52 protein-coding genes (2 of these 52 cut by a window edge) are annotated in these 55,850 nt (G+C 69.0%); 16 read left to right on the forward strand and 36 right to left on the reverse strand.

All coding sequences use genetic code 11. The features are described 5' to 3' along the window. The 8 genes from RAMLITH_RS15355 to RAMLITH_RS15390 form a co-directional block, all read right to left on the reverse strand. Positions 1-1,118, reverse strand: the start of a protein-coding gene (locus RAMLITH_RS15355) for an OmcA/MtrC family decaheme c-type cytochrome (protein ID WP_168108308.1). Its footprint begins 1,486 nt before the window's first position; the window shows 1,118 of its 2,604 coding nt (coding positions 1-1,118); the start codon lies at positions 1,116-1,118; the stop codon falls past the left edge of the window. A 323-nt stretch (positions 1,119-1,441) separates the two neighbouring features. Beyond that, positions 1,442-4,063, reverse strand: coding sequence for an OmcA/MtrC family decaheme c-type cytochrome (locus RAMLITH_RS15360; RefSeq protein ID WP_168108309.1), 2,622 nt, complete (start codon positions 4,061-4,063; stop codon positions 1,442-1,444). Positions 4,064-4,488: 425 nt separating this feature from the next. Continuing rightward, positions 4,489-4,737 carry a hypothetical protein gene (locus RAMLITH_RS15365; protein ID WP_168108310.1) on the reverse strand — a complete coding sequence of 83 codons (249 nt, stop codon included), beginning with the start codon at positions 4,735-4,737 and terminating at the stop codon, positions 4,489-4,491. A gap of 36 nt (positions 4,738-4,773) precedes the next feature. Beyond that, positions 4,774-5,370 (reverse strand): NapC/NirT family cytochrome c, encoded by a 597-nt coding sequence (locus tag RAMLITH_RS15370; protein WP_168108311.1) that lies wholly within the window; start codon positions 5,368-5,370, stop codon positions 4,774-4,776. A gap of 33 nt (positions 5,371-5,403) precedes the next feature. After that, a complete protein-coding gene (locus RAMLITH_RS15375; protein WP_168108312.1) occupies positions 5,404-6,027 on the reverse strand; it encodes a NapC/NirT family cytochrome c in 624 nt (207 codons plus the stop codon). 169 nt (positions 6,028-6,196) lie between these two features. After that, positions 6,197-6,526 (reverse strand): c-type cytochrome, encoded by a 330-nt coding sequence (locus RAMLITH_RS15380; protein WP_168108313.1) that lies wholly within the window; start codon positions 6,524-6,526, stop codon positions 6,197-6,199. 153 nt (positions 6,527-6,679) lie between these two features. Continuing rightward, positions 6,680-8,716: a cytochrome C gene (locus RAMLITH_RS15385; RefSeq protein ID WP_168108314.1), complete on the reverse strand. Its 2,037-nt coding sequence runs from the start codon at positions 8,714-8,716 to the stop codon at positions 6,680-6,682. A 136-nt stretch (positions 8,717-8,852) separates the two neighbouring features. Next, entirely contained in the window at positions 8,853-9,500 is a 648-nt protein-coding gene (locus RAMLITH_RS15390) for a response regulator (protein ID WP_168108315.1), read from the reverse strand. A gap of 386 nt (positions 9,501-9,886) precedes the next feature. Between RAMLITH_RS15390 and ccmA the strand changes: the two genes are divergently transcribed. From ccmA to ccmI, 9 genes are read left to right on the forward strand one after another with little or no spacing between them, the layout of a single operon-like run. Then, complete coding sequence (gene ccmA / locus RAMLITH_RS15395; RefSeq protein WP_168108316.1) at positions 9,887-10,492, forward strand: cytochrome c biogenesis heme-transporting ATPase CcmA; 606 nt, start codon at positions 9,887-9,889, stop codon at positions 10,490-10,492. Beyond that, positions 10,489-11,154, forward strand: a complete 666-nt coding sequence (gene ccmB, locus RAMLITH_RS15400) for a heme exporter protein CcmB (RefSeq protein ID WP_168108317.1) — start codon at positions 10,489-10,491, stop codon at positions 11,152-11,154. Before ccmA ends, ccmB begins: the two co-directional genes overlap by 4 nt. Continuing rightward, complete coding sequence (gene ccmC, locus RAMLITH_RS15405) at positions 11,151-11,933, forward strand: heme ABC transporter permease CcmC (protein WP_168108318.1); 783 nt, start codon at positions 11,151-11,153, stop codon at positions 11,931-11,933. Before ccmB ends, ccmC begins: the two co-directional genes overlap by 4 nt. After that, a complete protein-coding gene (ccmD, locus tag RAMLITH_RS15410) occupies positions 11,930-12,121 on the forward strand; it encodes a heme exporter protein CcmD (protein WP_168108319.1) in 192 nt (63 codons plus the stop codon). Before ccmC ends, ccmD begins: the two co-directional genes overlap by 4 nt. Then, positions 12,118-12,570, forward strand: coding sequence for a cytochrome c maturation protein CcmE (gene ccmE / locus RAMLITH_RS15415; RefSeq protein ID WP_168108320.1), 453 nt, complete (start codon positions 12,118-12,120; stop codon positions 12,568-12,570). Before ccmD ends, ccmE begins: the two co-directional genes overlap by 4 nt. After that, complete coding sequence (locus RAMLITH_RS15420) at positions 12,567-14,519, forward strand: heme lyase CcmF/NrfE family subunit (RefSeq protein WP_168108321.1); 1,953 nt, start codon at positions 12,567-12,569, stop codon at positions 14,517-14,519. The genes ccmE and RAMLITH_RS15420 overlap by 4 nt, the downstream gene beginning before the upstream one ends. Further along, the gene (locus RAMLITH_RS15425) at positions 14,516-15,046 is read left to right on the forward strand and encodes a DsbE family thiol:disulfide interchange protein (RefSeq protein ID WP_168108322.1); all 531 of its coding nucleotides are present in this window, start codon (positions 14,516-14,518) and stop codon (positions 15,044-15,046) included. The genes RAMLITH_RS15420 and RAMLITH_RS15425 overlap by 4 nt, the downstream gene beginning before the upstream one ends. Continuing rightward, the gene (locus RAMLITH_RS15430; protein ID WP_168108323.1) at positions 15,043-15,507 is read left to right on the forward strand and encodes a cytochrome c-type biogenesis protein; all 465 of its coding nucleotides are present in this window, start codon (positions 15,043-15,045) and stop codon (positions 15,505-15,507) included. The genes RAMLITH_RS15425 and RAMLITH_RS15430 overlap by 4 nt, the downstream gene beginning before the upstream one ends. Further along, positions 15,504-16,718: a c-type cytochrome biogenesis protein CcmI gene (ccmI, locus tag RAMLITH_RS15435; protein ID WP_168108324.1), complete on the forward strand. Its 1,215-nt coding sequence runs from the start codon at positions 15,504-15,506 to the stop codon at positions 16,716-16,718. Before RAMLITH_RS15430 ends, ccmI begins: the two co-directional genes overlap by 4 nt. Before the next feature lie 66 nt (positions 16,719-16,784). On the opposite strand, the gene RAMLITH_RS15440 is transcribed toward ccmI, so the two are convergent. The 17 genes from RAMLITH_RS15440 to apbC form a co-directional block, all read right to left on the reverse strand. Beyond that, complete coding sequence (locus RAMLITH_RS15440; RefSeq protein ID WP_168108325.1) at positions 16,785-17,591, reverse strand: TlpA disulfide reductase family protein; 807 nt, start codon at positions 17,589-17,591, stop codon at positions 16,785-16,787. A gap of 63 nt (positions 17,592-17,654) precedes the next feature. Next, positions 17,655-18,053 (reverse strand): group II truncated hemoglobin, encoded by a 399-nt coding sequence (locus tag RAMLITH_RS15445; RefSeq protein WP_420376914.1) that lies wholly within the window; start codon positions 18,051-18,053, stop codon positions 17,655-17,657. An 83-nt stretch (positions 18,054-18,136) separates the two neighbouring features. Then, positions 18,137-20,653 (reverse strand): ABC transporter permease, encoded by a 2,517-nt coding sequence (locus tag RAMLITH_RS15450; RefSeq protein WP_168108326.1) that lies wholly within the window; start codon positions 20,651-20,653, stop codon positions 18,137-18,139. Further along, positions 20,653-21,522: a formate dehydrogenase accessory sulfurtransferase FdhD gene (locus RAMLITH_RS15455; protein WP_168108327.1), complete on the reverse strand. Its 870-nt coding sequence runs from the start codon at positions 21,520-21,522 to the stop codon at positions 20,653-20,655. Before RAMLITH_RS15455 ends, RAMLITH_RS15450 begins: the two co-directional genes overlap by 1 nt. 120 nt (positions 21,523-21,642) lie before the next feature. Further along, complete coding sequence (locus RAMLITH_RS15460) at positions 21,643-22,143, reverse strand: hypothetical protein (protein WP_168108328.1); 501 nt, start codon at positions 22,141-22,143, stop codon at positions 21,643-21,645. Positions 22,144-22,163: 20 nt separating this feature from the next. After that, positions 22,164-23,363, reverse strand: a complete 1,200-nt coding sequence (locus RAMLITH_RS15465; protein WP_168108329.1) for a formate dehydrogenase subunit gamma — start codon at positions 23,361-23,363, stop codon at positions 22,164-22,166. 11 nt (positions 23,364-23,374) lie between these two features. Next, a complete protein-coding gene (locus RAMLITH_RS15470; protein WP_168108330.1) occupies positions 23,375-23,608 on the reverse strand; it encodes a hypothetical protein in 234 nt (77 codons plus the stop codon). Beyond that, positions 23,605-24,222 carry a formate dehydrogenase FDH3 subunit beta gene (gene fdh3B / locus RAMLITH_RS15475; protein WP_168108331.1) on the reverse strand — a complete coding sequence of 206 codons (618 nt, stop codon included), beginning with the start codon at positions 24,220-24,222 and terminating at the stop codon, positions 23,605-23,607. The genes RAMLITH_RS15470 and fdh3B overlap by 4 nt, the downstream gene beginning before the upstream one ends. Before the next feature lie 45 nt (positions 24,223-24,267). Beyond that, the gene (locus RAMLITH_RS15480; protein WP_168108332.1) at positions 24,268-27,240 is read right to left on the reverse strand and encodes a formate dehydrogenase subunit alpha; all 2,973 of its coding nucleotides are present in this window, start codon (positions 27,238-27,240) and stop codon (positions 24,268-24,270) included. Between the two features lie 85 nt (positions 27,241-27,325). Then, complete coding sequence (locus tag RAMLITH_RS15485; protein WP_168108333.1) at positions 27,326-27,532, reverse strand: formate dehydrogenase; 207 nt, start codon at positions 27,530-27,532, stop codon at positions 27,326-27,328. Positions 27,533-27,677: 145 nt separating this feature from the next. Continuing rightward, positions 27,678-28,292, reverse strand: coding sequence for a TorD/DmsD family molecular chaperone (locus RAMLITH_RS15490; protein WP_168108334.1), 615 nt, complete (start codon positions 28,290-28,292; stop codon positions 27,678-27,680). Positions 28,293-28,483: 191 nt separating this feature from the next. Beyond that, positions 28,484-30,538: a 4Fe-4S binding protein gene (locus RAMLITH_RS15495; RefSeq protein WP_168108335.1), complete on the reverse strand. Its 2,055-nt coding sequence runs from the start codon at positions 30,536-30,538 to the stop codon at positions 28,484-28,486. Beyond that, positions 30,498-31,151 (reverse strand): DUF3306 domain-containing protein, encoded by a 654-nt coding sequence (locus RAMLITH_RS15500; protein ID WP_168108336.1) that lies wholly within the window; start codon positions 31,149-31,151, stop codon positions 30,498-30,500. Before RAMLITH_RS15500 ends, RAMLITH_RS15495 begins: the two co-directional genes overlap by 41 nt. After that, a complete protein-coding gene (locus RAMLITH_RS15505) occupies positions 31,144-31,689 on the reverse strand; it encodes a DUF3305 domain-containing protein (RefSeq protein WP_181017788.1) in 546 nt (181 codons plus the stop codon). The genes RAMLITH_RS15500 and RAMLITH_RS15505 overlap by 8 nt, the downstream gene beginning before the upstream one ends. A 103-nt stretch (positions 31,690-31,792) precedes the next feature. Further along, on the reverse strand, positions 31,793-34,690 hold the full coding sequence (fdhF, locus tag RAMLITH_RS15510) for a formate dehydrogenase subunit alpha (protein ID WP_168108338.1): 2,898 nt from the start codon (positions 34,688-34,690) through the stop codon (positions 31,793-31,795). Then, positions 34,680-36,410, reverse strand: a complete 1,731-nt coding sequence (locus RAMLITH_RS15515) for an NADH-ubiquinone oxidoreductase-F iron-sulfur binding region domain-containing protein (RefSeq protein ID WP_168108339.1) — start codon at positions 36,408-36,410, stop codon at positions 34,680-34,682. The genes fdhF and RAMLITH_RS15515 overlap by 11 nt, the downstream gene beginning before the upstream one ends. Before the next feature lie 141 nt (positions 36,411-36,551). Next, the gene (apbC, locus tag RAMLITH_RS15520; protein WP_168108340.1) at positions 36,552-37,646 is read right to left on the reverse strand and encodes an iron-sulfur cluster carrier protein ApbC; all 1,095 of its coding nucleotides are present in this window, start codon (positions 37,644-37,646) and stop codon (positions 36,552-36,554) included. 140 nt (positions 37,647-37,786) lie between these two features. Between apbC and metG the strand changes: the two genes are divergently transcribed. Then, on the forward strand, positions 37,787-39,883 hold the full coding sequence (gene metG, locus RAMLITH_RS15525; RefSeq protein ID WP_168108341.1) for a methionine--tRNA ligase: 2,097 nt from the start codon (positions 37,787-37,789) through the stop codon (positions 39,881-39,883). Between the two features lie 48 nt (positions 39,884-39,931). Continuing rightward, positions 39,932-40,156, forward strand: a complete 225-nt coding sequence (locus RAMLITH_RS15530) for a hypothetical protein (protein WP_168108342.1) — start codon at positions 39,932-39,934, stop codon at positions 40,154-40,156. A 2-nt stretch (positions 40,157-40,158) separates the two neighbouring features. Here the strand turns inward: RAMLITH_RS15530 and RAMLITH_RS15535 are convergent, their stop codons facing one another. The 7 genes from RAMLITH_RS15535 to bamE all read right to left on the reverse strand — a co-directional run bounded on the left by RAMLITH_RS15535 (position 40,159) and on the right by bamE (position 48,039). After that, on the reverse strand, positions 40,159-40,671 hold the full coding sequence (locus tag RAMLITH_RS15535; RefSeq protein WP_168108343.1) for an NADH-quinone oxidoreductase subunit B family protein: 513 nt from the start codon (positions 40,669-40,671) through the stop codon (positions 40,159-40,161). A gap of 2 nt (positions 40,672-40,673) precedes the next feature. Further along, a complete protein-coding gene (locus tag RAMLITH_RS15540) occupies positions 40,674-42,215 on the reverse strand; it encodes a hydrogenase large subunit (protein ID WP_168108344.1) in 1,542 nt (513 codons plus the stop codon). A 4-nt stretch (positions 42,216-42,219) separates the two neighbouring features. Then, the gene (locus RAMLITH_RS15545) at positions 42,220-43,680 is read right to left on the reverse strand and encodes a hydrogenase 4 subunit F (RefSeq protein ID WP_168108345.1); all 1,461 of its coding nucleotides are present in this window, start codon (positions 43,678-43,680) and stop codon (positions 42,220-42,222) included. A gap of 4 nt (positions 43,681-43,684) precedes the next feature. Next, a complete protein-coding gene (locus RAMLITH_RS15550; protein WP_168108346.1) occupies positions 43,685-44,344 on the reverse strand; it encodes a formate hydrogenlyase in 660 nt (219 codons plus the stop codon). Beyond that, positions 44,341-45,300 carry a respiratory chain complex I subunit 1 family protein gene (locus RAMLITH_RS15555; RefSeq protein ID WP_168108347.1) on the reverse strand — a complete coding sequence of 320 codons (960 nt, stop codon included), beginning with the start codon at positions 45,298-45,300 and terminating at the stop codon, positions 44,341-44,343. Before RAMLITH_RS15555 ends, RAMLITH_RS15550 begins: the two co-directional genes overlap by 4 nt. 19 nt (positions 45,301-45,319) lie before the next feature. Further along, complete coding sequence (gene hyfB / locus RAMLITH_RS15560) at positions 45,320-47,353, reverse strand: hydrogenase 4 subunit B (RefSeq protein ID WP_168108348.1); 2,034 nt, start codon at positions 47,351-47,353, stop codon at positions 45,320-45,322. A gap of 194 nt (positions 47,354-47,547) precedes the next feature. Further along, entirely contained in the window at positions 47,548-48,039 is a 492-nt protein-coding gene (gene bamE / locus RAMLITH_RS15565; RefSeq protein ID WP_168108349.1) for an outer membrane protein assembly factor BamE domain-containing protein, read from the reverse strand. Positions 48,040-48,083: 44 nt separating this feature from the next. Here bamE and RAMLITH_RS15570 point away from each other — a divergent pair, with 44 nt between their 5' ends. The 3 genes from RAMLITH_RS15570 (at position 48,084) to nadB (ending at position 50,817) form a co-directional block, all read left to right on the forward strand. Next, the gene (locus RAMLITH_RS15570; protein ID WP_168108350.1) at positions 48,084-48,308 is read left to right on the forward strand and encodes a DUF3460 family protein; all 225 of its coding nucleotides are present in this window, start codon (positions 48,084-48,086) and stop codon (positions 48,306-48,308) included. After that, positions 48,305-49,159, forward strand: a complete 855-nt coding sequence (locus RAMLITH_RS15575; protein ID WP_168108351.1) for a segregation and condensation protein A — start codon at positions 48,305-48,307, stop codon at positions 49,157-49,159. The genes RAMLITH_RS15570 and RAMLITH_RS15575 overlap by 4 nt, the downstream gene beginning before the upstream one ends. Before the next feature lie 68 nt (positions 49,160-49,227). Then, positions 49,228-50,817: an L-aspartate oxidase gene (gene nadB, locus RAMLITH_RS15580; protein ID WP_168108449.1), complete on the forward strand. Its 1,590-nt coding sequence runs from the start codon at positions 49,228-49,230 to the stop codon at positions 50,815-50,817. Here nadB and RAMLITH_RS15585 read toward each other — a convergent pair. From RAMLITH_RS15585 to nadC, 3 genes are read right to left on the reverse strand one after another with little or no spacing between them, the layout of a single operon-like run. Then, positions 50,786-52,831, reverse strand: coding sequence for an acyltransferase family protein (locus RAMLITH_RS15585; RefSeq protein WP_168108352.1), 2,046 nt, complete (start codon positions 52,829-52,831; stop codon positions 50,786-50,788). The genes nadB and RAMLITH_RS15585 overlap by 32 nt on opposite strands. 52 nt (positions 52,832-52,883) lie before the next feature. Further along, entirely contained in the window at positions 52,884-54,002 is a 1,119-nt protein-coding gene (nadA, locus tag RAMLITH_RS15590; protein ID WP_168108353.1) for a quinolinate synthase NadA, read from the reverse strand. Continuing rightward, positions 54,002-54,865 carry a carboxylating nicotinate-nucleotide diphosphorylase gene (gene nadC / locus RAMLITH_RS15595; protein WP_168108354.1) on the reverse strand — a complete coding sequence of 288 codons (864 nt, stop codon included), beginning with the start codon at positions 54,863-54,865 and terminating at the stop codon, positions 54,002-54,004. Before nadC ends, nadA begins: the two co-directional genes overlap by 1 nt. A 148-nt stretch (positions 54,866-55,013) precedes the next feature. Here nadC and RAMLITH_RS15600 point away from each other — a divergent pair, with 148 nt between their 5' ends. Next, a complete protein-coding gene (locus RAMLITH_RS15600; protein WP_168108355.1) occupies positions 55,014-55,385 on the forward strand; it encodes a copper-binding protein in 372 nt (123 codons plus the stop codon). A 50-nt stretch (positions 55,386-55,435) separates the two neighbouring features. Continuing rightward, the gene (locus tag RAMLITH_RS15605) at positions 55,436-55,765 is read left to right on the forward strand and encodes a thioredoxin family protein (protein ID WP_168108356.1); all 330 of its coding nucleotides are present in this window, start codon (positions 55,436-55,438) and stop codon (positions 55,763-55,765) included. Here RAMLITH_RS15605 and RAMLITH_RS15610 read toward each other — a convergent pair. Beyond that, positions 55,762-55,850, reverse strand: the end of a protein-coding gene (locus tag RAMLITH_RS15610; RefSeq protein ID WP_168108357.1) for a sigma-54-dependent transcriptional regulator. It continues 1,339 nt past the right edge of the window; 89 of the gene's 1,428 nt are visible here — the last part of the coding sequence; its start codon lies beyond the right edge, outside the window; it ends in the stop codon at positions 55,762-55,764. The two genes, RAMLITH_RS15605 and RAMLITH_RS15610, sit on opposite strands and share 4 nt — an antisense overlap.

Genomic DNA, 55,850 nt, shown 5'->3' on the forward strand with positions numbered 1-55,850 from the left:
GAACCCGGATTGGCGGCATGGCAGGTCAGGCAGGCGTCGCGGCTGACGCGGGTCTTCCAGTTGTCGCCCTGCGGCGTCTTCGGGTTGGCGCCGGTGTGGCACGCGGTGCAGTTGCGCAGGTCCTGCGGGAAGCCGACCTCGGAGTAGTCGTGCATGCCGTTGCCGTAGCCCCAGATCACGTAGCGCTCCCCGCCGCGGCCGGCCTCGAGCTCGCGCTCGAGCAGGCGTCCGGCGTGGATCTTGTGCACCATGGTGGACAGCGTCAGCACGTTGCCGCTGTTGGCGTCGGTCGTGCCCGGGTTGTGGCACAGCACGCAGTACTGGACATCGACGCGCCCGCCGCCATGGATGGCGAGACGTTCGTGACAGCCGTTGCACTGCGTGACGTCGGCCATGACGCGTGTCTGCGACGGGTCGGTCACCGGGACGGAATTGCCGGCGGCATCGAACTTGAAGTCGTAATACGGATTGACCCGCACCACTTCGCCCGCCGCGTTCGTGTACGACAGCTGCAGGGCGATCCTGTGGGTGCGGTCAGGCTCGAACGCGACGCCGCTGGTCTGCGCCGGGTTCCTGATGTCGGTGCGGAACGTGTATGTGTAGTAGCCGTCAGGATTCAGCACGAGCTGCTGCGCCGCCAGGGCGGGATCGGTCTGCTTGCTGTCGGTCGTCGCCTGGCGCGCGCTCGCGAGCACCGGGCGCCCGTTCGGACCTACCGTGGCGGTGGCGTTCTCCGTGCGATAGATGTAATTGACCCACTGGTCAGGGTTGCCGCTGGTACCTGGAACCAGCTTGGCGATCGCGACGCTGATGTCGGCGAGCTTCAGACCAGTGACTGCGCGCGCATTCGAAAAAACCGCGAAATTCACCTTGGGTGCGCCGCTCGCGACGCTGACCGCCGGCACGCCCGCCTGCTGCACGACGGCGAAGGATGCGGATGAGTTGGTCGCGGTGTCGTTGGCCGCCGAGGCCGCCGCGCTGGCGATCGCCTGGCTGACCGCCGACCCGCTGGGCGGGGTGGGGCTCACTGGCGTGTCGCCGCCGCCTCCTCCGCCGCCGCACCCCGCGATAGCAAGCGCGAACATCAGCGCTGCACTCCAGTGAACCCACTTCTTCATCTTTTGCTCCTGGATCGGACGGACCGATCAAATCGGGGCCGCAGCTGCCGGCCCCACACTTCTCCGGGATGGACCCGTCAAGGGATTCTCCGGGAGCGGACCGCGATGCGAAATCGGAAGGCGCTCAAGATTGTCCTAGGAATAATCTGATCCGTGTAGCTGCGATGGCGGATGCGTAGCGCGCCGCCAACATTCCGGGATGCGCCGGTTTCCGGATCGGACCGACCAAGCCTTCGAAAAGCACGAAGCCGCCCCAGGCGGCTCCGTGCCAAAAGGAAACCGGCCCGCGGGCCGGCTCCTCTCATGTCACCCGCGGAGCGGGATCACTTGTACGCATGCGCCTTGTCGACACCAAGTGCGGTACCCGGTGCGTGGCAGCCTTCGCAGGCTTCGAACACCTTGCCGCCGTACAACAGGTCGTTCTGCGTGAAGTTGCCGAACGCGCCGCCGCCGATGTTCTTGACGTGCGTCTGCACCGACTTCGCATCGTGGCAGGTCGTGCAGGTGGCCACCTTCGGCGAGAGCACCATCCAGTCGAGCATGTTGGTCTTGCCGGTCGGCTTGAACACGACGGTGCCGAGCACGCTCTTGTCCTGCTTCCAGGAGTCGTTCACGTGGCAGTTCGAGCAGGACTTGAGGGCGCCCGGATAGGCGACTTCGGCCGTGAAGTTCAGCGTCTCGCCAGGGTACTGGTCGGCGCAGGTTGCCACGCCGATGCTCGGGGCACCGGCCGTCTTGCTCGTGCCGTCCTTGTTGTATTCACCGCCGAGTTTCATGCAGTGCGTGAACGGATAGTTGCGCTTGGCGACGTAGTGGATGCCGTGGACGAAGCGCTTGGCCTGGTAGGACTCGTGCAGGAACGACGAGGTCGCCGCGTTCGGGATGGACGTCAGGCTGTCTCCGACCACGGGCGCCGTCGAGCCGTCCGCCATCAGCGTGTAGCTGCCCGCCTGGTTGGCGTTGTGGCAGATCGCGCAGCCGTCGGCGTTGTTGCGCACGCCCTTGTGGAAGCCGACCGTCTGCGAGGACATCGGCACGCCGAGGAACGCGTGGCAGTTGTTGCAGCTGTCGTTGCTGACGATCGCGCGGCGCGGCGTCGAGGAGTTGGCGCCGGTGGCGATGTTGACGTCCTTGATCGCGTTCTTCACCGGCACATAGGCCAGGTCGGAGTTCTGCGTCGGCGGCACGGCACCGATCGGATTGCGGGTGACCGCATCCAGGCGGCGTTCGGCGACCGAGCCGATGATCATCACGCGGGCGTTGCCCTTCGAGCCGGCCGGGATCGTCACGTCGGCCGTGTAGCGACCCGTCGCGTCCGCCACGCCGCGGTACGCAGCGTAGCTGGCCGAGGCGGTCACGTCGTCCAGCGTCACGCCGGCCAGGGTTTCCGTGGCGACGTAGACCGTGAACGTGCCGAACTTGTCCTGCGGCTTGCCGGGCACCGCCGGCGGGAACACCGCGTCCCAACGGTAGTTGGTGTTGCAACCGACGATGGAGGTGCCGGCGGAGTCCGTCGTGGCGGCGCCGGAGCAGCCTTCGCGCAGGTCGTAGGCCGCGCCTGTCTTCGGATTGACGATGGCGTACTTCACCGACAGCAGGCCCGTCGCGGTGGCCGTGGCCGCTTTCTTCAGCGACACGCTCTCGATCTTCGCTTCGTAGTTCGCCGTGTTGGCCAGTTCCTGGACCCAGTGCACCTTGTCGGCGCTCAGCGGGCTGGAGGGACCGTGGCACGAGGCGCAGGTGGAGTTGCCGATGGCCGCGGCCGAGGCGCCCAGCTTGAGCGTCGTCACGTGGGTGGCGTAGAAGCCGCTGGTCGTGCCGGTCTGGTGGCAGCTCAGGCAGGCTTCCTTGCTCGGGACGCTCTTCCAGTTGTCGCCCTGCGGCGTCTTCGGGTTGGCTCCGTCATGGCAGGCCACGCAGTTGCGGATCGGCTGCGGGAAGCCCACCTCGCTGTAGTCGTGCTTGCTGTTGGAGTTGCCCCAGATGGTGTAGTTCTCGCCTTGCTCGTGCAGCAGCCGGCCGGCGTGGATCTTGTGCACCATCGTCGACAGCGTCAGCACGTTGCCGCTGTTGGCGTCGGTCGTGCCGGTGTTGTGGCACATCACGCAGTACTGCGTGTCGACGCGGCCGCCGCCGTGCAGCGCCAGCTTGTCGTGGCAGTTGTTGCAGGTGGCGATGTCGACCATCTTGCGCGCGGTGGAGGCAACCGACTTGCCATCGGCGCCGACCGTGAAGTCGAAGTACGGATTCACGCGCACCAGCTCGCCGGCCGCGTTCTTGTACGACAGCTGGATCGCGACGCGGTGCGTGCGATTGGGCTCGAACGCCACCCCGTTGGTGGAGTACTTGGTCGTGCCCGAAGTGGCCGTCCAGGCCGGATCCTTGAGGTCCGTGCGGAAGGTGTAGGTGTAGTAGCCGTCCGGGTTGTAGACCAGCTGCCCGGCGGCCAGGGTCGCGTCGGACTGCTTCGGATCGGTGGTGGCCTGCAGCGCCTGCGGCAGCACCGCGGCGCCGTTCGGGCCCACGGTAGCCGTGGCCACCTCGGTGCGATAGACGTAGCTCACCCACTTGTCGGGGTCGCCGTTGCTGCCGGGCACCAGTTTCGCGATCGCGAAGCTGACGCTGCCCAGCGCCACGCTCGACACCGGCTTGCCGTCGGAGAAGACGGCAAAGTTCACCTTCGCCGGGCTGGCGATGGTGAACGCCGGAACGCCGTTCTGCTGCAGCACGGCGAACGACGCGGTCGAATTGACCGACGTGTCGTTGGACGCCTGCGCACCGGCCGTCGCCAGCGCCTGAGCCACCGACGCCGCCGGCGGTGGCGGCGTGCCGCCATCGGGCGGTGGAGTGACGACGTCACCGCCGCCCCCGCCGCCGCACCCGCTCAACGCGAGGACCAGCGCGGCGAACGCCGCCGCGCTGCTGCGAACAAGAAATTTTTTCATACCTGACTCCATGGAAACACGACAAGCCTCTGACCGAACCCGCTGTCCCGCGCCGCCAGTTGCTGGCGCGCCGCGGTCAATCCGAATCGAGTTCACTCCATCTCTTCGCGCTGTTCCGACCCACTGCGGGTCATGATCCGAGCTGTGCAACGATTCTCCCGAAGGGGGTCCGGCGCCGATATCGGAACCGCTTCAAAATTCACCTAGGAATCGTCTGAGGAGGGAACCTTGGCGCGATCGCTACGCTCGAAGGGCGTTCGCTGCCAGTGAGTCGTGGTCCGCTGCAGGCATGGACAGCCTGGCCGCCCTGAGGGGCCAGGCGAGTCAGGGCAACGGCCGAGCGAGGCGCGACGCGAAAAAACCACTACCCGAGCGAAGCCGTCGGCCAATGGCCAGGAACGGCGGCGAACGGACGGCGGCCGCCGCTACGGGCGCAGCAGCGGCGTGATCAGCCCGCCGATCACGGTGGAGGCGGTGTAGAGCACCACGACGGCCGGCACGGCCGCCACCGCGGCCTTGATCATGAACCAGAACATGGTGCTGAACTTCATGTTGAGGTCCGCGACGTAGACGGGCAACGTGCGGACGGCGTCGGGCGACACGGCGCCGCACCGCGGGCAACTCGCGGCGGTGTCGCTGATGCTGGCCTTGCATTCGGGGCATTCGATGAGCACGGGAATTCCTTTCGAGGATCGGGGGATCGCGCCGTCCTAGTGACGCGCGGGCTCCTTCGCGAACATCTCCTGCGGGCCGGGACCCTCAGGCTCCTTGTGCGACATCGCGAAGTGGCATTCGATGCAGGTCAACCCGTCGAGTCGCCCCTTTTCGTGGCGCTTCAGCGCCTTCTCGCTCTGCCTGTCGGGATCCATCTTGGCCGTGGTGTGGCAGTGGCGGCACTCCCTGGAGTCGTTCTCCTTCATGTATACCCACACGCGCCGGGCCAGCTCGAAACGCTTGGCCTCGAACTTCTCGGGCGTGTCGATCGACCCGGTAAAGTGGCCCCAGTAGTCGGCCCACAGGCCCAGCTTCGCCAGGTAGTTGGGCACGTACGCGTGCGGCACGTGGCAGTCGTTGCACGTGGCCCGCACGCCGCTGCGGTTGACGTCGTGCACCGCGCCCTTGTGCTCCTTCTGCAACTGCTTCATCTCGTGGCACGAATCGGCACAGAACGCCTCCGAGTTCGCGTACACCATGAACGAGCCGACCGACGCGAACGCCACGGCGCCAAGCGCGAGGCCGGCGACCAGCACCAGCAGGCTGCCGGGGCCGGCGCCCCAGGACCGGAACTTGCGATAAAGCTTGAGCATCTCGGCTTCTCCTCGTGTTCGTGTGGCAGGCGCCTACAGGATCGCGCTGCGCGGGATCAGGCTGCGGTCGACCTCGAGCTCCTGCGGGCCGGGACCGCCCTCGGGCACCTTGTGCGTGATGCCGAAGTGGCAGTCGACGCAGGTGAGCTTCTCCCGCTTGGCCTTCGCGTGCCTGGCCACGGCCTGGGGCGACTGGCGGTCCGGGTCCATGTTCGCGGGGTTGTGGCAGTGGCGGCACTCGCGCGAGTCGTTGCCCTTCATGTAGGTCCAGACGCGCTGCGCCATCTTCGGCCGCTGGGCATCGAACTTTTCCTTGGTATCCACCGCCTTGGTCACGTGGTGGCTCCAGAGGTCGTTCAGCGCGCCCATCTTCGCGATGTAGAGGGGGATCGGCGAGTGCGGGACGTGGCAGTCGACGCAGGTCGCGCGCACGCCCGTGCGGTTGCGGTCGTGCGACGACCCCATGTACTCCAGGTTGGAGTTGTTGGCCATCTCGTGGCAGCTGGTCGCGCAGAACGGCTCCGTGCTGGTGTAGACCATGGTCGTGCCGAACACGCTGAGGCCGGCCACCCCGAGGAAGAATCCGGCCACCAGGACCATGAAGGCCCGCTTTCCGGCGGCCCATCTGGCCAGCCTTGCAAGTGCTCTCGGGGGCATGTTCGCTCCTTCGCTTCCGGGAGCGCGGGCTTCGGCGCGCGGGCATGCGCCCGCGGCGGGCGCCGGCGCTCGTGACTCTGGGCCGTGTGACGGCGCACGGCGCCGCCATGCAGCGGCGCCCGCGCGCGGGTCACGGGGCTACGGGCTTACGAGGCGCAGGGAACGGCCGCTACAGCGACAGGATCCACTGCACCACGTTCTTGATCTCGGCAGCATCCTTGGTCTTGAGCGCGCGGTGCTCTTCCTTCTTGCCGTCGATCTCGACCATGGGACTGGTGGTGAGGTGCTTGGTGAGCTTGTCCTCGGCGTCGGCCTTGCCCTTGTACTTCTTGGCCGTTTCCTTGAACGGAGGCCCGTCCTTCTTCTTGTCGACCGCGTGGCACTTGAAGCAGTCGCTCTTCTTCAGCACGGCCTGGGCGCTGTCGGCGTCGGGCGCGGCCTGGGCGGCCAGGGCAGTCATCAGCCCGCAGCCGATGGCCAGGGTGGTCAGCAACTTCATACAGCGTCTCCTTTGAAAAAATTCAAACACCTCGTTGCGTTGCCACCGCCCCGAAACCGCTGTGCCGGCACCTGCGCACGGGGCGCGGGTGCCGGCAGCGGCAGGGCGGATCCTGCTTGGACCGTGACTGTTCTTGTTAACGACCGTCCGCGATCAACCTCCGAAGAAGAATCCGATGCCCACCAGCGTCAGCAGGGTCAGGCCGATGGCGATCAGCGTGAAGCCAAGGAGCTTCGACAGCCTCAGCCTCGTGGGCGACGGCGCGTCGACCAGGTGGCGTTCCAGCTCGCCGCTGGCGACCAGGCGCTGGTACTCCAGGGCGTGTTCCTTCTTGAACTCCTCGAGCGGCACGCTGCCCGTGAACATCACCACGTCGACCGGGAACTTGTCGGGGCGGAAGTGGTTGTTGAAGAAGTGCACCGTGAAGAGGAACACCACCGCCAGGAACGCCTCCTCGCCGTGGAAGATCGACGCCACGTTGAAGATCCAGCCGGGCAGGAAGCTGCCGAAGAAGCTGGGCAGCCACATCACCAGGCCGCTGACGCCGATGATCGTCACCCCCCAGAAGGGCGCCCAGTAGTCGAACTTCTCCCAGTACGTCCAGCGGTCGAAGGTCGGGCGCGGGCCCTTGCCGAAGAACCACCGGAACATGCCGATGATGTCCTCCAGGTCCTTCAGGTTCGGCACCATGGAGTTGGGGCCGAAGATCTCGAAGGTCTTCCACTGGCGCCCGATGCGGAACAGCATGTAGAACAGGTGCCAGAAGAAGATGCCGGCGAAGATCACGGCCGCGGTGCGATGGATCACGCCGGTGACCTGCGGGCCGCCGAAGAACTTCATGATCGCGGGCGCCCATGGCACGTCGGGATAGAACAGCGGCATGCCGGTCAGGGTCAGCACCATCAGGCTCAGCGCGAACAGCAGGTGGGCGACGCGCCAGGTGGCGGTGAAGCGCTGGTACTGCTTGCCGTGCAGCTGCGCCGGCACCTCGTCGATGCGAACGTGCTGGTGGCCGCCGCCGCGGGCCTTGCGTTCCTTCCATTCCCGGTAGAACCACAGGATCGTGTGCAGCCAGAAGAACCCGAAGGTGCCGATCAGTAGGCCGCTCATGAGCTGCCACGCGGCCCACACCTGCGGATAGCGGTTGAAGTCGCCCGCGTCCGCGTGCGGCTGGAAGCTCGCGAAGCCCTTCGAAACGTCGGGCAGGCCCTTCTTCGGGTTGTGGCAGGAGCGGCAGGTCTCCAGCCGGTTGTCCGGATGCGCCTTCGATTCCGGGTTGTCGACGCGGACGATGTCGTGGCTGCCGTGGCAGTCGAAGCACTTGGCGGTGTAGGCGTAGCCGAGCGTGCTGACCTTGCCGTGGAACGTGTCCTTGTAGGTCTCGAACTGCTTGGTGTGGCACTCGCCGCACTGCGCCGTCACCGTGAGCTTGAAGGGGTCGCTGGAGGTGCCGGCCACCGCATGCGCCGTGTGGCAGTCCGAGCAGACGGCCGCATCGGCCAGCATCTTCTTGGCGTTCTCCTGTCCATGGACCGACTGCTGGTAGGTCTCCAGCTGGTCGGTGTGGCAGGTGCCGCAGTTGGCCGAGATGCCCAGGCGGAACTGCGTGTACTCGGGCGTGTTCTTCGCCGGGACGTTGAAGCTGTGCGTGTCGTGGCAGTTGGAGCACGAGGCGTTCGGCTTCGTCTTGTCGTCCGCGTTCGGGCGCGCGTGGAACGACTTGCGGTAGGCCTCGATGTTCCTGGCGACCACGCCCAGGCGCGGCCGCTCCTCGGTCCGGCCGCGCTTGACGGTCTGGTCCCAGAGATCCTGGTGGCACGACGCGCAGTCGACTTTCGCGAGGGGCTGGGCCGGGTCACGCGCGTGGACATTGCCCTTCTCGGCGTTGTCCTTGATGTCCGTGTGGCAGGCGACGCACTCCATCCGCGCGTGCACGCCGGCCTGGAACTTCTGCGGGTCGACGACGTGCAGCGCCCGCGGCTTGCCCGCGGGCGTCGGAACCTCCAGCTTGCCCTTCTTGCCGTCGTGGCAGGTCAGGCAGGTTGCGTTGTCGAGCTTCGCCTCAACCGCTGGCGCCGGGGACTGGGCAGCGGCTGGCGCCGCCAGTCCGCCCAGTCCGAGGCAGGCGAAGACCAGACCCGCGGAGACCGCGGCCCGGCGCAGGCGTGCAAAGTGGCCCTCGTGATGCATTGTTGGTTTTCCTGACTGCAAAAAAAGGCGCCGGGCACAAGGCGGCCCCGCACCGTTCCAAGAATCCCGACACCGCCTGCCCCTGGTCCGTGGCCGGACCAGGTTCCCTGGCATGAACGGTGCGGGACGCCATGAGCTACTCGCGGACAGTGTCGAGCAGCTTGTGCTCGATAGCGTAACGCACGAGTTCGACCTGACCGCCGAGGGTCATCTTGTCGAGGATGTGCGACTTGTGCGTACTGACCGTCTTGATGCTGAGCGACAGTTCGTCGGCGATGTCGGTCAGCGTGGCACCGCTGACGATGCGGCTGAAGATGCCGTACTCGCGGTCGGTGAGCCGGTCGTGGGGCAGCATGGCCCCGTCCTGCACCGGATGGCTCGCCAGCAGCTCGGTCACCCGCTGGCTGACGAACATGCGGCCGCCGGCCACGCGCCGCAGCGCCGAGAGCACCGTCTCGGGATCGGCGCGCAGCGAGAGATAGCCGGAGGCGCCGGCGCGGATCGCCCGCACCGCGTACAGCTCCTCGCGCTGCGGGCTGAACACCAGCACGGGCAGGCGGGGGCGCTCGGCCTTGATCATCTTGATCAGTTCGAGGCCGCTGCGGCCGGGCATGCACAGATCCAGCATGACCAGTCCCCACTCGCGCTGCCGGATCATCGCCAGCGTCGCATGGCCGTCGGCGGCCTCGCCGGACACCGCGATGTCGGGCGCGCCGGCCACGAGGAACTTCAAGCCGAAACGCACGACCGGATGTTCGTTGGCTATCAGTACCTCGATCGTCACTTGCCCTCCAAGGCCCTTACCACAATGTTCGTCACCGAGCCGCCGCGCGGGCCAGTCTCAGGGTGGTTGATAGTGTCTTGGCAGGGTGGCGGGGCACCGTTGATCTACGTCAACGGCAACGCGACAGTGCGACCGGGCGGGGGCCGGCGTGCTCTGGGATAATGCGCTGCCCCTGGCTGACGGGGGCGCCATGGTCCCTCGCGCCGACAGACGGGCCCATGAGGCGGGCCGGCACCAGAACAACAGCGCGCGTCCATGAGGGCCACCGTGCATTGCCTTGTGCACCGTGGCCTCCCGCGGCGATCCCGATGCGGTTGACATTCCTCAACGGGGTCGCGTCCGTCCTGTTGGAAACCACTGTTTGCCTCCCGACAATCGATCCGTCAATGTTGAGCGCCCACCAACTCACCTGTGTCCGCGGTGAACGCACCTTGTTCACCGGGCTCGATCTCGCCGTCGGAGCGGGCGAGTGGCTGCACGTGCGTGGCGGCAACGGCTGCGGCAAGACCAGCCTGCTGCGGCTGCTGGCCGGCCTCGCCAGCCCCGCGGCCGGTGAAATCCGGTGGTGCGAGCAGCCGGTCCGCGAGGACCTGCAGGCCTACCACCAGGCCATGCTGTTCCTCGGCCACCAGGGTGCGGTCAAGGAGGAACTGACGGCGCTGGAGAACCTGCAGCTCGCCGCGGAACTCGACGGCGCGACGCTGGACGACGACGAAGCCATCGCCGCGCTGCACCGGTTCGGCCTGAAGGGGCGCGAGCACCTGCCGGTGCGGTTCCTGTCGGCCGGCCAGAAGCGGCGGGTGCTGCTCGCCCGGCTGGTGACCCGCAAGGCGAAGCTCTGGATCCTGGATGAACCGTTCACGGCGCTCGACACGCGGGCCGTGGACATGCTCGGCGGGCTCGTCGGCGAGCACCTCGCCGCGGGCGGCATGGCGGTGGTCACCAGCCACCAGGCCATTCCGCTGGGCAACGGGAAGGCGATCGAGCTGTGAAGGCGATCCTGGCCGTCGTCCGGCGCGACCTGCTGCTCGCCATGCGCCGCAAGACCGAGGTGCTGACGGCGCTCTTCTTCTTCGTCATCGTCACCAGCCTGTTTCCGCTGGGGATCGGGCCCGAGACCGCGCTGCTGCGCAAGATCGCGCCCGGCGTCCTGTGGGTGGGCGCCCTGCTGGCCACGATGCTGGGGCTGCAGCGCATGTTCGCGGCCGACCATGCCGACGGGACGCTGGAGCAGATGGTGCTCTCGCCCAGTCCGCTGGGGCTGCTGGTGAGCGGAAAGAACATCGCCCACTGGCTGGTCTCGGGGCTGCCGCTCGTCGTGCTGGCGCCGATCCTGGGTATCCAGTTCGACCTCACTGCAGGGGAACTAGGAGTACTTATGTTGAGTCTGCTCCTCGGGACCCCGGTGCTGTCGCTGGTGGGCTCGATCGGCGCGGCGCTGACGCTGGGGGTGCGCGGCGGCGGCGTGCTGCTGAGCCTGCTGGTCCTGCCCCTGTACGTGCCGGCGCTGATCTTCGGCGCCGGGGCGGTGCAGGCCTACAACTCCGGGCTGGGCGCCGCGGGCCATCTTTCGCTGCTGGCCGCGCTGCTCGTGATGGCCCTGTTTTTCGCGCCGTGGGCGACCACGGCGGCTTTGAGGATCGCATTGGAATGAGCCAGAGTGTCGTCACTGATCGCATCGAGCCGAACCGGGGCGTGATCCACTGGTTCAGGTTCGCGAGCCCCTACAGCTTCTACCCCATGGCCGCGCGGCTCGAGCCCTGGTTCTGGATACTCGCCATCGCCTTCGGCATCGCCGGGCTGTGGGTAGGCTTCTTCGTCGCGCCCACCGACGCCCAGCAGGGCGAGGGTTACCGGATCATCTTCGTGCACGTCCCGGCTTCCTGGCTGTCGATGTTCATCTACCTGGTCATGGCCGGCTGGGCCGCCGTCGGGCTGGCGCTGAACACGCGGCTGGCCGGGATGTGGGCCCAGGCGCTGGCGCCCACGGGTGCGCTGATGGCCTTCCTGTCGCTGTGGACCGGCGCCTTCTGGGGCAAGCCGATGTGGGGCACGTGGTGGGTGTGGGACGCGCGGCTGACCTCCGAGCTGATCCTGTTCTTCCTGTACCTGGGCTTCATCGCCCTGCAGGCCGCGATCGACGACCCGCGCCGCGCCGACAAGGCCGGCGCCATCATCGCGCTGGTGGGCGCCATCAACGTGCCGATCATCTATTTCTCGGTGAAGTGGTGGAACACGCTGCACCAGGGTTCCTCGGTCTCCATGACCAAGGCCCCGTCCATGGCCATGACCATGTTCACGGGGATGATCCTGATGGCGCTGTGCTTCTGGATGTACTCGATCGCCGTCGCGCTGCGGCGCGTGCGGGCCATCATCCTGGAGCGCGAGGCGCACACCGACTGGGTGCAGCAGTTGCCGGAGGTGAAGGCATGATCTGGAGTTCGGCATCGGAGTTCTTCGCCATGGGCGGCTACGGACTCTACGTGTGGGGCAGCTTCGGCATGTGCGCCGTCGCGATGGCCCTGGAGCCGGTGCTGGTGGCGCGGCGGGAGAAGAGCATCGTGCAAAGCCTGCGCCGCCGCGCGCAGGCCAACAAGTTCGACAAGGAAGATCATCAATGAAGGCGTGGAAACGACGTGGCGCCATCGTCGTCGGTGGCGTGGCGGTGGTCAGCATCGCGGCGGCCCTGGTGCTCAACGCGCTGAACAGCAACATCGCGCTGTACGTGACTCCCAGCGAGGTCGCCGCGGGCAAGGCGCCGAAGGACTCGGCGTTCCGCATCGGCGGCATGGTCAAGGAAGGGTCGGTCCGCCGTGACAACCTGACGGTGCATTTCGTCGTGACCGACACCGCCAAGGAAGTGCCCGTCGCCTACACCGGTATCCTCCCCGACCTCTTCAAGGAGGGCAAAGGCGCGGTGGTGCAGGGCCGATTCCAGGGCGGCCAGTTCGCCGCGACCGAGGTGCTGGCCAAGCACGACGAGAACTACATGCCGCCGGCGGCGCAGCACGCCGTCGACCAGGCCCAGCGGGCGCAGAACGCCCAACCGGTGCAAGGGGCGGCCAAGTGATCCCAGAGCTCGGGCATTTCGCCCTCATCCTGTCCCTGTGCGTGGCCATCGTGCTGGGCACCTTGCCGCTGGTCGGCGCCCACCGCGGACGGCGCGAATGGCTCGTCCTCGCGCGCCCGGCGGCGCAGGCGATGTTCCTGCTGATCGCCGCCGCCATGGCGGCGCTGACCTGGAGCTTCTACGTCAACGACTTCTCGGTGGCGTATGTGGCCGGGCATTCCAACTCGCTGCTGCCCACGCCGTACCGGATCGCCGCGGTGTGGGGCGGGCACGAGGGCTCGCTGCTGCTGTGGGTCTTCATGCTGGCCGGCTGGACCGTCGCCGTGGCGCAGCGCTCGCGCACGCTCGACGAAGCGATGGTGGCGCGGGTGCTTGGGGTGCTGGGACTGGTCACCACCGGGCTGCTGCTGTTCGTCCTGCTGACGTCCAACCCGTTCGACCGGCTGATCCCCGCCGCTCAGGAGGGCCGTGACCTCAACCCGCTGCTGCAGGACCCGGGCCTGATCTTCCATCCACCGCTGCTCTACATGGGCTACGTCGGCTTCTCGGTGGCTTTCGCCTTTGCCATCGCCGCCCTGCTCTCCGGCCGGCTCGACGCCGCCTGGGCGCGCTGGTCGCGGCCGTGGACGACCACCGCCTGGCTGTTCCTGACCCTGGGCATCGCGCTGGGTTCCTGGTGGGCCTATTACGAACTGGGCTGGGGCGGCTGGTGGTTCTGGGACCCGGTGGAGAACGCTTCCTTCATGCCGTGGCTGATCGGCACGGCGCTGTTGCACTCGCTGGCCGTGACCGAAAAGCGCGGGAGTTTCCGCAACTGGACCGTCCTGCTGGCGATCGGCGCGTTCTCGCTCTCGCTGCTCGGCACGTTCCTGGTGCGTTCCGGCGTGCTGACCTCCGTCCATGCGTTCGCGACCGATCCCAAGCGCGGCATCTTCATCCTCGCGCTGCTGGTGATCGTGATCGGCGCCTCGCTGACGCTGTTCGCCTGGCGCGCGCCGAAGGTCGGCCTGGGCGGCGCGTTCGGCCTGTTCTCGCGCGAGTCGCTGCTGCTGGTGGGCAACGTGCTGCTGGTGGTGGCCGCCGGCTCGGTGCTGCTGGGCACGCTGTACCCGTTGCTGGTGGACGCACTGGGCCTTGGCAAGATTTCGGTCGGCCCGCCCTACTTCAACGCCGTGTTCGTGCCGGTGATGGCGCCGGTGCTGCTGCTGATGGCCGCGGTGCCGCTGGCGCGCTGGAAGAACGCCGAGTTCCGCGAGATGGCCGGCAAGCTGTGGGGGCCGGCCGCGTTCGGCGTCGCCTGCGGCGTGGTCGTCCCGCTGCTGCTGGGCGGCTGGACCGTCCTCACCGGCGTCGGCATGTTGCTGGCCGGCTGGATCGGCGCCTCCACCTTCATGCAGGTCGCCAAGCGCCTGAAATCCGGAATGCCGCCGGCGTCCTTCTGGGGCATGCACCTGGGGCACCTGGGCGTTGCCGTGTTCGTGGTCGGCGTCACCCTCGTCGGCGGCTACCAGGAAGAAAAGGACGTGCGCATGGAGCCGGGCGACGTCGCCACGGTCGGCGGCCACGAATTCAAGTTCATGGGCGTGCGCGACGTGCAGGGCCCCAATTACCGCGCTGCGCGCGGCGAGTTCCAGGTGAGCAGGAACGGCAAGCCGCTGCGCGCGCTGTTCCCCGAGAAGCGCAATTACGCGTCGTCCGGCATGCCGATGACCGAGGCGGCGATCGACCCCGGCGTCACCCGCGACGTCTACGTCTCGCTCGGCGAGCCGCTGGAGGGCAAGGCCTGGGCGGTGCGCGTGTACTACAAGCCGTTCGTCAACTGGATCTGGGGCGGCTGCCTGCTGATGGCGCTGGGCGGCCTGATGGCCGTGATGGACCGGCGCTACCGGCTGAAGGTGAAATCGGCGGCGGCGGCGGCCGACGCCAACCTGCGCGGGGCGGCGGCATGAAGGCGCGCTTCCTGATTCCGCTGGCGCTGTTCGTGGTGCTGGTCGGCTTCCTGGCCGTGGGCCTGCAGCGCGACCCGCGCGAGATTCCGTCGCCGTTGATCGAGAAGCCGGCCCCGGCGTTCAACGTGCAGCAGCTGGTGCTGGCGGACAAGAACTTCTCGCCGGCCGACATGAAGGGCAAGGTCTGGATGCTCAACGTCTGGGCCTCGTGGTGCGTGGCCTGCAAGGTGGAGCATCCGGTGCTGATGGACCTGAAGCGGCGCGACATCGTGCCGGTGATCGGGCTGGACTACAAGGACAAGCGCCCCGACGCGCTGAAGTTCCTGGCGCAGAACGGCGATCCGTACGACTTCTCGGCCATGGACGTCGACGGCCGGGTCGGCATCGACTGGGGCGTCTACGGCGTGCCGGAAACCTTCGTCATCGACCAGAACGGGATCATCCGCTACAAGCACATCGGCCCCGTGACGGCGGAAGCGCTGGACAAGACGATCCTGCCGATCATCGAGAAACTCAAGAGCCAATGAAACGCCTGTTGACACTGTTGCTGCTGGCGCTCGCGTTCGCGGGCGCCGGGGCCAAGGAAGCCGCGCCGCTGGCCGAGGATCCCGTGGTCGAAGCGCGCCTGCTGGCCATCTCCGAGGAGATGCGCTGCCTGGTCTGCCAGAACGAGTCGCTGGCCGGCTCGCGCGCGGAACTGGCGATGGACCTGCGCCGCGAACTGCGCACGCTGATCAAGCAGGGCAAGACGGACGCGGAGATCCGCGAATTCATGGTGAGCCGCTACGGCGACTTCGTGCTGTACCGCCCGCGCATCAGCCCCATGACGTACCTGCTGTGGGGCGGGCCGTTCCTGTTCATGGTGGTGGCCGTGGTGGTGCTGCTGGTCTACCTGCGGCGGCGCAACCGCGCTGTGGCGGGCGAGGTGCAACTGAGCCAGGAAGACGAGCGTCGCGCGGAGGCGCTGCTCAAGGGAGAACCGAAATGACCGCATTCATCGCGGCCGCCGCGGCCGCGGTCGCCATCGTGCTGGTGCTGCTGATGCGGCCCTACTTCGGCCGGCTCGCGCCGGGCCAGAGCTCGCGCGCCCAGCTCAACGCCGCCATCTACCGCGAGCAGTTCGCGAAGCTGGAGCAGGACCTGGGCGAAGGCACGTTGAGCCAGGCCGACTACGCGCAGGCGAAGGCCGAACTGCAGCGGCGCGTGCTGGAAGACACCGACGTGGCGGACCAGCAGTCCACCGTCGTCGGCGCGCCGCGCAAGACGATGATCGGCCTGGCGCTGGCCGTGCCGATCGTCGCCGGCGCGCTCTATCTGCAGATCGGCACGCCGGCGGCGATGGATCCGCTGGCCACGCAGGCGGCCGGCGCCGGTCATGGCCAGATCACCAGTCCGGAGCAGCTCGAGCAGATGGTGGCGGCCCTGGCCCAGAAGATGGAGCAGGAGCCCGGCAACAGCAAGGGCTGGGCCATGCTGGCGCGCTCGTACAAGGCGATCGGCCGCCCGGCCGACGCGCAGAAGGCCTTCGAGCGGGCTGGCTCCTTCATCGACGACGATCCCGAGATGCTCGCCAGTTACGCCGACGTGGTGGCGAGCAACGCGGGCACGCTGGCCGGCAAGCCGACCGAACTCATCGACAAGGCATTGCGGGTCGACCCCAACCATCCGATGTCGCTGTGGCTCAAGGGCACGGCGGACTTCGAGCAGAAGAAGTACCCGCAGGCCATCGCCACCTGGGAGCGGCTGGTGGCGATGCTGCAGCCTGGCTCGGACGACGCGCGCATGCTCGAAGGCGCGATCAACGATGCGCGTTCGAAGGCCGGCTTGCCGGCCGGCGCGGTGGCCGCGGCCCCCACCGGCGTCAACATCAAAGGCACAGTGGAACTCGATCCGGCGCTCAAGGCGAAAGCTTCGCCCGACGACGTCGTGATGGTGATCGCCCGCCGTCCGGGCACGCGGATGCCGCTGGCGGTGCTGCGCAAGCGCGCCGCCGAACTGCCGCTGCAGTTCACGCTGGACGACTCGCTGTCGATGGATCCCAGTTCGCGGCTGTCGTCGGTGCGTGAGATCGAAGTGGAGGCACGCATCTCCAGGACGGGGCTGGCCAAGCAGGAGCCGGGCGACCTGCTCTCGCAAGCCCAGACCGTGAAGCTCGGCGCCGACGGGGTGGCCCTGCGGGTCGCCAAGGTGGTGCAGTAGACGCGAAGAGCGCGGGACGGAAACCGCTGGAGCCGGGCCCGTGGACCCGGCTTTTTCTTTGAGCGGTCAGCGCAGGCCGCGCAGCCGCTCCTGCAGCGTGGCGGCCGAGAGTTCGCCGACGCGGGTGGCGACCAGCGTCCCGCCGGCGTCGAAGAACAAGGTGGTCGGCAGGCCAGGCGCGGCGAACTTTGCGGGGACCTGCCCGGACTGGTCCAGCAGCACATTGCGCAGCGGCAACTGACGCGACTGCAACCAGGCGTGGACCCGGTCGCGCGGCTCGCGCACGTTGACGAAGACGAAATGCACCCCCGGATGGGCGGCCTGCGCCTGCTGCAGCACCGGCATCTCTCGCACGCACGGCGGGCACCACGTGGCCCAGAGATTCACCACGACCGGCTTGCCGGCGAACGACGACAGGTTCACCGGCTCGCCCTTCAGCGAGACCAGGGCGAGCGCCGGCAGCTTCTGCCGGTCGCCCGCGGCGATCGAGAAGGCAAGCGCGCCCAGTCCCCACACGATGGCGCCCGCCGCCAGCCCGGACCAGAGCGCGTCGCGGACGTGGGGACGGCGCCATTGCCGCACCAGCGCGAACAGCGCCGTGGCCGCGGCGCCCGCGACCGGCGACCAGCCGCCGTCCCGGATGTCCAGGACCGCCAGCGGTGACGCGAAATACTGTTCCCGGAACTGCCAGACGTAGGCGAGGCGCGCCGCCACGAAGCCGGCAGCCATGCTCTGCCACAGCAGGCCTTCCACTTCGGCGGCCGCCTCCCTGCCGATGCGCCAGCCGACGGCCAGCGCCGCCGCCATGGCGGCGAGCACCAGCAGCACGCCGTAGGGGATGGCCAGGGGCCCGAGTTGGAATGCGCCGCTCATATATCACTCACATTTTATATATGGATGGAGTGAAGCGGGCCGGCCTTCGGCCGCACGGCGGATTCAGCCCGGCGTGTTGCGCATCCAGTCGGCTGTCTGGAAGAACGCGGCGTTCAGGCGCTGGCGCAGCCCCTGCCCGACGCCGACGTCGGCCATCGCCTGGTCCATGCAGGCGAGCCATTCGTCGCGCTCCCGGGTGCCGATCGCGAACGGCATGTGCCGCATGCGCAGGCGCGGATGACCGAAGCGCTCCACGTAGTGCTGCGGACCGCCGAGCCAGCCACAGAGGAACCAGAAGAGGTTCTGGCGCGCCCGCGCCAGTTCGGTGCCATGGGTGGCGCGCACCGCCGCGTAGCCCGGCTCGAGCTCCATCAGGTCGTAGAAGCGCTCGACCAGCGCCCTCACCTGCTCCTCCCCGCCGATCGCCTCGTACGGCGTGCGGGTCTCCTGCTGCATCGTCATCGGCGCTGATTGTCACGATCTCCGCGCAGCCTTGCTCGCCCCGGAGTATTCCGGTGCGGGCACCGGCACACGGCCATGCCCGCCTACTGCGGTGCCCGCCGCAGCGTTTCGACCACGGGCCGGTTCAGCACCTCGCGCAGGCCCCACCACCCGGCGGCCAGCGCCAGCACGGCGCCAGCCAGGGCGCCGATCACGGCCACCCACGGCGAAGCCGTCCAGTCGAAGCCGAACGCATACCGTGCGAGGCCCCAACCCACGGCGCTCGCCACGAGGCTGGCGAGCAAGCCGGCCAGCAGGCCGACCCCGATCAGCTCCGCCCGCTGCACCTGCCGCAGCAGCGCGCTGCCGGCGCCGACGGCGCGCATGATGGCGAACTCGCGCGCCCGCTCCTCGCGCGTGGCCGTGACGGCCGCGAACAGCACCACGACGCCCGCCGCCAGCGTGAACCCGAACAGGAACTCCACGGCCCGGATCACCTTGTCCAGCACGCCCTGCACCTGGTTGATGGTGCTGGTCATGTCCACGTTGGTGATGTTCGGGAAGGCGCGCACCAGCTGGTTGTCGAAGCCCTGGCGCTCGGGCGCGCGGAACGCTCCCATGTAGGTGACCGGCACCTCGGGCATCTCGCCGACCGGATACATCACGAAGAAGTTGGCGCGCATCGAGCCCCAGTCCACCTTGCGCAGCGAGGTGATCCTCGAGTCCAGCTGCATGCCGCCGATGTCGAAGCGCAAGGTATCCCCGAGCTTGAGCCCCAGGGTCTTGGCGATGCCTTCCTCGACGCTGACCGCGCCCCGCTCCTCGGGCCGCCACTGGCCGGCGACCACTTCGTTGTGCGGCGGCGGTGCGGCGCTATGCGACAGATTGAATTCGCGGTCCACCAGGCGCTGCGCGCGGTTCTCCACGTAGTCGTCCGGCGAAACGGGACGCCCGTTCACGGCCACGAGGCGCCCGCGGATCATCGGATACCAGTCGAACTGACGCACGCCGGCCTCGCGCAGCGTGCGCTGGAAGGCATCGCTCTGTTCCGGCATCACGTTGATGACGAAGCGGTTCGGTGCGTCGGGCGGCGTCGCCTTCTGCCAGCTCGCGATCAGGTCCGTGCGCAGCAGCACCAGCAGCACCAGCGCCAGCAGGCCCACCGCCAGCGCGCTCACCTGCACCACCGCGTAGGCGGGGCGGGCGGAGATCTGGCGCACGGCCAGCACCAGCCAGCGCGGCGCGGTGTTCTCGTTCACGACCCGCCGCAGCACCTTCACCGCCACCCAGCTCAGGCCGGCAAACACGACGACGGCGGCGCCGAATCCGCCGACCGCGATCGCACCCAGCCAGAGGTCGCTACTCGCCGCCAGCAGCAGGGCCGCGAAGCCGGCGATGCCCACGCCCAGCACGGCGGCCGACGCCGGCTTGAGGTTGCCGACGTCGCGCCGGATGACGCGCAGCGGCGGCACCTGCGCGAGCTGCAGCACGGGCGGCAGGCCGAAGGCAAACAGCAGCGTGAGGCCCATGCCGAGACCGAAGCCGACCGGCCACCAGCCGGCCGCCGGCAAGGCGGTCTCCACCAGGCCCGCCAGCAGCAGCACGAAGACGAAGTGCACGCCGTAGCCGATCGCCACGCCCACCAGGCTGCCGACGATGCCGACGAGAGCGAATTCGAAGGTGTAGGCGAACGCGATGGTGCGCTGGCTCTGGCCGAGCACCCGGAGCATGGCGCAATCGTCGAGATGGGCGGCGGCAAAGCCGCGGGCTGCCAGCGCGACGGCCACGGCGCTCAGCAGCGCGGCCAGCAACGCGACGAGATTCAGGAATTTCTCGGCGCGCTCGAGCGTCTGCTTCATCTCCGGCCGGCCGCCCTCGAGCGACTCGACGCGCACGCCGCGCACCGTCGGACTCTTTACCTCCTCGGCGGCCCACGCGACGAAGCGTGCCACCTGGGCGTCGCTGCCGGCGACGGCGAACCGCCAGGACACGCGGCTGGCCGGCTGGACGAGGTTGCTGGCCGGCAGGTCCGCCTCGTTGATCATCACCCGCGGCGCGAAATTCACGAACCCGGTGCCGCGATCGGGCTCCAGCACGATCACGCGGGCGATGCGCAGGCGGATGTCGCCGAGCAGCAGCGGGTCGCCGGTCTTCAGGCCCAGCAATTCGAGCAGCGAGCGATCGACCCAGGCCTCGCCCGGCGCCGGAACGTCGCGGGTGCTGCTTGCCTTCGCCTCCGGTGCCGGGGCGGTCTGCAGGTTGCCGCGCAAGGGATAGCCCGCCGGCACCGCCTTCAGCGCCACCAGTTTGCTGGCGCCGCCCTGGGCGTCGGGCGCGCGCGCCATCGTCGGGAAGTTGAGGGTCGAGATGCCGGCCAGCCCCAGCGACCTCGCCTTGTCCACGAAGGCGGGCGGCGTCGGGTTGTCGCTGGCGACCACTGCATCGCCGCCGAGCAGTTGCCGGGCGTCGCGCGCCAGGCCGCCCTTGAGCCGGTCGGCGAAGAAGCCGACGGCGGTGAGCGCCGCGACGGCCAGCACGACGGCGACCAGCAGCAGGCGCAGTTCGCCGGCGCGCAGGTCGCGCCACAGCGTGCGCCAGCCGAGCCCCCAGGCCGACGTCATCACGCGACGGCGCGCAGCGGCGCGGGCCCGGCCAGTTCCGGCTGCAGCACCAGCCGCTGCGCGGCCGTGTAGCACAGGAAATGCTTGTTGGTCGCACGCCCGATCGCGCACAGGCCCAGGCGCTCCGCGATCTCGTGCCCCATCTGCGTGATGCCGCTGCGGGAGATGACGATCGGCACGCCCATCTGGGCCGACTTGATCACCATCTCGCTCGTGAGGCGCCCGGTCGTGTAGAACACGAAGGATGCCGGGTCGGCGCCGGCCAGCGGGCTGGCCGGGTCGTGCTGCTGCAGCCACAGCCAGCCCGCGATGGTGTCGATCGCGTTGTGGCGGCCCACGTCCTCGACGAACAGCAGCATCTGCTCGCCGCGGAACAACGCGCAGCCGTGCACGGAGCCGGCCGACTTGTACGTGCTTTCCTGCAGCCGGATCGCATTGACGATGCCGTAGAGCTGGGCCTGCGTCATGGCGGCCTCGGGCAGCGCGATCGATTCGATTTCGTCCATGAGGCCACCGAACACGCTGCCCTGCCCGCAGCCGGTGGTCACGACGCGGCGGGCGGTGCGCTCCTTGAGCCTGGCGATGCCGGCCCGCGTCTTCACGGCGGCCGCGCCCACGTCCCAGTCGACCGTGACCGAGCGGATGTCGGCCAGCGCGGGCACGAAGCGCTGGTTGCGCAGGTAGCCGAGCACCAGCCATTCCGGGTGCGCGCCGAGCGTCATCAGGGTCACCAGTTCGCGCTTGTCGACGTACAGCGTCAGCGGGCGCTCGGCCGGAATCGGGATGCGGGCGCGCTCGCCGCGCTCGTTCACCGTCTCGATCTCACGCGTCAGCGGCGCACGGGCAGAGGTGAGTTCAGGCAGGGCCATCGGTGCAGGCAAGGTGGGGGTCGGGCGCGGGCGCTCTTGGACAAACGGAACGCCCAAGGCTACAGCAAAAGGGCCGGCGCTGCCCCGCCCGGCCCCCGAAGGATCACGCCCCGGCGGTGTTCAGGGCTTCTTCTGCGGCGCCGTGGGCGCCGGCATCTGCCCCGAGTGCGGCTTCACGCTGGGCGGCGAGGCCGCGGTCCCGCTGGGCGAATGGGCACCCGCCGTCTCCAGCGGCTTTTGCTCCGGCGGGTTGTACGCGAACGGCCCCGGGTCCTGGCACGGCGGCGGCGGAGTGGCCGCAACCGGGGTCCCCGCGGCGCTGGCACCCGCGGCCGGTGCCGCTGCGCCGCTGGCGCCCGCCTGCGGCGCCGCGGGGGCCGCGACCGGCATGGCCGTGCCCGCCGGCGCCGGCTTCGCCTGCTTCCCGGCGTTGGCCTTGTAGAGCGCCGCGACCCGGTCCTGCGACTTGCACAGCAGGAAACCGTCGACCTTCGCCTGCCATGCGGCCTTGGCGGCCGTTTCGGCGGCCTTGGCCTTGGTGGCGTCGTCGGGCGGCGGCAGCTTGGCGGCCACGACGCCGCAGGCGATGGCCAGGGTCACCGGAAGCAGAACTCGTTTCATCGCTGTGTCTCCCGCCCGCTTCACGCCGGGCGAACGTTCTTGATGTCTTCGGGTGCACCGCCGGCGGGGCGGCTGCGCTGCGCGGGCACGCGCCCGGCCTGGATGTCTTCGTACCAGTACGCGTGATGCTCGCGCGCCCATTCGTCGCCCACATAGCCGTTGCGCATCGCGCGGTAGGCGCCGCGCACGCCGACGGTTCCCAGGTAGATGTGCAGCGCCAGCACGGACATCATCAGGACGGCCGCGATCGAATGCACCATGTGGGTCACCTGCATGGTCTGGCGGTCGTAGACAACGCCGGGAATCAGGTGGTCCATGACCAGGCCGGAGCCCACCGCGATGATGCCGAACAGGAACGTGCCGAGCCAGAAGACCACCTTCTCGCCGGCATTGAACCGGTGCGACGGCAGTTCCTGGCCGTTCTTGCTCAACGTCCCGCCCATCTTCAGCAGCCATTTCAGGTCGCCGCGCTGGGGCAGGTTGTCGCGCACGAAGGCGACGATGATGATCACCAGCGAGACGGCGAATACCGGCCCGGCGAAGTTGTGCAGGTTCTTCAGCAGGTACGTCAGCCAGCCGTACAAGGTCAGCCCGAGCACCGGCAGCATGAAGAATTTCCCGAAGGCCATGACCAGGCCGGAAACGGCCAGGATCACGAACGCGATCGCGTTGGCCCAGTGCGCCGAACGCTCGAAGGCGGTGAACCGCTCGATGCGCGCGCCGCCGGCCTCGGTGTCGCTGTGCCCGATGGGCCCGCGCGCGAGGAACAGCAGCGCCAGCGCGCCCAGGACGATGAGGAACAGCGCGCCGCCGTAGGGAATGATCCAGTTGTTGCGGACCTGCCGCCAGGCTTCGCCGGCCGTGGTCAGGCGCGACCCTGGATACTGCACCGGCCCCTGGATCAGGACGCCGGCCTCCGGCGCCTGCGACCTGGGCAGGCTGGAGTAGCCCTCGATGCCGCCGGCGACGCCGCGCCACATCGGCGCGTTGTTGCCCGGCTGGACGCGGTTGCGTTGGGCGTTGTTCTGCTTCATGTAGTCCGGGTCGGAGCTGGCGTCGGGCTTGACCTCGGGCTTCACGTCGAAGATGTTCTGGCCCTGGATGCCGCCCTGGGACGGCACGCCGGCGCCCGCCGGCGCCGGGTCGTCGGGCGCCTTGGTCTGCGCCACGGCCGCGAGGCTGAGCGCCAGCAGGGATCCCAGCAGCAGTGATCGCAACATGGCGGCCTTCCTCACCTGACCTTGGTGTATTCGTTCTGCCCGTTCACCGTGCGGGTTTTCAGCTGCTGCTCCCAGCTCGCCTTCTCGCCCTGCTTCCAGCCGGCAGCCGCGAACGGATAGCCGGTACCCTGGAACGCGGCGCTATCGACCTTCACGCCGCTTTCGAGCGTCTGCGGCTTTTCCGTGCAGCCGGCCAGCGCGGCCAGCCCGGCCGCCAGGAAGATGATGGTGATGCGCGGTTTCATGACTTGCCTCCCGGCGGCTGGCCCGCCTGCTTGGAACCGTAGGCCGTGCCCCAGCCCCAGGCTTCGGCACCCTTGCCACGCGTGATCACCCGGTTGCGGAAGATGTCCGCCACGACGTCGCCGTCGCCGCCGAGCAGCGCCTTGGTCGAGCACATCTCGGCGCACGCCGGCAGCTTGCCTTCGGCCAGGCGGTTGCGCCCGTACTTCTCGAACTCCGCCTGCGAGCCGTTGGCCTCGGGCCCGCCGGCGCAGAACGTGCACTTGTCCATCTTGCCGCGCACGCCGAACGTGCCCGACGCCGGGAACTGCGGTGCGCCGAACGGACAGGCATAGCTGCAGTAGCCGCAGCCGATGCACACGTCCTTGTCGTGCAGCACCACGCCTTCGTCGGTGCGGTAGAAGCAGTTCACCGGGCACACGGCCATGCACGGCGCGTCCGAGCAGTGCATGCACGCCACCGAGATCGACCGCTCGCCCGGGACGCCGTCGTTGAGCGTGACGACGCGGCGGCGGTTGACGCCCCACGGCACCTCGTGCTCGTTCTTGCAGGCGGTCACGCAGCTGTTGCATTCGATGCAGCGCTCGGAATCGCAGACAAATTTCATTCGTGCCATGTCAAGCCTCCCGATTCAGCTGTTGCGCTGTCTGTCCTGCCGTGCTCATGCCGTGACCTTCTCGACGTTGCAGATCGTCGTCTTGGTTTCCTGCATCATGGTGACGCTGTCATAGCCGTAGGTCGTCGCGGTGTTCACGGCCTCGCCGCGCACCACCGGCGCGGCCCCGCTCGGGTAGTACGGCAGCATGTCGGTGCCCTGCCAGCGCCCGGCGAAGTGGAACGGCATCCAGCACGTGTCCGGCCCGACGCGCTCGGTCACCAGCGCCTGCACGTTCAGCCGCGCGCCCGTCGGCGTCATCAGCCAGACGCGGTCGCCGTTGCGGATGCCGCGTTCGGCGGCCGCCTTCGGGTTGATCTCCACGAAGGCTTCCTGCTGCAGTTCGGCGAGCCACGGATTCGAGCGCGTCTCGTCGCCGCCGCCTTCGTATTCGGTCAGCCGGCCCGAGCTCAGGATCAGCGGGAACTTCTCGTGCACCTTGTCCGTGAGGTTCTTCTGCTGCAGCGTCTTGTACAGCGTCGGCAGCCGCCAGAACGCCTTCTTGTCGTCGTGCGTGGGGTACTTGGCGACCAGGTCCGGGCGCGTGCTGTAGATCGGCTCGCGGTGCTGCGGCACGCCGTCGGGGAAGTTCCAGACCACGGCGCGGGCCTTCGCGTTGCCGAAGACGTGGCACCCGTGGTTCTTCATGGCCACGCGGATGATGCCGCCCGACGAATCGGTCTTCCAGTTCTTGCCTTCGGCCGCGGCCTTCTCCGCGTCGGTGAGCTCGTCCCACCAGCCCAGCTTCTTGAGCAGCACATGGTCGAATTCGGGATAGCCGGTCTGGATGTCGGCCCCCAGCGACGCGGAGCCGTCCTCCGCCAGCAGGTTCTTGCCGTTGCGCTCCACGCCGAAGTTGGCGCGGAAGTTCCCGCCGCCGTCCATCACGTGCTTGCTGGTGTCGTACAGGTTCGGCGAGCCGGGATGCTTGAGCTCCGGCGTGCCGAAGCACGGCCAGGGCAGCCCGAAATAGTCGCCGGTCAGGTCGTAGCCGGTCTGCGCGTCCTTGACGTTGCCCTTGGCCTTGAGCGTCTTCACGTCGAACGCACCCATGTTGCGCATGTGAGCCTTCAGCCGCTCGGGGCTCTGCCCGGTGTAGCCGATGGTCCACACGCTGCGGTTCACCTCGCGCAGGATCTCCTCGGGCATGGGCTCGTCCATGCCCTTGACCTTCTGCATCTTGAAGTTCTTCGACAGTTCCTTGCCGAAGCCCAGCTTCTCCGCCAGCTGGTGCATGATCATCTGGTCGCTGCGGCTCTCCCACAGCGGCTCGATCACCTTCTCGCGCCACTGGATCGACCGGTTCGACGCCGTAACCGACCCACTGGTCTCGAACTGCGTCGCGGCCGGCAGCAGGTAGACGGCGCGGTTGGGGTTCAGGTCCTCCGGCTTGCCCGGCATCGCCGCCATCGCCGCCGTGGCGGACGGGTACGGGTCGATCACGACCAGCAGGTCCAGCTTGTCCATCGCCCGCTTCATCTCCAGCCCGCGCGACTGCGAGTTCGGCGCATGGCCCCAGTAGACGACGGCGCGCAGGTTCGGGTCCTGGTCGATCAGCTCGTTCTTCTCCAGCACCCCGTCGATCCAGCGCGAGACCGTGATCCCCGGCTTGCTCATCATCGCCGGGCTCGCGAAGCGGCCCTTGATCCAGTCGTAGTCGACGCCCCACACCTTGGCGAAGTGACGCCACGAACCCTCGGGGATGCCGTAGTAGCCGGGCAGCGAATCCGGATTGGGGCCGATGTCGGTAGCGCCCTGCACGTTGTCGTGGCCGCGGAAGATGTTGGCGCCGCCGCCCGACACGCCGACGTTGCCCAGCGCCAGCTGCAGGATGCACGACGCGCGCACCATGGCGTTCCCGATGGAATGCTGCGTCTGCCCCATGCACCACACGATGGTGGACGGCCGGTTCTTGGCCATCATCTCGGCGGCCTTGTAGATCTGCTCCTCGGGCACGCCGGAAGCCTCGAACACCTTGTCCGGCGTCCACTTCGCCATGACGTCGGCCTTCACCTCGTCCATGCCGTAGACGCGGTCGTTGATGTACTTCTTGTCTTCCCAGCCGTTCTTGAAGATGTGATACAGGATGCCGAACAGCACCGGGATGTCGGTGCCGGAGCGGAAGCGGATGTAGTGGTCCGCCTTGGCGGCCGTGCGCGTGAAGCGCGGGTCGCACACGATCATCTTGGTGCCCCGCTCCTTGGCGTGCAGCATGTGCAGCATGGAGACCGGGTGCGCCTCGGCGGCGTTCGAGCCGATGTACAACGCGCACTTGCTGTTCTGCATGTCGTTGTACGAGTTGGTCATGGCGCCGTAGCCCCAGGTGTTCGCCACGCCGGCCACCGTCGTCGAGTGGCAGATGCGCGCCTGGTGGTCGCAGTTGTTGCTGCCCCACAGGCTGACGAACTTGCGCATCAGGTACGACTGCTCGTTGCTGTGCTTCGACGAGCCGATCCAGTAGACCGAATCCGGGCCGCTCGCCTTGCGCAGCTCGAGCATCTTGGCGGCGATCTCGTCGTAGGCCTGGTCCCAGCTGATGCGCTGGTACTTGCCGTTCACCAGCTTCATCGGATAGCGCAGGCGGAACTCGCCGTGGCCATGCTCGCGGATCGCGGCGCCCTTGGCGCAATGCGCGCCGAGGTTCAGCGGCGAGTCGAACACCGGCTCCTGCCGCACCCAGACGCCGTTTTCCACCACGGCGTCGATCGCGCAGCCCACCGAGCAGTGGGTGCACACGGTACGCTTGACCTCGATCTTGCCCTGGCCGATGGCGGGCGCGCGGCCTTCGACGGCCTGCGCCTTCTTCACCAGCGCGAGCGACGAGGCGGCGATGCCGACCCCCACGCCCAGGCCCGACCGGCGCAGAAAGCCGCGCCGGTCCATCGTGGGCAGCGCCTGCGACAGGCCGCGCTGGAGGCTGTGGACGAACGGGGACCGGCCCGCCGCGTTGATCGAACCGTTCTTCTTGGTCAGCAACATGATGACGACTCCTGCCCGGGCGCGTCGCAGCGAGCGCCGGAACGATGTGAAGCGTGGAAACGCATGGACTGCCCGCGGGCGGGAGTCAGACGAGCGTGGACTGGTAGTAGCGCTTGACGTGATCGGTCACGTGGTAGCCGCCGCCGCGCGCCGGCGGCTCCTTGGCCTGCGGCGCAGGCTCGGCCTGGGGGGTGATGCCCGGAAGCAGGGTCGCCGCGGCGGCGACCGCACCGGCGGTGCCGGCTCCGGCGAACAAGGTCCTGCGTGACACGAGGCTCTTCGGCTGCTTCATCGTCTGTCTCCCTGTCTTCGTGGCGCATTCCGGATGCGCGGCTGGAATGTAATCCGCGCACCTGTTCAGTGCAATGATGGAAACCCCGCAGACAGCTTTGTGCAAGGTTCGCCGCCTTCTGCAGTGTGCCGCGCCTTGGAAAACCCTATTCCAGCATGTCGAACGCCTGCGCCTCGACGCTGGCGAACGCGCGGGCAAACCCCGCGAGCGCGCGATAGAAATTCGCTTTCGGATGAGCTTCGATCGCGTCGCACAGTTCGTTCACCCACGGCTGCAGGTGGGCGGCGAAGAACTCGCGCTGGCGCGTGAGATTGCTGACGGCGACGTCATCGCCGGCGATGAGGTAGCGCATCACCTCGCACAGGTAGGCAATGTGGTCTTCGGTCTCCGGCATCGCCTCGTCGCGCCCGAGGCCCAGCGCGGCCAGGTCCGAGCGCAGCCGCGCGAGCGACTTGTCGTTGAGGAAGCCGCTGAGGTAGTGCGAAGCGAACAGGTAGACCTCGGGCTTGCCGACCCCGCCGAACAAGGCAGCGTATTCCCCAGCCACGGCCTCGGGCGCGGTCTCGCGCGCGGTGCCGACGACCTGCCGCCACGGTTCCTCCAGGAAGCCGCCGGCGACCGGCGCCTCGGTGACCGCGACCCGCAGCGCATCGAGCAGTTCGGCCGGCGGCGGAGCATAGAACAGCTGGGCCAGCAGGCCGTAGACCTCGGCGCGGGCGGTTTCCTCGTCGAGGGCGGAGGAGACGGGAATGGATTTCATTGATGTGTTGGGGTCAGAGCCCGATTTCGTTCACCACTTTCACGCTTCGGAGCCATCTTCGTCCTGAATCGGGATCTGACCCCAAGGTCTCACGAGGTGTCGGGGTCAGAGCCCGATTTCGTACATCGTTGTTTCGCTCCGGAGGCATCGAGGTCCTGAATCGGGATCCGACCCCAAGGTATTCATCTAGGTTAGAGATCCGTGATCTTCACTTCGTCGGTCGCGGAGTAGATGTCGATCACCCGGCAGTCGCCGCACATCTTGAGCCGCTCGGCGGCGGCCCCCTGGAACATGGGATGGCCGCCCAGGCGCGCCAGCATCGCCTCGATCGCCTTAAGCGTGCCGAAGGGCTTGCCGCAGCGCACGCAGGCGTAGGGCTGCGCTTCGTTGAGCACGCGGGCCTCGCGCCGCTCGCGCGCCAGCAGCAGCCGCGGCTCGAGCGTGATCGCCTGCTCCGGGCAGGTCCGGGCGCACAGGCCGCACTGGACGCAGTTCTTCTCGATGAAGCGCAATTGCGGGAGCGCCGCGTTGTCCTGCACCGCGCTGGCCGGACAGGCACTGACGCAGCTGAGGCACAAGGTGCAGCGGTCTTTGTTCACCTGCACGCTGCCGAAGGGCGAGCCACGCGCCGGCATGGGCACCACCGCCGGCCGCAGCGGCGCGTATTCCACCAGATGGTCGAGCGCGAGTTCCAGCGTCGCGCGCTTCTCCGGCGCGAGCGAAAACTGCGCCGGCCGCTCCGGCGCCGCGGGACGCTGCCGTACCAGCAGCTGCAGTTCCTGGTCGAGGTCGCCGAGCGTGCGGGCCTGCAGCAGCGTGAAATGGCGGCCGTCGTAGCCCAGGCCGCCGAGCACCGCCTCGGCAACGTCCATCTGTTCGCGCAGCGCGTCCAGGTACTGCGGCGCCTCCTCGCCAGTCGTCAGCACGGCGACCTGCGATGCACCCATCGCCACGGCGCTCAGCCACACATCGACGCCGAGGCTCGCGGTATGCCACACCGACATCGGGATCACGTTGGCCGGAATGCCTTGCGCGACGCCGAGCTGGGCGGCCCGGCCGACCTCTTCGACCAACGCCTGGCCACCTTCCTGGCTGTGCAACAACAGCACCGGGGCCTTGCCGCCCGCCTGCAGGTACGTGGACAGCAGCGTGCGGATCTTCAGACCTTGCGCGGCAGCCGTGGGATAGGCGTAGCTGATGGCGCCGGTGGGGCACACCGTGGTGCAGGCGCCGCAGCCCACGCAGAGGTTGGCGTTGACCTTGACCTGCTGGCGCGACGCGTCGCTCGTGATCGCCTCCGCGGAGCAGACCTCGATGCAGGCATTGCAGCCCACCTTCTCGTTGCGGCTGTGCGCGCACAGCTTCTGCTTGTAGGCGAAGAATTTCGGCTTCTCGAATTCGCCGACCAGCTCGCGCAGCTTGAGCACCGTCGGCAGCGCCGCCGCGGCCCAGTTCGCGGCAGGCACGTGGTAATAGCCTTGCGGCCGTGCGTGCTGGAGGAACGCCGGGGCCGGACGCAAGTCCAGCACGAGGTCGAAGCGCTCGGTGAGCGCCTGCGCCTCGCGCCCGAAGTCGATGGCGCCCGCCACCGTGCACGCCTTCACGCACTGGCGGTGGCCGGTGCACAGCGCCGCGTTGATCTGGTAGTCCAGGCCGATCGCGCTCTCGGGGCAGGCGACGACGCACGCGTTGCAGCGCGTGCACAGGTCCAGGTCGATCGGGTTGCCGGCCGTCCATTGCAGCTCGAACGCGCCGAGCCAGCCGCGCAATGCATCGATGCGCCCGCCCAGCACAGGGTAGCGCCGCTCCTGCGCGCCGGCGCCGCCTTGCGTGAAGATGGTCACGTCGAGGACGTCGGCAACGAGCGCGGCTGCGCGCTCGGCATCCTCCATCGCTCCGATCACCAGCAGGCGGCCCGCGCTTCGGTAGGTCACCGTTGGCACCGGATCCGGGTCCGGCAGGTGCGCCGCGGCCAGCAACGCCGCGATCTTGGGCATCGCCTTGCCCGCATCCCGGCTCCAGCCGCCGGTCTCGCGGATGTTGACGAACCGCACGGGGGCGACGGCGCCCTCGGTGCGCTCGCCGATCTCGGCGAACAGGCGCTTCTCCTGGGTGCACGCCACGACCACCTCGCCGCCACCCTGGATCACCTTCTGGAAGGCGCCGGCTTCGCGGCGGCACAGGCTGGAGTGGAGGGTCAGATCCTCACGCAGCGCCTTGCCCAGGGCCCCCGGCTGCAGGGGCATCGTCTTGTTGCAATCGCAGATCAGGGTCGGCATCGTTGGGCGGCGCGGCAGCGGCATCGGAAACGGTGGTGGACTGTGCCACGCTTCGGGCAGCGTGGTTATCCGCAACATCCCTCGGCTGGCCCGGCTGCGCGCCGGCTTCCGGCGGTCCGGGCGGCTCGTCGAACAGGCGCAGGAAGGAGGCGCTGGCGAGCTGGCGCAACATGCTGTCGGGCATCGGATCGGGCCGGGAATAGTCGTCGATGTAGACGTCCATGCCGTCCATGACGTTGTAGCGCGGATCCGCGAACAGCTTCTTCATGGCGGCGTTCTTGACGTCGGCGGCGACGTCGCGGGTCGCGAAGCGGCTGAAATCGGACTCTGCGGTGAGGGCCTGCACGTCATCCATCGTCGGCGGCGGCGGTTCGTCGGCTGCCGGCACCGGCACTTCCGCAGCCGGCGCCGGGGGCTGCGCCACGACGGCGGCGGGCGCGGGATCCGCGGCCGCGGCCGGCAGCGCGGACACAACGGGCGCTCGCGCCGCGGCAGCTTCGGGCGGCTCCTCGGGCAGGGGCCGGCCATCGCGGGCGTCGAGCTTGCGGCGCGACCAGCGGCCCAGGAAGCCGTCACTCATGTCCGCCACCGAATTTCTTTTCGGTCGTTACCGAGGCCGGATTGCCGAACCGGTCCTGCAGCGCCCGAAAGCTCTGCGGCCGGCGCCGCTTCTTCGGCTCCTGCACGTAGTGCTGGTCGACGAAGGCGCGGACCCACTCGATCACGTCGGGCGGCGCCGGCACCTGCTCCACGGTTTCCTGCGCGTCGAGCCAGCGCCCGGCGTCGTGGTAGCTCAGCGTCACCACCACCGGCCGGGGAATCGGCTCGGCCGCCAGGCCCGGTTCTTCCTCCATCCGCCACATCACGAACCAGCACGGCGCGGGCGTGGTGATGTTCAGGTAATAACCTTCGGCGTCATCGCGGAACAGCTCCACGGTGAAGCCGGGATGCAGCCAGCGCTCGCCCGCCTCGTCCTGCACCAGCAGGCGCGGGCCGGTGCCGAAGGAGGGCTCGTGCGGCACGACGTCTTCCAGCGTCCAGCGCCAGGGCTGCCACCGGTTGGCGAGCCGCTCGCGGCGCATGATCACCGCCACTTCCATGCTGGGACGCTCTGTCATCCGGCGCACTGTAATTGATCGGGCCCACGGGCGCCCTCGGGGGAAGCACTGGTGCCGGCACGGACTCTCGACCGCGGTGCCGGCCGCGTTCACGCAAACGCGCTCACGCGATGGCCACGCCTTCGATCGCGACGGCGCAGTACTTGAACTCGGGGATCTTGCCGAACGGGTCGAGCGCCGCGTTGGTCAGCAGGTTCGCCGCCGCTTCGGCGTACGCGAACGGAATGAACACGCTGCCAGGCGCCGTGCCGTCGTCGCGCCGCACCTGCAGTTCGACTTCGCCGCGCCGCGAGCGCACGCGGATCGGCTGGCCCGGCGCGAGGCCGAGCGCCTCGATGTCCGCCCCGCACAGGCAGGCCGTCGCCACCGGCTCGATGGCATCGAGCACGGCCGAGCGGCGCGTCATGCTGCCGGTGTGCCAGTGTTCCAGCTGCCGGCCGGTGATCAGCACGAACGGGAAGGCGGCGTCGGTCTGCTCGTCGGCCGGCACGAGGCCGGCCGGCACCAGCTTCACCCGGCCGTCCGGCGTCGGGAAGCGGTCGACGAACACGATCGGCTGGCCGGGGTCGTCCTCGCCGAGGCAGGGATAGGTGACGCTGCCTTCGCGCTCCAGCCGCTCCCAGCTGATGCCGCCGATGGCGGCATGCTGCGCCTGCCGCATCTCCTCGTAGACGGCCGCGACGCCGGCGTCGGGGCCCGGATAGTTCCAGGCGAGGCCCATCCGCCGCGCCATCTGCTGGATCAGCCACAGGTCCGGCTTCGCCTCGCCCGGTGCGGCTATGGCCCGGCGTCCCAGCTGCAGCATGCGGTCGGTGTTGGTGACGGTGCCGGTCTTCTCCGGCCAGGCAGTGGCCGGCAGCACGACGTCGGCCAGCCAGGCGGTCTCGGTCATGAAGATGTCCTGCACCACCAGGTGTTCCAGCGCCGCCAGCGCGGCGCGGGCGTGGTTCAGGTCGGGATCGCTCATCGCCGGGTTCTCGCCCGCGATGTACATGCCGCGGACCTTGTGCGGATCGCCCTGGGGCGCCAGCGCCTTGTGCATGATCTCGACCACGGTGTAGCCCGGCTGCGCGTCGAGCCTGGTGCCCCAGAACTGCTCGAACCACGCATGGGCGTCGTGGTTGTCCACCCGCTGGTAGTTGGGGAACATCATCGGGATCAGGCCGGCATCGCTCGCGCCCTGCACGTTGTTCTGGCCGCGCAGCGGATGCAGGCCGCTGCCCGGCTTGCCGATCTGGCCCGCCACGGCGCACAGCGCGATCAGGCAGCGCGCGTTGTCGGTGCCGTGGACATGCTGGCTGACGCCCATGCCCCACAGGATCATGGCGCTGCGGGCCGTGGCAAAGGCGCGAGCCACTTCGCGGATGGTGGCGGCCGGAATGCCGCACACGCCCTCCATCGCTTCGGGGCTGAAGCGCGCAACGCCCTCGCGCAGTGCCTCATAGTTGCTGGCGCGCTGCGCGATGAACTCCTCGTTGGCAAGTCCCTCCTGGATGATCGTGTGGATCATCGCGTTGAGCAGCGCGACATCGCTGTCCGCCTTGAACTGCAGCGTCCGCCACGCGTGCCGGCTGATCTCGGTGGCGCGCGGATCGGCCACGACGATCTTCGTGCCCGTCCTGGCCGCGTTCTTCATCCAGGTCGCGGCCACAGGATGGTTGCTGGTCGGGTTGGAGCCGATCACGATGATCAGCTCGGAGTGCTGGATGTCGTTGACCTGGTTGCTCACGGCGCCGGAGCCGACGCCTTCGAGCAGCGCCGCGACGCTGGACGCATGGCACAGGCGCGTGCAATGGTCGACGTTGTTGCTGCCAAAGCCGGTGCGCACCAGCTTCTGGAAGAGGTAGGCCTCTTCGTTCGTCCCCTTGGCCGAGCCGAAGCCCGCGAGCGCCTTGGGCCCGTGGCCATCGCGCAAGGTCCTGAGCTTGCCGGCCGCGAAATCGAGCGCCTCGTCCCAGCTCGCTTCGCGGAACACTTCGCTCCAGCGCGCCGGGTCGCGCCTGACATTGCCGTCCTTGGCGACCCCGGACTTGCGGATCAGCGGCTTCGTGAGCCGGTGCGGATGATGGGCGTAATCGAAGCCGAAGCGCCCCTTGACGCACAGGCGGCTGCCGTTGGCCGGGCCGTCACGGCCGTCGACGGCCACGAGCTTCCCGTCCCGGACCTTGTAGGTGACGAGGCACCCGACGCCGCAGAAAGGACACACCGACGCCACTTCGCGGTCGACCCGCTGCGAGCCGACCAGCGTCCTGGGCATCAGGGCGCCGGTGGGGCAGGCCTGCACGCACTCGCCGCAGGCGACGCAGGTGCTGTCGCCCATGGCGTCGCCGAGATCGAACACGACGATGCTGTCGGCGCCGCGCCGGGCATAGCCGATCACGTCGTTGACCTGCTCCTCGCGGCAGGCGCGCACGCAGCGCTTGCACTGGATGCAGGCGTCGAGGTTCACGGCCATGGCCGGGTGCGACAGGTCGGGGACCGGCTGATCGCGGCGCAGTGCCTTCAAGGCGGAGCGCGCGGTGACGCCCAGGCGCGCGGCCCATTGGCTCAATTCGCCGTGCTGGCCCGGGAGACCCTCACCCCCACCCTCTCCCGCAGGCGGGAGAGGGGGCTCTTCACTCCCTCTCCCCGCTGGGGAGAGCGAAGCGAGGGGCCGGGGTGGGGTGAGGGGCGCGTCCGTCCACTTGTAGCCCTGCTCCGGCATGTCTGCCAGCATCAGCTCCAGCACCATGCGCTGGCTCTTGAGGGCGCGGTCGCTGTCCGACTGCACCTTCATGCCCGGCGTCACGGCCCGGCAGCAACTGGGCGCCAGCACGCGCTCGCCGGCGATCTCGACGACGCAGGCGCGGCAATTGCCGTCCGGCCGGTATCCGTCCTTGTGGCATAGGTGCGGGATGGCTACGCCGGCGCGGCGGGCCGCTTCCAGGATGGTGTCGCCCTCCACGGCCTTCACGGCGGCGCCGTTCAGCTCGAAGTCGACGAGCGGGAGATCAGATTTCATGGGCGAAATAGTCCTGCACGCAGCGCACCGGGTTCGGCGCTGCCTGGCCGAGGCCGCAGATCGACGCGTCGGCCATCACCTGGTTCAGGTCGGCCAGCGTCGCGTTGTCCCAGCCGGGCGCCTCCATCAGCTGCGCCGCCTTGGCCGTGCCGACCCGGCACGGCGTGCACTGGCCGCAGCTCTCGTGGGCGAAGAAGCGCATCATGTTCAGGGCCGCGTCGCGCGCGCGGTCGTGCTGCCCGAGCACGATGATCGCCGCCGATCCGATGAAGCAGCCGTGCGGCTGCAAGGTGTCGAAGTCCAGCGGCACGTCGGCCAGCCGCGCCGGCAGGATGCCGCCGGAAGCACCCCCGGGAAGATAGGCGTACAGCTCGTGGCCCGGCGCCATGCCGCCGCAGTATTCGTCGACCAGTTGCCGCAGCGTGATGCCGGCCGGCGCCAGCTTCACCCCCGGCTGCGCGACGCGGCCGCTGACGCTGAAGGACCGCAGTCCGCTGCGGCCGTTGCGCCCGGCGCCGGCGAACCATTCCGGCCCTTTCTCGAGGATGTCGCGCACCCAGAACAGCGTCTCGAAGTTGTGTTCCAGCGTTGGGCGACCGAACAGCCCCACCTGCGCCACGTACGGCGGGCGCAGCCGCGGCTCGCCGCGCTTGCCTTCGATGCTCTCGATCATCGCGGACTCTTCGCCGCAGATGTAGGCGCCGGCGCCGCGCCGCAACTCGATGTACGGCAGCGGGCAGGGCGGGTCGGCCTGCAGCGCGGCAAGTTCGGATTCCAGCATCACGCGGCACGAGTGGTACTCGTCGCGCAGGTAGATGTAGACGGCTTCCGTGCCCACCACCTGCGCGGCGATCAGCATGCCTTCCAGGAAGCGGTGCGGATCGCGCTCCAGCCAGAACCGGTCCTTGAAGGTGCCGGGCTCGCCTTCGTCGATGTTGACGGCCATGAAGCGCGGCCCCTCCTGCCCGCGCACGATCCGCCACTTGCGGCCGGCCGGAAAACCGGCGCCACCCAGCCCGCGCAAGCCGGAGTGCTCCATCGCGCGCAGCACGTCCTCGGCATCGTCCTCGCAGTTCACGACGGCCGCGGCCGTCGAATAGCCGCCGGCGTCGCGGTATTCGCGGTAGCCGATGAAGCCGGCCGGAGCGCCGGCCGCGCCGCACTGCGCCGGCGGCCGCTGCAATTCGTTCGCGGCCGCCTGGGCGACCACCTCCGGCGTCGCCTGCGGTACGGCCACCTGCCCCACCAGCGCGGCCGGCGCCTGCTCGCAGCGCCCGATGCAGGGCGCGGCGACCACCCGCACGTCGCGGCCGACCAGGGATGGCAATCGGGCCAGCAGGTCGCGCGCACCGGCCATCTCGCACGACAGGCCCTCGCACACGCGCACCGTCAGCGCGGCGCCGGGCTCATCGCCCGGCAGCAGGTCGAAGTGGTGGTAGAAGCTCGCCACTTCCATCACCTCGGCCATGGGGATGTTCATTTCGCGCGCCAGCGCCACCAGGTGCCGCTCGTGCAGCCCACGCCAGGCGTCGTTGAGGCGATGCAGGTATTCGATCAGCAGGTCGCGCCGGTGGCCCTCGGCCGGGCGCGGGCCGATCAGCGCCCGCACTTCCTGCAGCGCGCCTTCCTGCGGCTGGCGCCCCTTGAGCTGGCCCGCGCGCCGCAGCCCGCGGCGCAAGTCATCGGCCGTGCCCAGGACCGTGGGAGCACCGTCGTTCATGATCTCGTGGAGTCAAAGAAAAAATCGTAGCAGGCCGGGCGGGGCCGGCCTTGCCGTCACGCAAAAGGACGCGAATGTGGCGCCCGGACGCGCCATTGTCGGGCTTGGGACGCCGGTGCCACGCTCCGGCCGTGCCTGGCCTCAGGTTTCCTTGGAAATCTTGATGCTCGGGAACTTGGCCGAGAAGTCCTTGGACTTGGCCGCGATCTTGATTGCCACCTGGCGGGCCACGGCCTTGTAGATGCCCGCGATCTCGCCGTCGGGCTCGGCGACCACCGTCGGCTTGCCGCCGTCGGCCTGCATCCGGATCCTGATGTCCAGCGGCAAGGCGCCCAGGTAGTCCATCCCGTACTCGGTCGCCATGCGCTGGCCGCCGCCTTCGCCGAAGATGTGCTCGGCCTTGCCGCAGTTGCTGCACACGTGCACTGCCATGTTCTCGACGATGCCCAGGATCGGCACGCCGACCTTCTCGAACATCTTGATGCCCTTGCGGGCGTCGAGCAGCGCGATGTCCTGGGGCGTCGTCACGATCACGGCCCCGGTCATCGGCACGCGCTGCGACAGCGTCAGCTGGATGTCGCCGGTGCCCGGAGGCATGTCGACCACCAGGTAATCGAGGTCCTTCCAGTTGGTCTGGCGCAGCAGCTGCTCCAGTGCCTGGGTCGCCATCGGGCCGCGCCAGATCATCGCCTCGTCGGCCGCCACCAGGAAGCCGATCGACATGACCTGCACGCCGTAGTTCTCGAGCGGTTCCATGGTCTTGCCGTCGGCCGACTCGGGCCGGCCCTCGATGCCCAGCATCATGGGCTGGCTCGGGCCGTAGATGTCCGCGTCCAGCACGCCGACGCTGGCGCCTTCGGCCGCGAGCGCCAGCGCCAGGTTCACGGCCATCGTGCTCTTGCCGACGCCGCCCTTGCCCGACGCCACCGCGACGATGTTCTTCACGCCCGGCAGCAGCTGCACCCCGCGCTGCACCGCGTGGGCCGTGATCCTGCTCGTGATGTGGGCGGAGACGTTCTTCACGCCCGCCACCCCCTTGGCGGCGGCGACCAGCGCCGTGCGCAGCGCCGGGATCTGGCTCTTGGCGGGGTAGCCCAGCTCGACGTCGAACGAGACGTCGCCGCCCTCGCTGACCTGGAGGTTCTTCAACGCCTTGGTGCTGACGAAGTCCTTGCCGGTGTTGGGATCGATGACGCCCGAGAGGGCCTGGAGCAGCTGGTCTTGGGAAGCGGACATGGGTGTGGTATTCCTCTGCGGCAAGTGTAGCGAGTCCACCTCGGCCGGCCGGCCAAGCCCCCGCCCGGCCAAGGGCACCCGGGCCGCCCGGCCGGCCGGAAGCCGTCGCCTAGAATTCCAGGTTCCCCGGAAAGTCCCCCATGCCCGCACAGCGCAAGCTCTTCGTCACCACCGCCCTGCCCTACGCCAACGGCAAGTTCCACATCGGGCACATCATGGAATACATCCAGGCCGACATCTGGGTGCGGTTCCAGCGGATGCACGGGCACATGGTGCATTTCGTCGGTGCCGACGACGCGCACGGGGCGCCGATCATGATCGCGGCGGAAAAGGCCGGCAAGACGCCGCAGGCCTTCGTCGCGGAGATCGCGGCTGGCCGCAAGGAGTACCTGGACGGGTTCCACGTCCGGTTCGACAACTGGCATTCCACGGACAGCCCGGAGAACACCGAGCTCGCGCAAGGCATCTACCGCAGCCTGAAGGCGGCCGGCCTGATCGCCACCCGCACCATCGAGCAGTTCTACGACCCGGTCAAGGGCATGTTCCTGCCGGACCGCTACATCAAGGGCGAGTGCCCGAGCTGCCACGCGAAGGACCAGTACGGCGACTCGTGCGAGGTGTGCAGCAGCGTCTACGCGCCCACCGACCTGATCGAGCCGTACTCCACGCTCAGCGGCGCGAAGCCGGAGCTGCGCAGCTCGGAGCACTTCTTCTTCAAGCTGTCGGATCCGCAGGTGGTGGAATTCCTCAAGGCCTGGACGCAGGACGGCAAATTGCAGCCCGAGGTGGCGAAGAAGGCCAGCGAGTGGTTCGAGGCCGGCATGGCCGACTGGGACATCAGCCGCGATGCGCCTTACTTCGGCATCGACATCCCTGAGGCTCCCGGCAAGTACTTCTACGTCTGGCTCGATGCGCCGATCGGCTACCTCGCCAGCCTGAAGAACCACTTCGACAAGGGCCAGGCGAAGAACCATTGGCACGAGGCCTCGCGCACCGGCGCGAGCTTCGACGACTTCGTCGCCGACCCGTCGGTGGAACAGGTGCACTTCATCGGCAAGGACATCGTGTACTTCCACACCTTGTTCTGGCCGGCGATGCTGCAGTTCTCCGGCCGCAAGACGCCCGGCCAGGTCAACGTGCACGGCTTCATCACAGTCAGCGGCGAGAAAATGAGCAAGAGCCGCGGCACCGGCATCGACCCGCTGAAATACCTGTCGCTCGGGATGAACCCCGAGTGGCTGCGCTACTACATCGCCGCCAAGCTCAACGGCAAGGTCGAGGACGTCGATTTCAATCCGGACGACTTCATCGCCCGCGTCAACGCCGACCTGGTCGGCAAGTACGTCAACATCGCCAGCCGCGCCGCGAAGTTCATTCCCGGCGGCAAGCTGGCCGCCAGCGACTTCGGCCGCTTCAATGCCGCCGCCCGGGTGGAACACGTGGCGCAGTTGTACGAAACACGCGAATACGGCAAGGCCCTGCGCGAAATCATGGCGCTGGCCGACGAGGTGAACCTGCGCTTCGACGGCGCGGCGCCGTGGAAACTGGTGAAGGAAGATCGCCGCGCCGAGGCCGCCGAAGTCTGCTCCGAGTGCATCGAGCTGTTCAAGGTGCTGACGGCCTGCCTCAAACCGGTCCTGCCCGAACTGGCGCGGCAGGCGGAATCCTTCCTGCGCTGCGGGCCGCTGGACTGGCGCAATGCCGCGGCGCCGCTCGGCGAAGGCCACCAGATCGGCGAATACAAGCACCTGATGCAGCGGGTCGAGGGCAAGCAGATCGACGCGCTGTTCGACGTGCCGGCGGAAGCCGGAGCGGCCGCGCCCCCACCCCAGCCCTCCCCCAAAGGGGGAGGGAGCGAACAAGGCGCCGGCGAGCCGGGCGGCGAGGCGATCGGAGGCGATATCTCGATCGACGAATTCGGCAAGGTCGACATGCGCATCGCCAGGGTCGTCGAGTGCAAGGCGGTCGAGGGATCGACCAAGCTGCTGCAACTGACGCTCGACGTCGGCGAGGGCCGCACGCGCAACGTGTTTTCCGGCATCGCCTCGGCCTACAAGCCCGAGGACCTCACGGGCCAGCTCGTCGTCGTCGTGGCCAATCTCGCCCCGCGCAAGATGAAGTTCGGCGTGAGCGAAGGCATGGTGCTGTCCGCCAGCCACGGCGACACGAAGGCCAATCCCGGCATCTTCGTCTTGAAGGCATGGCCCGGCGCCCAGCCGGGAATGCGGGTGCGGTAACGCTTTACACACGCTGCCTACAATGCCTCATCCATTGAAGGCCGCACGATGTTCCGCAGTCCCCGCTCCGCTCTCCGATTCCCCGTCCGACTGGCCGCGCTGCTCGCACTCGTGACGCCGCTGCTGGGCGGGTGCGCGGTCGCGATGGTCACGGGTGCCGTGGTGGGCGTGGCCGCGACCGGCGTCGGACTGGCCGTGGATGCGGGTGTCGGCGCCGTCAAGCTGACCGGCAAGGCCGTCGGCGCCGTGCTGCCCGGCGGCGACGACGAGTAGCGTTACCGGCGCCGTCGCACGGCGGCGAGGATGCCGCGCATGATCTCCAGCGGCGGCGGCGGGCACCCCGGCACCGTCACGTCCACCGGCAGGATCTTCGACACGCCGCCACACGAGGCGTAGTTTTCGCCGAAGATGCCGCCGCAGCCGGCGCAGTCGCCCACGGCCACCACCAGCCTCGGCTCCGGCACGGCTTCGTAGGTGCGCAGCAGCGCCTGCTCCATGTTGCGCGTGACGGGACCCGTCACCAGCAGCATGTCGGCATGGCGCGGGCTGGCCACGAACCTGATGCCCAGCCCCTCCAGGTTGTAATAGGGATTGTTGAGCGCCTGGATCTCGAGTTCGCAGGCATTGCACGAGCCCGCGTCGACCTGCCGGATGGCCAGCGCCTGGCCCAGGATGTCGAGGATCTCCTGCCGGATGCGGGTGGCAGCGCCCACGTCGGCAAGATCGGGCGCCGGCGCGGCTTCGGTCGGGATGCCGGCACGTGCTATCTGGCGGACGATCTTCCACATGCCTAGAGGTCCACTCCGGAATAACTGAGGTTGAAGGACTTGTTGATCAGCGGGAAGTCCGGAACGATGTTCCCGATGATCGCGTGCTCCAGCACGGGCCAGTTCTGCCACGACGGGTCGTGGCAGTGGCAGCGCAGGATGCTGCCGTCGGCGGCGAGTTCCAGCGCGACGAAGACCTCGCCGCGCCAGCCTTCGACCCGGCCGGCGCCGGCCCCGCGCGGAGGCGCCAGGTCGACGCGGGCCGGCCCCGCCGGCAGGCGCGTGCAGAGCTCCCGGATCAGGCGCAGGGATTCGAACGTTTCGTGGAAGCGAACGGCGACGCGGGCCGCCACGTCGCCGGCCTGCTCGCCGGCGGCGACGACCCGCAATTCGTCGTAGGGCGGCCAGGGCTGGTCGCAACGCAGGTCGGTAACGCGGCCACTCGCGCGGGCCGCCAGTCCGGTCAGCCCCAGCTGCGCCGCGAGCGTCGGCGCGACGATGCCGGCGGTGGCGAACCGGTCCTGCAGGCCGGCATGCGATTCGTAGATGCTGTCCATCGTGCGCACCTGCGGCTCGATCGCGTCGCACTGCCGCAGCAGCCGGTCGCGGGCCGGGCCGTCGACGTCGCACGCCACGCCCCCCGGCGCCACGCAATCCATCGTCAGCCGGTGGCCGAAGACCTCGCCGGACAGCCGCAGCCAGTCCTCGCGCAGCCGCGAGAACTGGGCCAGCCCGAAGCCGAGCGCCGCGTCGTTGCCGAGCGCGCCGAGGTCGCCCAGGTGGTTGGCCACGCGCTCGCGCTCGAGCAGCAGGGCGCGCAACCACTGCGCGCGCTGGGGGACGGCCACGCCGAGCGCGCCTTCGACGGCCATGCAGTAAGCCCAGGCGAAACCGACCGTCGAATCACCCGAGACCCGGCCCGCGAGCCGGTGCCCTTCCAGCGCGGGCAGGCCGATGAAGCGCTGCTCGATGCCCTTGTGCGTGTAGCCAAGGCGCTGCTCGAGCCGCAGCACCTTCTCGCCGACCACCGAAAAGCGGAAATGGCCCGGCTCGATGGTGCCGGCATGCACCGGCCCGACCGGAATTTCGTGGACGCCGTCGCCTTCGACCCGAACGAAGGGATAGTCCTGGACCGGCAGCGGCGTCACGGCCGTGGCGGCCGCCCCGCGCCGCAGTGGCTGGTACTCCGCGGGCCAGGCGCCGTGGTTGAACCAGGGACGCCGGTCCTGCGCGCCCTCGGCCACGATGCCGAGCAGGTCGGCCGCGGCTCGCTGCATCCGGCCCGCGAAGGGGAACAGGTTGGCGATGTCGGGGTAGCTCCCCTCGCCTCCCAGCGGCAGGTCGAGCCAGTACAGTCCTTCGCGCACGGCATACGCGGCGCACACCGCCAGCCCCGGCTCGTTGCCGCGCGAGCGGTCGACGCCCCACAGCGCCAGCAGCCGCCCGCCGCCGGCGGCGACCGTACGTGCGGCGGCGAGCCACTGCAGGTGGTCCACGCTCGCCCGCCACATCGGCAGCGGGCCGTCCAGGCGTTTCGCATCGAGGTTCAGGCCGGACAGTGGCATGGCGTCAGTTCCCCAGCATGCGTGCCGCCTGCCGGTACCACATGTCCAGGTACGGCGGGATGTACAGGCCCAGCATCAGGCCCAGGCCCAGGTGCAGGAACACCGGGATCAGGGCCGGCGGGTGCGGCAGGCGCTTGACGGTGGTGTCGCCGAAGACCATGGGCTGGACCCGGCTGAACACGGTCGCGAATGCCACGCCCAGCGCGACCAGCAGGAACGGCGTGGCCCAGGGCTGCTCGCGCATCGCCGTGGTGACGATCAGGAATTCGCTGGCGAACACGCCGAACGGCGGCATGCCCAGGATCGCCAGCGAGCCGAGCATGAGGCCCCAGCCGACGGTGGGGCTGGTCTTGATCAGGCCGCGGATCTCGTCCATCACCTGGGTACCGGCCTTCTGCGCCGCGTGGCCCACCGCGAAGAAGATCGCCGACTTCACCAGCGAATGCACGGTCATGTGCAGCAGCCCGGCGAAGCTCGCGATCGGCCCGCCCATGCCGAAGGCGAACGTCATGAGCCCCATGTGCTCGATCGACGAGTAGGCGAACATGCGCTTGACGTCCTTCTGCCGGATCAGCAGGAACGCCGAGACCACCACCGAGAGCAGCCCGAACCCCATCATGAGGTTGCCGGCGAGGTTGGTGTGCAAGGCGCCATCGGTCAGCACCTTGCAGCGCAGCGCCGCGTAGAGCGCCACGTTCAGCAGCAGCCCCGACAGCACGGCCGACACCGGCGTGGGGCCCTCGGCATGGGCGTCGGGCAGCCAGTTGTGCAGCGGCACCAGCCCCACCTTGGTGCCGTAGCCGATGAACAGGAACGCGAACGCCAGCGTCATGATGTTCGGGTCCAGCCGGTCCTTCACCGCATCCAGGTGCGTCCACAGGAGCGCGCCGCCCTCGGCGCCGAGCACCCGTTCGGCCGTCATGTACAGCAGCACGGTGCCGAACAGCGCCTGCGCGATGCCGACGCCGCACAGGATGAAGTACTTCCAGGCCGCCTCCAGGCTGGCCGCCGTCCGATAGACGCTGACCAGCAGCACGGTGGTCAGCGTCGCCGCCTCCATCGCCACCCACAGGATGCCCATGTTGTTGGTGGTCAGCGCCAGCAGCATGGTGAAGCTGAACAGCTGGTACATGCTGTGGTACAGGCGCAGCCGGTTGGGCGTCATCTTGCCGTGGTCGCGCTCCACGCGCATGTACGGCCGCGAGAACACGGCCGTCGTCAGGCCGACGAAGGCCGTCAGCGTCACCAGGAAGACGTTCAGCGGGTCGATGAAGAACTCCTCGTCCCAGGCGAACAGCGGACCGTCGGAAATCACGCGGGCCGTGAGGCCGCAGGCGGCGATGAAGGTGCCGAGGCTGAAGCCGACGTTGATCTCCGGCGCGCTCTCCCAATGTCCCGTCAACGCGAGCACGACTCCGCCCGCGATGGGAATCGCCAGCACCAGGAACAGCACGTCGAGATTCATGGCCTCATTGATCCTTGAGCTGTTCCAGGTGGCGGATGTCCAGGCTGTCGAACTGCTCCCGGATCTGGAACATGAAGACGCCCAGGATCAGCACGCCGATCAGCACGTCCAGCGCGATGCCCAGTTCGACCACCATGGGCATGCCGTAGGTCGCCGACGTCGCCGCGAAGAACAGCCCGTTCTCCATCGCCAGGAAACCGATCACCTGCGGCACCGCCTTGGCGCGGGTGATCATCATCAGGAACGACAGCAGCACGCAGGCCAGCGCGATGCCGAGCGTGCCGCGGGCCAGCGACGACGACAGCTGGGCGATCGGCGTGGCCAGGTTGAAGGCGAAGATCACCACCAGGATCCCGATCAGCATCGTGGTCGGGATGTTGATCAGCGTCTCGACGTCCCAGCGGATCTTCAGCCGGTCGATGATCCGGTGCAGCAGGACCGGGATCAGCACGACCTTCAGCACGAAGGTCAGAGCCGCCGACAGGTACAGGTGGGGCTGTCCGGTGACGTGGCCGACGATCGCCGTCGAGACCACCAGCGCCAGGCCCTGCAGCGTGAACAGGTTGATCAGCGACAGGATGCGGCGCTGCGCGATCATCGCGAACGCCAGCATCAGCAGCAGCGCGCCCAGCAGGTTGATCGACTGCGCCAGCAGGTGGTTCATGCGCCGCCCCCCGAGGCCAGCAGCAGGTGCACCAGCATCCCCAGCACCGCGAGCAGGAAGGCCGACGCGAGGAACTCCGGCACGCGGAAGATGCGCATCTTGGCGGCCAGCGTTTCCAGCACCGCCAGCAGGAACCCGCCGATCGCGAGCTTGCCCACCAGGGCCGGCAGCGCCAGCAGCATCGCCAGCGGCGCATGCGCCTCGGCAATGCCCCAGGGGAAGAACAGCGCCAGGCCGATGCACGAATACGCGAACAGCTTCAGGCTGGCCGCCCATTCGATCAGGGCGAGGTGCCGGCCGGAGTACTCCAGGATCAGCGCCTCGTGGATCATGGTCAGCTCCAGGTGGGTGGCGGGGTTGTCGACCGGCACCCGCGCGTTTTCCGCCAGCGACACCATCGTGAACGCGACGCCGGCGAACGCCAGCGCCGGATAGATCGCCAGTTCCCGGTGCGCCAGCGTCTCGACGACCGTGGTGAGCGACGTCGAGCGGGAGATCAGCGACGCCGAGAACAGCACCATCAGGAGCGCCGGCTCGGCCAGGAAGCCGATCAGCATCTCGCGGCGGGCGCCGAGCGAACCGAACGACGTGCCGATGTCCATCGCCGCCAGCGAGATGAACACGCGCGCCAGGGCGAACAGGCCGACCAGCGCGATCGCGTCAGCGGCCGGCGCGAGCGGCAGGTCGGTGGACAGGGTGGGCACGATCGAGCTGGCCAGCGCCATGCAGCCGAACACGAGGTACGGGACGGCCCGGAACAGCGGCGACGCATGTTCGGCGACCACCGAATCCTTGTGGAACAGCTTGTGCAGCACCTTGTACGGCTGCAGCAGGCCGGGCGCGGAGCGGTTCTGCAGCCGCGCGCGCCACTGGTTCACCCAGCCCGTGAGCAGCGGCGCGAGCGCCAGCGCCACCACGATCTCCAGCACCTGCGAGACGATGCCGGTCCAGGTCATGGGGCCCCCTCCGCGCTGCTCATCGCCGCACCACCATCAGCACCGTGATCAGGGTCGCGAAGCTGTACAGCAGGTAGACCGAGATGCGCCCTTGCTGCAGCAGGCCCACCAGCCGCGCGATGCGGTCGGCCAGGCCCACCAGCGGCAGGTAGATCCAGCGCCAGAAATGATCTTCCACCACCACCCGGTAGCGCGGCCTGGCGTCGAACGGCGTCGGCAGTTCGCGCCGCATCACGAAGAAGGGCTCGAAGATCTGCCGGATCGGCTGGCCGAAGCCCTCGGCCGTGTCCTGCATCCGGGCGTTCTGCCACGGGTAGCCGCAGTCCCACGCCGGCGCCCGGCGCAACCTGCCGTGATAGAGAAGCCGCACCATCAGCCAGGCCAGGCCGAAGCTGGCCGCGACACCCAGCAGGAAGATCACCGGTCCGTAGCTCGCCCGCTCGACGCTGATCGGCGCCAGCAGCCAGCCGCCCGTCGCCACGGTGCGTCCGAGCCCGGCCGCGACCAGTTGCTGCGTGACCGGATCGATCGACTGGATGAACTGCACCGGGGCCAGGCCCAGCCCCACGCAGCCCACCACCAGCCACAGCATGCCGATGCGCTCCCACAAGCCCGCGTCATGCGCCTGCGCCAGCTTGTCCTCGCGCGGCTGGCCGAGGAAGATCACGCCGAAGAACTTGACCATGGTGTAGCCGGCGAGCGCCGCCACCAGGGCGACCAGGGCCGCGGCCAGCGGCACCAGCATGTTCAGCAGCGAGTGCGGCAGCCCCGGGGTGAACAGGAAGCTTTGCAGCAGGAGCCATTCGGAGACGAAGCCGCCGAAGGGCGGCAGGCCGGCGCTGGTCAGCACGCCCAGCAGCGTCACCCAGGCCACCCACGGCATGTAGCGGATCAGGCAGCCGAGCTTGCCCAGGCTGCGCTGCGCCGTCGCGTGCAGCACGCAGCCGGTGCTGAGGAACAGCAGGCTCTTGAAGAACGCGTGGCTGGCCACGTGATACAGGGCGGCGGTGAGCGCCAGCGCCGCCAGCGCCCGCATGTCGTAGGCGGTGAAGACCAGGGCCAGGCCGACGCTGGCCAGGATCAGGCCGATGTTCTCGATCGACGAGTACGCCAGCAGCCGCTTCATGTCCACCTGCACCGCCGCGAAGACGACGCCGAACAGCGCGGTGGCCAGCCCGATCGCCAGCAGCAGGACGCCCCACCACCACACCTGCGAGTGCAGCAGGTCGAAGGACACGCGCAGCAGCCCGTAGATCGCGGTCTTGAGCATCACCGCGCTCATCAGGGCCGACACCGGCGAGGGCGCCGCCGGGTGCGCTTCGGGCAGCCACACGTGCAGCGGCAGCAGGCCCGCCTTCGCGCCGAAGCCCAGCAGCGCCAGCAGGAACGCGATCGAGGCCCAGAAGGCCGACAGGTGCTGCGCCCGCATGTTGGCGAACGTGTAGTCGCCGGTATTGGCCTGCAGCACGCCAAAGCACAGCAGGATGGCCACCGCGCCGATGTGCGCCATCGTGAGGTACAGGTAGCCGGCGCGCCTCACCTCCGGCACCCGGTGGTTGGCGGTCACCAGGAAATAGGAGGACAGCGCCATGGTTTCCCACATCACCATGAACGCGTAGGCGTCGTCGGCCAGCACGACCAGCGTCATCGCCGCCAGGAACACGTGGTATTCCAGGCACAACAGCCCCGGCGGCGTGCCTTCGGCCTTGCGGAAATAGCCGGCGGCGAACACGGACACGCCCGCGCCGACGGCGCCGATCACCATCAGGAAGAAGGCCGCGAGGCTGTCCAGGCGCAGGTGGAAGGGCAGGGTCGGCAGCCCGACCGGCAGCACCACCGTCTGCGGCCCCCCGAAGACCGCGGGCAGCGCCAGGCCGAAGAGCGCCAGGCCGAGAACGCCGCCGGCCGGGAACAGCACGTGCGACACCAGCGTGAAGCGGCGCAGTGCAGCGACACCGGCCAGCCCGATGAGCAGCCACGCGCCGACCACCAGCAGCATCCAGTCGAGCTGGCGCCACAGGCCCGCCTGCGTCAGTCCCCACAACTCCGTCATCTTCGGCCCACGCGCACCGGCGCATCGGCGCCCGGCCGTTCACTGCTGTGGCGAACGGTCTGGTCTTGCGAACCGATTGCGGCCGGTTTCATTGATAAGCCATATCGTAATGCCAATCATCAGGCCCTGATTTGTGATTTGGCAATACCTAATCATTCCGCTCTGCGGCCTCCGACGGCGCCGGGCGGCGCGCGTCAGCGCCCTTGGTGCTCGGGCGCCTCCAGGTCGGGACCGCTGCCGGTGCGCAGCACCCGTTCGTCGGGGCCGAACCAGACCGTGAACACCATGGACTGGTTCGGCGGTTCGAGATAGCGCCAGTCCCAGGCGACCTCGTTCTTCAGCGCGTACGGAGTCTTCTTCATCGGCTTGCCGAGCAGGCGCCGCACTTCCTGCGCCGTCATGCCGGGCCGCACCTTCGCGAACGTGCCGGGATGGAGCACCTGGCGCAGCGAGGTCATCCGGCCGTCCGGGCCGATGCCTATCATGTAGTTCTTCTGGCCGGCGGGCTGGCGGTTGTACTCGAGGATGCGCTCGCCGCCGGCCCCGTCCCAGATCGTCTCCGGCTCGCCGAAGCGCGCCCGGACGTCGGCCTCGCTGGAGACGCCTTCCTCCAGCTCGGCGATGCGCTGCGGATCGCAGGCCGCAAGCGCCAGCACGAGGACACCAGCCATTGTCTTGATGAGCATCAACGGGGCCCCGGGGTAAAATTCGACGCGAAAGGCATCAGTCTATGTCCATCCTGCTTCGCATCTTCCGCCGCCCCGACTACAACTCGGACACGACCGAATTCATCGAGCAGCTGAAGGCCACGAAGCCGTCGGTCGAAGCCGGCCAGCGCGCCGGGCGCGCCCTGCTGTGGGACAAGCACGTCGACCGCGACGCCTCGCGCGAGTGGAAGGCCGCCCGCGTTCGCCAGAAAGCCTACGTCTACTTCTCCAAGCCCGACAGCCGATGACCCGGCCGGCGCCCGCGACGCTGCCCGAGCCGCCGGCGCCCGAGCTGGGGGCCATGCCGGACGTGGTCGACCAGGTCGCGCTGGCGCGGCTCTATGGCGAGCCGCTGTTCGCCATGCCGACCGACCTCTACATCCCGCCGGATGCGCTGGAGGTCTTCCTCGAGGCCTTCGAGGGGCCGCTCGACCTGCTGCTGTACCTGATCCGCAAGCAGAACTTCAACATCCTCGACATCCCGATGGCTGGCGTCACGCGCCAGTACCTGGTGTACGTCGAGGAGATCCGCTCGCGCAACCTGGAGCTCGCCGCCGAATACCTGCTGATGGCCGCGATGCTGATCGAGATCAAGTCGCGCATGCTGCTGCCGCCGAAGAAGAGCGCGGAAGGGCAGGAGGCCGAGGACCCGCGTGCCGAGCTGGTGCGGCGGCTGCTCGAGTACGAACAGATGAAGCTGGCGGCGGCGCGCCTGAACGAGGTGCCGCAACTGGGCCGCGACGTCTGGCGGGCCGAGGTCTACATCGAGCAGTCCCTGCAGCCGCGCTTCCCGGACGTGAACGTCGCCGACCTGCAGGAGGCCTGGCGCGACATCGTCAGGCGCGCGAAGCTGGTGCAGCACCACAAGATCACGCGCGAGGAGCTGTCGGTGCGCGAGCACATGAGCGTCGTCCTGAAGCGCCTGCAGGGCCGCAAGTTCGTCGAGTTCGAGCAGCTGTTCGACGCCGCGCGCGGCGTGCCGGTGCTGATCGTCACCTTCATCGCCGTGCTGGAGCTGGCCAAGGAAGCGCTGATCGACCTGACCCAGGCGGAGGCCTTCGCCCCGATCTACGTGCGGCTTGCGTACCAGCCGGCGTGAACCACACTTCCCGTATCTGGCCGCCGCCGGCCGCGAATGACTGAGGTGACCCCGTGACAGCAACTTCCATGGACTTCGACGTCGTGATCGTCGGCAGCGGCCTGGCCGGCCTGTCGGCCGCCCTGCACCTGGCACCCTCGCACCGGGTGGCGGTCCTCACCAAGCGCGGCATCACCGACGGCTCCAGCGAACGGGCCCAGGGCGGCATCGCCGCCGTGATGGCCGAGGGCGACACCTTCCAGTCGCACGTGGACGACACGGTGGTCGCCGGCGCGGGCCTGAACGACCTGGCCGCCACGCGCTTCGTCGTGGAGCACGCGCCCGAGAGCATCGCCTGGCTGCGCCAGCTGGGGGTGCCGTTCTCGCTGGAAGACGGCCAGCTGCACCTCACGCGCGAGGGCGGCCACAGCGCGCGCCGCATCGTGCACGTCACGGACGCCACCGGCGCCGCCGTGCAGCAGACGCTGATCGAGCACGTGCGGCGCACGCCGAACATCACCGTGTTCGAGGGACACACGCTGGTCGACCTGATCACGAGCCGCAAGCTCGGCATGTCGAGCGGGACGCCGTCGGCCTGCCTGGGCCTGTACGCGCTGGACGAGGCGAAGGACCAGGTCATCACCTTCCGCGCGCCGCAGACCATCCTGGCAACGGGCGGCGCCGGCAAGGTCTACCTCTACACGACCAACCCCGACACGGCGACCGGCGACGGCATCGCCGCGGCCTGGCGCGCCGGGTGCCGCGTGACGAACATGGAGTTCATCCAGTTCCACCCGACCTGCCTCTACCACCCCAACGTCAAGTCGTTCCTGATCAGCGAAGCGGTGCGCGGCGAGGGCGGGCGCCTGCTGCTGCCGGACGGCACGCGCTTCATGCCGCGGCACGACGAGCGCGGCGAACTGGCGCCGCGCGACGTGGTGGCGCGGGCGATCGACTTCGAGATGAAGAAGGGCGGCCTCGACTGCGTGTACCTGGACATCTCGCACCAGCCGGAGGCGTTCATCAAGGAGCATTTCCCGACGATCCACGCCCGCTGCCTGGAACTGGGGATCGACATCACGAAGCAGCCGATTCCGGTCGTCCCGGCCGCGCACTACACCTGCGGCGGCATCCACACCGACCTGGCCGGCCGCACCGACCTGGCCGGGCTGCACGCGATCGGCGAAGCGGCCTACACCGGCCTGCACGGCGCCAACCGGCTGGCGAGCAACTCGCTGGTCGAATGCATGGTGTTCGCGCGCGCGGCCGCCCACGACATCCGCGCGACCCCGCTGCCGACGCCGCCTGCCGTTCCTGCCTGGGACGTCAGCCGCGTGACCGACCCGGACGAGTGCGTCGTCATCTCGCACAACTGGGACGAGCTGCGCCGCTCCATGTGGGACTACGTCGGCATCGTCCGCACGAACAAGCGCCTGGAGCGCGCCGCCCACCGCATCCGCCTGCTGCAGGAAGAGATCCAGGAGTTCTACGCGAACTTCCACGTGACGCGCGACCTGCTCGAGCTGCGCAACCTGGTCACGGTGGCCGACCTGATCGTGAAGTCGGCGCAGGCGCGGCACGAGAGCCGGGGACTGCACTTCAGCCGCGACTATCCCGACATGCTGCCGAACGCGGTGCCCACCATCCTCACTCAGGAGCAGGTGCTCTCGCGCGCCTGAGGGCCCCGGCTTCCCTCGGGCCGGCCGCCAGGGTCCGGTTCAGGACCGTCCCGAGCTTGGCCGCGGCGTAGTCGGAAACGTGGTCGGTGTAGCTGTACAGAACGCCCTTGCCGTCCGCCGACGTGCAAAAGCCGGAGTGCTCGTCGCACAGGTGGGGAACCGTGTCGAAGATCGCGATGCGCCCTGGCGCCATCTGCCGGACCTCCCCGAGCAGCCGCAGGTACTGGCCGGACAGCTCCCGGTGCCGGGCCAGCGCGAGGCGACAGCCGGGCTTGGGCGCCACGACGGCGAACCAGCTGGCCAGTGGCTCGGGCGGCACCAGCCGCGCCTTCGTCAGGCACTTGCCGGGATCGGGCAGCGTGGGGTTGTCGACGACCAGCACGACCTTCTTGCCGGCGCGCAGCAGTTCCGCGGTGAAGCGCGAGAGGCCGTCGCGCGCCACGGCGTAGTGGAGGCTGGCCGGCAGGTCCTCGATGCTGTCTTCCGACTTCAGGTTGAACAGCGCGCGCGTGGCAGCGGCCACGACGACGGTTTCGACGTTGGGATTGACGGCGACCGTGTCGAGGGCGAGTCGCACCCCAGGCTGGTGGCGCGCGTAGCCGCCGGCGTCCGTCAGCAGCGGAATGACCTGGGTGTGCGGCAGCGCGCCGCCGATGAACAGCCACCGGCCGGCCTCCGACGAGGTACGCACCAGGCCGTTGAGCAGCGCGTCGGCCTTGCTGTCGCCGACCAGCGCGAAGCGCTCCGTGCCCCGCGGGTCCCTGGCGCAGCCGCGCACGAGGTGCCGCAGGTCGGGACGGGCCAGCCTGCAGTCGTCGAGCAGCTCCGGGGTCTGTTCCTGGAACCGGCCGGCCGTCAGCGCGACTCGAGGCCCGTCACCGCCCTGCCCGCCCCGCTGCGCGAGCAGGACGCCGGCGCCGCCGAGGACGGCCATGAGGCCCGCCAGCACCGCCACCTTCTGCCGCGCGTGCGCCCCCGTGCGCAGCGGCGTCTCCACCAGCTTCCACGTGCCCCAGGAAAGCAGCACCGCCAGCACGAACAGCAACAGCAGCCCCTCGGGCCGCGGATCGGCGTTGAACAGGATGCGCGCGAGCGCCAGGAGCGGCCAGTGCCAGAGGTAGAGCGGGTAGCTGATGTTGCCGAACCACACCATCGCGCGGTTGCCGAGAACCACCTGGTTCCAGCGAGCCTGCGGGCCGGCCGCGATGACCAGGCCGGCGCCGGACACCGGCAACAGTGCCCACCACCCGGGAAATTCACTGGCGGAGTGGATCAGGCCGATCCCGAGCACGAGCAGGCCAAAGCCGGCCACCGACAGCAGGGCTGGCCGTGCCGGCGGCCAGTCGCCCCCGGCGCGATGGGCCGCCAGCGCCAGCAGCGCGCCCGCGAGCAGTTCCCACACGCGGAACACCGGCAGGTAGAAGGCCGCGACCGCGTCGTGCCGCAGCATCGCCACGCCGGACAACAGCGAGACCAGGAACACCACGGCGACGATTCGCAGCCGGTGCCGGTGCTCCCGCAGGAACCAGAGCAACAGCGGCCAGGCGATGTAGAACTGTTCCTCGATCCCGAGGCTCCACAGGTGGGCGAGCGGCTTGGCTTCCAGGGCGATGTCGAAGTAGCCGCTCTCGCGCCACAACAGCAGGTTGGCGGCGAAGGCGGCGCCGCTGGCCGTGTGCGCGCCCAGTTGCGCGTACTCGTCCGGACGAAGCCATGACCAGCCAGCCGCCAGGACCGCCGCGAGCACCAGCGCCAGCGCGGGGAACAGGCGCCGCACCCGGCGGGCATAGAAGGACAGGACGGAGAACGTGCCGGCCGACACCTCCTCGACCAGGATGCGGGTGATCAGGAAGCCGGAGATGACGAAGAAGATGTCGACGCCGACAAAGCCGCCGAGGAACACATGCGGGAAGAAGTGGTAGCCGACCACCGAGAGGATGGCCACGGCACGCAGGCCGTCGATGTCCGGCCGCCACGTGGAAGGCGCCCGCGCGCCGGACCCCGTCTTCTCCATATGCCCTGGACTCCTTCTCCAGGCGCAGTGTAGACGTGCGCGGGGGTGGCTCCTAGGCCGCGCCGATGTTCGGCACCAGCGACCCCGGCGGCTGGCCCGCCTTGAGCGCGGCCGTGAAGGCCAGCATGCGGTCGATCGGCAGCCGGGCGCGCTGGCCGACCGCGGGATCGACGTGGACCTCGTTGGCGCCGGTCTCCAGCACCGCCGCCAGCCCGGCCAGCCCGTTCATCGCCATCCACGGGCAATGGGCGCAGCTCTTGCACGTGGCGCTGTTGCCGGCCGTCGGCGCCTCGATGAACACCTTGTCCGGATTGAGCGTGCGCAGCTTGTGCATCATCCCGTTGTCGGTGGCGACGATGAACTCCTTCGCGTCCATCTCCCGGGCCGCCTTGAGGATGGCCGAGGTCGATCCCACGGCGTCGGCCAGCGCCACCACTTCGGCCGGCGACTCCGGGTGCACCAGCACCTTGGCCCTGGGGTACTGCTTCATCAGCGCTTCCAGCTCGAAGGCCTTGAACTCGTCGTGCACGATGCACGCACCGTTCCAGAACACCATGTCGGCGCCGGTCTCGCGCTGGATGTAGCCGCCCAGGTGCCGGTCCGGCGCCCACAGGATCTTCTGGCCCGCATCCTTCAGCGCCCGGACGATGTCCAGGGCGCAACTGGACGTGACCAGCCAGTCCGAGCGCGCCTTCACCGCGGCGCTGGTGTTGGCGTACACGACCACCGTGCGGTCCGGGTACTGGTCGCAGAAAGCCGAGAACTCGGCGATCGGGCAGCCGAGGTCGAGCGAACAGGTGGCGTCCAGGTCCGGCATCAGCACGCGCTTTTCCGGCGACAGGATCTTGGCGGTCTCGCCCATGAAGCGCACGCCCGACACCACGAGGGTCCGGGCGGGGTGGTCGCGGCCGAAGCGGGCCATCTCGAGCGAGTCGCTGACGATGCCGCCGGTCTCCTCGGCCAGGTCCTGAAGGTCAGGATGCACGTAGTAGTGCGACACCATCACGGCGTCGCGTTCCTTCAGCAGGCGCCGGATGCGGTCCTTCAGCCCGGCCCGCTCGGCCGGGGACGGCTCGGCCGGCACCCGCGCCCAGGCGTGCCTCGTGTCGCAGGCGTTGCCGGGCAACGGCTGCTCGTACTCGACGTCGAAAATCGGGATCACGGCGCTCATCAGATTTCCTTGAGTCGCATGGAAAAGTCGATCGCCTTCACGTCCTTGGTGAGGGCTCCGATGGAGATGCGGTCCACGCCGGTTTCCGCAAGCGGGCGCAGCGTCTCCAGCGTGACGCCGCCCGAGATTTCCAGCACCGCCCGCTGGTCGTTGGTCCGCACGGCCTCGCGCAGCGTGGGCAGGTCCATGTTGTCGAGCAGGATCATGGTGGCGCCGTTGTCGAGCGCCTCCTTCAGCTGCGCCAGCGTCTCGACTTCGATCTCGACGAACGCCGCCTGCGCGGCGACCTTCGCCGCCGCCTGCAGCACCTGCTTCACGCCGCCGGCGGCCGCGATGTGGTTTTCCTTGATCAGCACGGCGTCGAACAGGCCGATGCGATGGTTGGTGCCGCCGCCGGTGCGCACCGCGTATTTCTGGGCCAGGCGCAGGCCGGGCAGCGTCTTGCGGGTGTCGACGATCTGCGCCCGCGTGCCCCGCACGGCCTCGACGTACGTCGCGGTCTTCGTGGCCACGGCACTCAGCAGCTGCAGGAAGTTCAGGGCCGTCCGCTCGGCGGTGAGCAGGCCGCGCGCGCTGCCTTCGATTTCCACCACCACCTGGTCGGCCATCGTCCGCTGGCCCTCGCCGACGAGCCAGTGCACCGTTGCCGCCGGATCCACCTGCCGCACGGCAGCCTCTACCCAGGCCGCGCCGCAGATCACGGCCGGCTGGCGGGCCAGGATCCGGGCCCGGGCGCGGCGGTCCGCCGGGACCAGGGCGGCCGTGAGATCGCCGGCCCCCACGTCCTCGGCCAGAGCCCGCGCGGCATCGGCCCGGGCCAGCTCTGCCAGCGCTGCCGCGGAAAAATCGGTTGTCGTTGCCATCGGGCAAGCATAGCCGCACGGCGCCCCCGCACGGGCTGTGCGGCCTTGTCCGGCATCAAGGGCGCACCGCGGCTCGTGGCACCACGCGAACGACGACCGGCGCGGCTCAGAGCGTGCTCCCGGCGCGGGCATCGCCTAGACTGTAGACATGAACCGACTCGCTCCCGTGCTCCTGGCGCTGAGCCTGGCCACGGCTTTGCCTGCCGCGCGGGCACAGGCCCAGGGCGAACTGCCCAGCGTCCGGATGGTGCGAGGGCACGTCGCCGCCGTCGATCGGGCTCGGCGGCTGGTGGTGCTGAAGCATGACGAGATCCCCAGCCTGGGGATGCCGGAAATGCAGATGGAGTACGTGGTTCCCGAAGGCGCGGTCTTCCCCGAGCTGGCCGCCGGCGACAAGGTGCGGTTTGCCGTGGTCCGCATTGACGGCCGCCACGTGATCACCCGCGTCGCGGCGCTTCCGCCAACCCGCAGCGCGGCCCGGCAGCGCGGGTCGCGGGACGCAGCCCGCTCCGACCCCTGACGCCGGCGCAAGCCTACGGGCGAGCAACGGCTCCGGGCGACAATGGCCGCATGAACACTGCATATGCGCAGCGCGAACCCTCGCGCGCCGAGGTCGATGCGCTGCCCGGGCCGACCCTGCTGGAGTTCGGCGCCCCCTGGTGCGGGTGGTGTCGCGGCGCCCAGCCGCTGATCGGCCAGGCCCTGGCAGCCCATCCGGGGCTGAGGCACCTGAAGGTCGAGGACGGCAGCGGCCGCCCGCTGGGCCGCTCCTACCGCGTCAAGCTCTGGCCGACGCTCATCTTCCTGCGCGACGGCGAGGAGGTGGCACGGCTGGTGCGGCCGCAGGACGCGGCCGCGGTCGGCGAGGCGCTCGCGCGGATCGCTCCGGAACCTTCCTAGTTCTCGTCCTCGTCCGCCGCATCGCCCGGCTCGGTGTCGCGCACGCGGATGTTGTACTTCTTCATCAGCGCCTGGAAGTTGGCGC

This window comes from Ramlibacter lithotrophicus, from assembly GCF_012184415.1.
In the GTDB taxonomy this organism is placed as follows: Bacteria; Pseudomonadota; Gammaproteobacteria; order Burkholderiales; family Burkholderiaceae_C; genus Ramlibacter; species Ramlibacter lithotrophicus.

Bases quoted from the DNA above. Each gene is read 5' to 3' on its own strand.
- RAMLITH_RS15360 (WP_168108309.1), bottom strand. From the start codon at position 4,063: ATGAAAAAATTTCTTGTTCGCAGCAGCGCGGCGGCGTTCGCCGCGCTG.
- RAMLITH_RS15370 (WP_168108311.1), bottom strand. From the start codon at position 5,370: ATGCTCAAGCTTTATCGCAAGTTCCGGTCCTGGGGCGCCGGCCCCGGC.
- RAMLITH_RS15375 (WP_168108312.1), bottom strand. From the start codon at position 6,027: ATGCCCCCGAGAGCACTTGCAAGGCTGGCCAGATGGGCCGCCGGAAAG.
- RAMLITH_RS15380 (WP_168108313.1), bottom strand. From the start codon at position 6,526: ATGAAGTTGCTGACCACCCTGGCCATCGGCTGCGGGCTGATGACTGCC.
- RAMLITH_RS15385 (WP_168108314.1), bottom strand. From the start codon at position 8,716: ATGCATCACGAGGGCCACTTTGCACGCCTGCGCCGGGCCGCGGTCTCC.
- ccmA (WP_168108316.1), top strand. From the start codon at position 9,887: ATGTTGAGCGCCCACCAACTCACCTGTGTCCGCGGTGAACGCACCTTG.
- ccmC (WP_168108318.1), top strand. From the start codon at position 11,151: ATGAGCCAGAGTGTCGTCACTGATCGCATCGAGCCGAACCGGGGCGTG.
- ccmD (WP_168108319.1), top strand. From the start codon at position 11,930: ATGATCTGGAGTTCGGCATCGGAGTTCTTCGCCATGGGCGGCTACGGA.
- ccmE (WP_168108320.1), top strand. From the start codon at position 12,118: ATGAAGGCGTGGAAACGACGTGGCGCCATCGTCGTCGGTGGCGTGGCG.
- RAMLITH_RS15425 (WP_168108322.1), top strand. From the start codon at position 14,516: ATGAAGGCGCGCTTCCTGATTCCGCTGGCGCTGTTCGTGGTGCTGGTC.
- RAMLITH_RS15430 (WP_168108323.1), top strand. From the start codon at position 15,043: ATGAAACGCCTGTTGACACTGTTGCTGCTGGCGCTCGCGTTCGCGGGC.
- ccmI (WP_168108324.1), top strand. From the start codon at position 15,504: ATGACCGCATTCATCGCGGCCGCCGCGGCCGCGGTCGCCATCGTGCTG.
- RAMLITH_RS15440 (WP_168108325.1), bottom strand. From the start codon at position 17,591: ATGAGCGGCGCATTCCAACTCGGGCCCCTGGCCATCCCCTACGGCGTG.
- RAMLITH_RS15445 (WP_420376914.1), bottom strand. From the start codon at position 18,053: ATGACGATGCAGCAGGAGACCCGCACGCCGTACGAGGCGATCGGCGGG.
- RAMLITH_RS15450 (WP_168108326.1), bottom strand. From the start codon at position 20,653: ATGACGTCGGCCTGGGGGCTCGGCTGGCGCACGCTGTGGCGCGACCTG.
- RAMLITH_RS15455 (WP_168108327.1), bottom strand. From the start codon at position 21,522: ATGGCCCTGCCTGAACTCACCTCTGCCCGTGCGCCGCTGACGCGTGAG.
- RAMLITH_RS15460 (WP_168108328.1), bottom strand. From the start codon at position 22,143: ATGAAACGAGTTCTGCTTCCGGTGACCCTGGCCATCGCCTGCGGCGTC.
- RAMLITH_RS15465 (WP_168108329.1), bottom strand. From the start codon at position 23,363: ATGTTGCGATCACTGCTGCTGGGATCCCTGCTGGCGCTCAGCCTCGCG.
- RAMLITH_RS15470 (WP_168108330.1), bottom strand. From the start codon at position 23,608: ATGAAACCGCGCATCACCATCATCTTCCTGGCGGCCGGGCTGGCCGCG.
- fdh3B (WP_168108331.1), bottom strand. From the start codon at position 24,222: ATGGCACGAATGAAATTTGTCTGCGATTCCGAGCGCTGCATCGAATGC.
- RAMLITH_RS15480 (WP_168108332.1), bottom strand. From the start codon at position 27,240: ATGTTGCTGACCAAGAAGAACGGTTCGATCAACGCGGCGGGCCGGTCC.
- RAMLITH_RS15485 (WP_168108333.1), bottom strand. From the start codon at position 27,532: ATGAAGCAGCCGAAGAGCCTCGTGTCACGCAGGACCTTGTTCGCCGGA.
- RAMLITH_RS15490 (WP_168108334.1), bottom strand. From the start codon at position 28,292: ATGAAATCCATTCCCGTCTCCTCCGCCCTCGACGAGGAAACCGCCCGC.
- RAMLITH_RS15495 (WP_168108335.1), bottom strand. From the start codon at position 30,538: ATGCCCCTGCAGCCGGGGGCCCTGGGCAAGGCGCTGCGTGAGGATCTG.
- RAMLITH_RS15500 (WP_168108336.1), bottom strand. From the start codon at position 31,151: ATGAGTGACGGCTTCCTGGGCCGCTGGTCGCGCCGCAAGCTCGACGCC.
- RAMLITH_RS15505 (WP_181017788.1), bottom strand. From the start codon at position 31,689: ATGACAGAGCGTCCCAGCATGGAAGTGGCGGTGATCATGCGCCGCGAG.
- fdhF (WP_168108338.1), bottom strand. From the start codon at position 34,690: ATGAAATCTGATCTCCCGCTCGTCGACTTCGAGCTGAACGGCGCCGCC.
- RAMLITH_RS15515 (WP_168108339.1), bottom strand. From the start codon at position 36,410: ATGAACGACGGTGCTCCCACGGTCCTGGGCACGGCCGATGACTTGCGC.
- apbC (WP_168108340.1), bottom strand. From the start codon at position 37,646: ATGTCCGCTTCCCAAGACCAGCTGCTCCAGGCCCTCTCGGGCGTCATC.
- metG (WP_168108341.1), top strand. From the start codon at position 37,787: ATGCCCGCACAGCGCAAGCTCTTCGTCACCACCGCCCTGCCCTACGCC.
- RAMLITH_RS15530 (WP_168108342.1), top strand. From the start codon at position 39,932: ATGTTCCGCAGTCCCCGCTCCGCTCTCCGATTCCCCGTCCGACTGGCC.
- RAMLITH_RS15535 (WP_168108343.1), bottom strand. From the start codon at position 40,671: ATGTGGAAGATCGTCCGCCAGATAGCACGTGCCGGCATCCCGACCGAA.
- RAMLITH_RS15540 (WP_168108344.1), bottom strand. From the start codon at position 42,215: ATGCCACTGTCCGGCCTGAACCTCGATGCGAAACGCCTGGACGGCCCG.
- RAMLITH_RS15545 (WP_168108345.1), bottom strand. From the start codon at position 43,680: ATGAATCTCGACGTGCTGTTCCTGGTGCTGGCGATTCCCATCGCGGGC.
- RAMLITH_RS15550 (WP_168108346.1), bottom strand. From the start codon at position 44,344: ATGAACCACCTGCTGGCGCAGTCGATCAACCTGCTGGGCGCGCTGCTG.
- RAMLITH_RS15555 (WP_168108347.1), bottom strand. From the start codon at position 45,300: ATGACCTGGACCGGCATCGTCTCGCAGGTGCTGGAGATCGTGGTGGCG.
- hyfB (WP_168108348.1), bottom strand. From the start codon at position 47,353: ATGACGGAGTTGTGGGGACTGACGCAGGCGGGCCTGTGGCGCCAGCTC.
- bamE (WP_168108349.1), bottom strand. From the start codon at position 48,039: ATGCTCATCAAGACAATGGCTGGTGTCCTCGTGCTGGCGCTTGCGGCC.
- RAMLITH_RS15570 (WP_168108350.1), top strand. From the start codon at position 48,084: ATGTCCATCCTGCTTCGCATCTTCCGCCGCCCCGACTACAACTCGGAC.
- RAMLITH_RS15575 (WP_168108351.1), top strand. From the start codon at position 48,305: ATGACCCGGCCGGCGCCCGCGACGCTGCCCGAGCCGCCGGCGCCCGAG.
- nadB (WP_168108449.1), top strand. From the start codon at position 49,228: ATGGACTTCGACGTCGTGATCGTCGGCAGCGGCCTGGCCGGCCTGTCG.
- RAMLITH_RS15585 (WP_168108352.1), bottom strand. From the start codon at position 52,831: ATGGAGAAGACGGGGTCCGGCGCGCGGGCGCCTTCCACGTGGCGGCCG.
- nadA (WP_168108353.1), bottom strand. From the start codon at position 54,002: ATGAGCGCCGTGATCCCGATTTTCGACGTCGAGTACGAGCAGCCGTTG.
- nadC (WP_168108354.1), bottom strand. From the start codon at position 54,865: ATGGCAACGACAACCGATTTTTCCGCGGCAGCGCTGGCAGAGCTGGCC.
- RAMLITH_RS15600 (WP_168108355.1), top strand. From the start codon at position 55,014: ATGAACCGACTCGCTCCCGTGCTCCTGGCGCTGAGCCTGGCCACGGCT.
- RAMLITH_RS15605 (WP_168108356.1), top strand. From the start codon at position 55,436: ATGAACACTGCATATGCGCAGCGCGAACCCTCGCGCGCCGAGGTCGAT.